53 protein-coding genes, 3 tRNA genes and 1 pseudogene (2 of these 57 cut by a window edge) are annotated in these 57671 nt (G+C 64.8%); 34 read left to right on the forward strand and 23 right to left on the reverse strand.

The window, feature by feature from the left end; translation table 11 throughout:
- The 6 genes from recJ to VF617_RS02290 all read right to left on the reverse strand — a co-directional run.
- Positions 1 to 1320: the 5' portion of a single-stranded-DNA-specific exonuclease RecJ gene (gene recJ / locus VF617_RS02265; RefSeq protein WP_331013236.1), read on the reverse strand. The gene continues 444 nt to the left of window position 1, outside the view; 1320 of the gene's 1764 nt are visible here — the first part of the coding sequence; its start codon is at positions 1318 to 1320; the stop codon falls past the left edge of the window.
- 40 nt (positions 1321 to 1360) lie between these two features.
- The gene (locus VF617_RS02270; RefSeq protein WP_331013237.1) at positions 1361 to 2083 is read right to left on the reverse strand and encodes a 2OG-Fe(II) oxygenase; all 723 of its coding nucleotides are present in this window, start codon (positions 2081 to 2083) and stop codon (positions 1361 to 1363) included.
- A gap of 109 nt (positions 2084 to 2192) precedes the next feature.
- The gene (locus tag VF617_RS02275) at positions 2193 to 3131 is read right to left on the reverse strand and encodes an RcnB family protein (RefSeq protein ID WP_331013238.1); all 939 of its coding nucleotides are present in this window, start codon (positions 3129 to 3131) and stop codon (positions 2193 to 2195) included.
- Between the two features lie 115 nt (positions 3132 to 3246).
- Positions 3247 to 3756 carry a (2Fe-2S)-binding protein gene (locus tag VF617_RS02280; protein ID WP_331013239.1) on the reverse strand — a complete coding sequence of 170 codons (510 nt, stop codon included), beginning with the start codon at positions 3754 to 3756 and terminating at the stop codon, positions 3247 to 3249.
- Positions 3757 to 4126: 370 nt separating this feature from the next.
- A complete protein-coding gene (locus tag VF617_RS02285) occupies positions 4127 to 4885 on the reverse strand; it encodes a class II aldolase/adducin family protein (RefSeq protein ID WP_331013240.1) in 759 nt (252 codons plus the stop codon).
- 187 nt (positions 4886 to 5072) lie between these two features.
- Positions 5073 to 6464: a helix-turn-helix domain-containing protein gene (locus VF617_RS02290; protein WP_331013241.1), complete on the reverse strand. Its 1392-nt coding sequence runs from the start codon at positions 6462 to 6464 to the stop codon at positions 5073 to 5075.
- Positions 6465 to 6735: 271 nt separating this feature from the next.
- On the opposite strand from VF617_RS02290, the gene VF617_RS02295 reads away from it, so the two are divergent.
- From VF617_RS02295 to VF617_RS02345, 11 genes and pseudogenes are all read left to right on the forward strand, one after another.
- Positions 6736 to 8262 carry an acyl-CoA carboxylase subunit beta gene (locus VF617_RS02295; RefSeq protein ID WP_331013242.1) on the forward strand — a complete coding sequence of 509 codons (1527 nt, stop codon included), beginning with the start codon at positions 6736 to 6738 and terminating at the stop codon, positions 8260 to 8262.
- A gap of 24 nt (positions 8263 to 8286) precedes the next feature.
- Complete coding sequence (locus VF617_RS02300; RefSeq protein ID WP_331013321.1) at positions 8287 to 8691, forward strand: DNA-directed RNA polymerase subunit alpha C-terminal domain-containing protein; 405 nt, start codon at positions 8287 to 8289, stop codon at positions 8689 to 8691.
- Positions 8688 to 9107: a methylmalonyl-CoA epimerase gene (mce, locus tag VF617_RS02305; protein ID WP_331013243.1), complete on the forward strand. Its 420-nt coding sequence runs from the start codon at positions 8688 to 8690 to the stop codon at positions 9105 to 9107. The genes VF617_RS02300 and mce overlap by 4 nt, the downstream gene beginning before the upstream one ends.
- A gap of 194 nt (positions 9108 to 9301) precedes the next feature.
- The gene (locus tag VF617_RS02310) at positions 9302 to 10078 is read left to right on the forward strand and encodes an enoyl-CoA hydratase-related protein (RefSeq protein ID WP_331013244.1); all 777 of its coding nucleotides are present in this window, start codon (positions 9302 to 9304) and stop codon (positions 10076 to 10078) included.
- Between the two features lie 81 nt (positions 10079 to 10159).
- Positions 10160 to 12433, forward strand: coding sequence for a methylmalonyl-CoA mutase (scpA, locus tag VF617_RS02315; RefSeq protein WP_331013245.1), 2274 nt, complete (start codon positions 10160 to 10162; stop codon positions 12431 to 12433).
- A gap of 86 nt (positions 12434 to 12519) precedes the next feature.
- Entirely contained in the window at positions 12520 to 13506 is a 987-nt protein-coding gene (bioB, locus tag VF617_RS02320) for a biotin synthase BioB (RefSeq protein WP_331013246.1), read from the forward strand.
- A complete protein-coding gene (locus tag VF617_RS02325) occupies positions 13506 to 13739 on the forward strand; it encodes a DUF4160 domain-containing protein (protein ID WP_331013247.1) in 234 nt (77 codons plus the stop codon). Before bioB ends, VF617_RS02325 begins: the two co-directional genes overlap by 1 nt.
- Positions 13723 to 13983, forward strand: coding sequence for a DUF2442 domain-containing protein (locus VF617_RS02330; protein ID WP_331013248.1), 261 nt, complete (start codon positions 13723 to 13725; stop codon positions 13981 to 13983). The genes VF617_RS02325 and VF617_RS02330 overlap by 17 nt, the downstream gene beginning before the upstream one ends.
- A pseudogene (locus tag VF617_RS02335) lies at positions 13983 to 14126 on the forward strand (biotin synthase); the annotation flags it as partial. The gene VF617_RS02330 and the pseudogene VF617_RS02335, both read left to right, overlap by 1 nt.
- A complete protein-coding gene (locus tag VF617_RS02340; protein ID WP_331013249.1) occupies positions 14123 to 14326 on the forward strand; it encodes a hypothetical protein in 204 nt (67 codons plus the stop codon). The pseudogene VF617_RS02335 and the gene VF617_RS02340, both read left to right, overlap by 4 nt.
- Positions 14327 to 16306: an acetyl/propionyl/methylcrotonyl-CoA carboxylase subunit alpha gene (locus VF617_RS02345; RefSeq protein ID WP_331013250.1), complete on the forward strand. Its 1980-nt coding sequence runs from the start codon at positions 14327 to 14329 to the stop codon at positions 16304 to 16306.
- Between the two features lies 1 nt (position 16307).
- Here the strand turns inward: VF617_RS02345 and VF617_RS02350 are convergent, their stop codons facing one another.
- Complete coding sequence (locus VF617_RS02350; protein WP_331013251.1) at positions 16308 to 16466, reverse strand: hypothetical protein; 159 nt, start codon at positions 16464 to 16466, stop codon at positions 16308 to 16310.
- A gap of 117 nt (positions 16467 to 16583) precedes the next feature.
- Here VF617_RS02350 and VF617_RS02355 point away from each other — a divergent pair.
- Positions 16584 to 16658: transfer RNA gene (locus VF617_RS02355), tRNA-Glu, on the forward strand.
- A gap of 31 nt (positions 16659 to 16689) precedes the next feature.
- Here VF617_RS02355 and VF617_RS02360 read toward each other — a convergent pair.
- Together VF617_RS02360 and VF617_RS02365 are read right to left on the reverse strand one after the other, a co-directional pair.
- A complete protein-coding gene (locus VF617_RS02360; RefSeq protein WP_331013252.1) occupies positions 16690 to 18924 on the reverse strand; it encodes a TonB-dependent receptor in 2235 nt (744 codons plus the stop codon).
- A gap of 30 nt (positions 18925 to 18954) precedes the next feature.
- Positions 18955 to 19359, reverse strand: coding sequence for a hypothetical protein (locus VF617_RS02365; protein WP_331013253.1), 405 nt, complete (start codon positions 19357 to 19359; stop codon positions 18955 to 18957).
- A gap of 140 nt (positions 19360 to 19499) precedes the next feature.
- On the opposite strand from VF617_RS02365, the gene VF617_RS02370 reads away from it, so the two are divergent.
- Complete coding sequence (locus VF617_RS02370) at positions 19500 to 20372, forward strand: ankyrin repeat domain-containing protein (protein ID WP_331013254.1); 873 nt, start codon at positions 19500 to 19502, stop codon at positions 20370 to 20372.
- A gap of 3 nt (positions 20373 to 20375) precedes the next feature.
- On the opposite strand, the gene VF617_RS02375 is transcribed toward VF617_RS02370, so the two are convergent.
- Together VF617_RS02375 and gyrA are read right to left on the reverse strand one after the other, a co-directional pair.
- A complete protein-coding gene (locus VF617_RS02375) occupies positions 20376 to 20720 on the reverse strand; it encodes a DUF952 domain-containing protein (RefSeq protein ID WP_331013255.1) in 345 nt (114 codons plus the stop codon).
- A gap of 41 nt (positions 20721 to 20761) precedes the next feature.
- A complete protein-coding gene (gyrA, locus tag VF617_RS02380) occupies positions 20762 to 23536 on the reverse strand; it encodes a DNA gyrase subunit A (protein ID WP_331013256.1) in 2775 nt (924 codons plus the stop codon).
- Positions 23537 to 23779: 243 nt separating this feature from the next.
- Here gyrA and VF617_RS02385 point away from each other — a divergent pair, with 243 nt between their 5' ends.
- Entirely contained in the window at positions 23780 to 25054 is a 1275-nt protein-coding gene (locus tag VF617_RS02385) for a hypothetical protein (RefSeq protein WP_331013257.1), read from the forward strand.
- A gap of 60 nt (positions 25055 to 25114) precedes the next feature.
- On the opposite strand, the gene VF617_RS02390 is transcribed toward VF617_RS02385, so the two are convergent.
- Positions 25115 to 25576, reverse strand: coding sequence for an Lrp/AsnC family transcriptional regulator (locus VF617_RS02390; RefSeq protein ID WP_331013258.1), 462 nt, complete (start codon positions 25574 to 25576; stop codon positions 25115 to 25117).
- 177 nt (positions 25577 to 25753) lie between these two features.
- On the opposite strand from VF617_RS02390, the gene VF617_RS02395 reads away from it, so the two are divergent.
- The 4 genes from VF617_RS02395 to VF617_RS02410 all read left to right on the forward strand — a co-directional run bounded on the left by VF617_RS02395 (position 25754) and on the right by VF617_RS02410 (position 29351).
- Entirely contained in the window at positions 25754 to 27994 is a 2241-nt protein-coding gene (locus VF617_RS02395; protein ID WP_331013259.1) for a sensor histidine kinase, read from the forward strand.
- 1 nt (position 27995) lies between these two features.
- Positions 27996 to 29057, forward strand: coding sequence for a polysaccharide deacetylase family protein (locus VF617_RS02400; protein WP_331013260.1), 1062 nt, complete (start codon positions 27996 to 27998; stop codon positions 29055 to 29057).
- Positions 29048 to 29124, forward strand: a tRNA-Ile gene (locus tag VF617_RS02405). Before VF617_RS02400 ends, VF617_RS02405 begins: the two co-directional genes overlap by 10 nt.
- A gap of 150 nt (positions 29125 to 29274) precedes the next feature.
- A tRNA-Pro gene (locus VF617_RS02410) sits at positions 29275 to 29351 on the forward strand.
- A 1-nt stretch (position 29352) separates the two neighbouring features.
- On the opposite strand, the gene VF617_RS02415 is transcribed toward VF617_RS02410, so the two are convergent.
- The 3 genes from VF617_RS02415 to VF617_RS02425 all read right to left on the reverse strand — a co-directional run bounded on the left by VF617_RS02415 (position 29353) and on the right by VF617_RS02425 (position 32598).
- A complete protein-coding gene (locus VF617_RS02415; RefSeq protein WP_331013261.1) occupies positions 29353 to 30687 on the reverse strand; it encodes a dicarboxylate/amino acid:cation symporter in 1335 nt (444 codons plus the stop codon).
- A gap of 127 nt (positions 30688 to 30814) precedes the next feature.
- Positions 30815 to 31048, reverse strand: a complete 234-nt coding sequence (locus VF617_RS02420) for a hypothetical protein (protein WP_331013262.1) — start codon at positions 31046 to 31048, stop codon at positions 30815 to 30817.
- A 173-nt stretch (positions 31049 to 31221) separates the two neighbouring features.
- The gene (locus VF617_RS02425; protein ID WP_331013263.1) at positions 31222 to 32598 is read right to left on the reverse strand and encodes a M28 family peptidase; all 1377 of its coding nucleotides are present in this window, start codon (positions 32596 to 32598) and stop codon (positions 31222 to 31224) included.
- A gap of 104 nt (positions 32599 to 32702) precedes the next feature.
- Here VF617_RS02425 and ettA point away from each other — a divergent pair, with 104 nt between their 5' ends.
- The 7 genes from ettA (at position 32703) to VF617_RS02460 (ending at position 39477) form a co-directional block, all read left to right on the forward strand.
- On the forward strand, positions 32703 to 34382 hold the full coding sequence (gene ettA / locus VF617_RS02430; RefSeq protein ID WP_331013264.1) for an energy-dependent translational throttle protein EttA: 1680 nt from the start codon (positions 32703 to 32705) through the stop codon (positions 34380 to 34382).
- Positions 34383 to 34437: 55 nt separating this feature from the next.
- A complete protein-coding gene (locus VF617_RS02435) occupies positions 34438 to 35172 on the forward strand; it encodes an SDR family NAD(P)-dependent oxidoreductase (protein WP_331013322.1) in 735 nt (244 codons plus the stop codon).
- Positions 35127 to 36218 (forward strand): WecB/TagA/CpsF family glycosyltransferase, encoded by a 1092-nt coding sequence (locus VF617_RS02440; RefSeq protein WP_331013265.1) that lies wholly within the window; start codon positions 35127 to 35129, stop codon positions 36216 to 36218. The genes VF617_RS02435 and VF617_RS02440 overlap by 46 nt, the downstream gene beginning before the upstream one ends.
- A complete protein-coding gene (locus VF617_RS02445; RefSeq protein ID WP_331013266.1) occupies positions 36145 to 37143 on the forward strand; it encodes a radical SAM protein in 999 nt (332 codons plus the stop codon). The genes VF617_RS02440 and VF617_RS02445 overlap by 74 nt, the downstream gene beginning before the upstream one ends.
- A 266-nt stretch (positions 37144 to 37409) precedes the next feature.
- On the forward strand, positions 37410 to 37874 hold the full coding sequence (locus VF617_RS02450) for a GNAT family N-acetyltransferase (RefSeq protein ID WP_331013267.1): 465 nt from the start codon (positions 37410 to 37412) through the stop codon (positions 37872 to 37874).
- A gap of 41 nt (positions 37875 to 37915) precedes the next feature.
- Positions 37916 to 38563: a hypothetical protein gene (locus VF617_RS02455; RefSeq protein ID WP_331013268.1), complete on the forward strand. Its 648-nt coding sequence runs from the start codon at positions 37916 to 37918 to the stop codon at positions 38561 to 38563.
- Positions 38542 to 39477 carry a hypothetical protein gene (locus VF617_RS02460; RefSeq protein ID WP_331013269.1) on the forward strand — a complete coding sequence of 312 codons (936 nt, stop codon included), beginning with the start codon at positions 38542 to 38544 and terminating at the stop codon, positions 39475 to 39477. The genes VF617_RS02455 and VF617_RS02460 overlap by 22 nt, the downstream gene beginning before the upstream one ends.
- Position 39478: 1 nt before the next feature.
- Here VF617_RS02460 and VF617_RS02465 read toward each other — a convergent pair whose 3' ends face one another.
- From VF617_RS02465 to VF617_RS02480, 4 genes are all read right to left on the reverse strand, one after another.
- Positions 39479 to 39871 (reverse strand): DoxX family protein, encoded by a 393-nt coding sequence (locus tag VF617_RS02465; RefSeq protein ID WP_331013270.1) that lies wholly within the window; start codon positions 39869 to 39871, stop codon positions 39479 to 39481.
- A gap of 104 nt (positions 39872 to 39975) precedes the next feature.
- Positions 39976 to 40254, reverse strand: coding sequence for an acylphosphatase (locus VF617_RS02470; RefSeq protein ID WP_331013271.1), 279 nt, complete (start codon positions 40252 to 40254; stop codon positions 39976 to 39978).
- 74 nt (positions 40255 to 40328) lie between these two features.
- A complete protein-coding gene (locus tag VF617_RS02475; protein WP_331013272.1) occupies positions 40329 to 40805 on the reverse strand; it encodes a GreA/GreB family elongation factor in 477 nt (158 codons plus the stop codon).
- 5 nt (positions 40806 to 40810) lie between these two features.
- Positions 40811 to 42817 carry a lytic transglycosylase domain-containing protein gene (locus tag VF617_RS02480; RefSeq protein ID WP_331013323.1) on the reverse strand — a complete coding sequence of 669 codons (2007 nt, stop codon included), beginning with the start codon at positions 42815 to 42817 and terminating at the stop codon, positions 40811 to 40813.
- 71 nt (positions 42818 to 42888) lie between these two features.
- On the opposite strand from VF617_RS02480, the gene dapA reads away from it, so the two are divergent.
- The 7 genes from dapA (at position 42889) to VF617_RS02515 (ending at position 51389) form a co-directional block, all read left to right on the forward strand.
- Positions 42889 to 43770: a 4-hydroxy-tetrahydrodipicolinate synthase gene (gene dapA / locus VF617_RS02485; protein WP_331013273.1), complete on the forward strand. Its 882-nt coding sequence runs from the start codon at positions 42889 to 42891 to the stop codon at positions 43768 to 43770.
- A 323-nt stretch (positions 43771 to 44093) separates the two neighbouring features.
- Positions 44094 to 45128, forward strand: coding sequence for a hypothetical protein (locus tag VF617_RS02490; RefSeq protein ID WP_331013274.1), 1035 nt, complete (start codon positions 44094 to 44096; stop codon positions 45126 to 45128).
- Between the two features lie 58 nt (positions 45129 to 45186).
- Positions 45187 to 45669: an SsrA-binding protein SmpB gene (smpB, locus tag VF617_RS02495; RefSeq protein ID WP_331013275.1), complete on the forward strand. Its 483-nt coding sequence runs from the start codon at positions 45187 to 45189 to the stop codon at positions 45667 to 45669.
- On the forward strand, positions 45662 to 46225 hold the full coding sequence (locus VF617_RS02500) for a DUF2062 domain-containing protein (protein WP_331013276.1): 564 nt from the start codon (positions 45662 to 45664) through the stop codon (positions 46223 to 46225). The genes smpB and VF617_RS02500 overlap by 8 nt, the downstream gene beginning before the upstream one ends.
- Before the next feature lie 56 nt (positions 46226 to 46281).
- Complete coding sequence (locus tag VF617_RS02505; protein WP_331013277.1) at positions 46282 to 48363, forward strand: M13 family metallopeptidase; 2082 nt, start codon at positions 46282 to 46284, stop codon at positions 48361 to 48363.
- 152 nt (positions 48364 to 48515) lie between these two features.
- Positions 48516 to 50903, forward strand: a complete 2388-nt coding sequence (locus tag VF617_RS02510; RefSeq protein WP_331013324.1) for a hybrid sensor histidine kinase/response regulator — start codon at positions 48516 to 48518, stop codon at positions 50901 to 50903.
- A gap of 129 nt (positions 50904 to 51032) precedes the next feature.
- A complete protein-coding gene (locus VF617_RS02515) occupies positions 51033 to 51389 on the forward strand; it encodes a response regulator (protein ID WP_331013278.1) in 357 nt (118 codons plus the stop codon).
- Positions 51390 to 51520: 131 nt separating this feature from the next.
- Here the strand turns inward: VF617_RS02515 and VF617_RS02520 are convergent, their stop codons facing one another.
- The gene (locus VF617_RS02520) at positions 51521 to 52231 is read right to left on the reverse strand and encodes an MOSC domain-containing protein (protein ID WP_331013279.1); all 711 of its coding nucleotides are present in this window, start codon (positions 52229 to 52231) and stop codon (positions 51521 to 51523) included.
- Positions 52232 to 52383: 152 nt separating this feature from the next.
- On the opposite strand from VF617_RS02520, the gene recA reads away from it, so the two are divergent.
- Together recA and VF617_RS02530 are read left to right on the forward strand one after the other, a co-directional pair.
- On the forward strand, positions 52384 to 53469 hold the full coding sequence (recA, locus tag VF617_RS02525) for a recombinase RecA (protein ID WP_331013280.1): 1086 nt from the start codon (positions 52384 to 52386) through the stop codon (positions 53467 to 53469).
- A gap of 221 nt (positions 53470 to 53690) precedes the next feature.
- Positions 53691 to 54314, forward strand: coding sequence for a glutathione S-transferase (locus tag VF617_RS02530; RefSeq protein ID WP_331013281.1), 624 nt, complete (start codon positions 53691 to 53693; stop codon positions 54312 to 54314).
- On the opposite strand, the gene VF617_RS02535 is transcribed toward VF617_RS02530, so the two are convergent.
- The 3 genes from VF617_RS02535 to VF617_RS02545 form a co-directional block, all read right to left on the reverse strand.
- Positions 54315 to 55646 carry a dicarboxylate/amino acid:cation symporter gene (locus tag VF617_RS02535; protein WP_331013282.1) on the reverse strand — a complete coding sequence of 444 codons (1332 nt, stop codon included), beginning with the start codon at positions 55644 to 55646 and terminating at the stop codon, positions 54315 to 54317.
- A 66-nt stretch (positions 55647 to 55712) separates the two neighbouring features.
- Positions 55713 to 57335 (reverse strand): hypothetical protein, encoded by a 1623-nt coding sequence (locus VF617_RS02540; protein ID WP_331013283.1) that lies wholly within the window; start codon positions 57333 to 57335, stop codon positions 55713 to 55715.
- Between the two features lie 106 nt (positions 57336 to 57441).
- A protein-coding gene (locus VF617_RS02545) for a sulfite exporter TauE/SafE family protein (protein WP_331013284.1) crosses the window boundary here: on the reverse strand, positions 57442 to 57671 show its final stretch. 535 nt of this gene lie beyond the right edge of the window; only the last 230 of its 765 coding nucleotides appear in the window; its start codon lies off the right edge, out of view — the gene reads right to left on this strand; it ends in the stop codon at positions 57442 to 57444.

A 57671-nucleotide genomic window follows, 5' to 3' on the forward strand; every position in this document is an offset into this window, starting at 1 on the left:
GATCGTCACGCCACAGGCCATTGCGTGACCACCGCCCGCGTGGAGCAGGCCGGTGTCGCGCGCGGCCATCACTGCGCCGCCCAGGTCCACGCCGGAGATCGAGCGGCCCGATCCCTTGCCGATCCCGTTTTCGTCCAGCGCTATCACGATCGCCGGCCGGCCGAGCTTTTCCTTGAGCCGCCCCGCTACGATGCCGATCACTCCGGCATGCCAGCCGCGCGCGGCGATGACCGCGACGGCGCGATTGCCCCTGGTGAGGCACAGTTCCTCCGCCTCGCGCTGCACATCGCCCTCGATCGTGCGACGCTCTTCGTTGAGCAGGTTGAGCTCTTCGGCGATCGCGCGGGCTTCATCGGGATTGCGAGTGGTGAGCAAGCGGACGCCGAGATCGGAGCGGCCGACACGCCCGCCGGCATTGATGCGCGGCCCGAGCGCGAAGCCGAGATCGGTGCAGGTGGGTGCGCGGGTGAGGCGAGAGGCCTCGATCAGGGCGTTCATGCCGATATTCCGGCGCTGCGCCATTACCTTGAGACCTTGCGCCACGAAGGCGCGGTTCAGGCCCTTGAGGGACGCCACGTCGGCGACGGTGCCTAGCGCTACCAGATCGAGCAGGTCGAGCAATTTGGGCTCGGGCCGTTCGCCGAAATAGCCGCGTCCCCGAAGCGTCCGCACGAGTGCCGCGCCCAGCAGCCAGGCCATGCCGACTGCGGCTAGATGGCCATATGCCGCGCCGTGAGTCTCATCCAGGCGATTGGGATTGACCAGCGCGTGCGCGACTGGAAGCTCGGGCGAGCATTTGTGGTGATCCACCACGATCACTTCCGCTTGCGCGGCGCGCGCCATCTCCAGCGCCTCGAATGCCTGTGCGCCGCAATCCACCGTGACGATCAGGTCCGCACCTTCGTTCTTCAACCGAACCAGCGCCTCGCCCGAGGGGCCATAGCCCTCCATCAGGCGATCGGGGATATACGGGCGCGCCTCCAGCCCCAGATCGCGCAGCAGTAGCACAAGGAGCGCGGCGGATGTCGCGCCGTCCACATCGTAATCGCCGAAGATCGCGACCTGCTCGCGCGCCTGCACCGCATCGGCGAGGCGATCGGCGGCGCGGTCCATGTCCCGGAAGATCGAAGGATCGGGCATGAAGGCGCGGATGCTGGGGCTGCGGTGCTGATCGAGTTCCTCCCGTATGACGCCGCGAGTCAGCAGCAGCTGTGTGACCAGGTCATCGGGCGCCAGACCCTCGCGCGCATCCGCCGCCAGCCCCCGCCAGCGCCAGGGCTGGCCGAGGATCGAGTGGTGGACATTGAGGACGGGGGACATGGAACAGGCAATGAACGCGGACAGCGCTCGTGTCGAGGTTTTAGCGCTGGGCGCCGGTGCTGCTGACGTAAGTCGGCACGTGCCCGCGGATCCACGCATTCTCGCGAAACCATTTGGTGATGATGTACTTCTGCCCCTCCACCACGCGGGTGCCCTCATGGAGCGTATCGTAATTAGGGCTGCCGTCGGGGCACATGTTGTTCCAGATCACCATCAGGCCCCTTTTGGGCTTGAAGCGCACGCCGGCGCGGGGGAACCAAGTGGCGCCGCCTTCATCGACATCGTTGAGATAGACCATCGCGGTCCAGGTGCGCTGGCCGCCATATTCGAGCATCTTGGCCCAATATTCCGCGCCTTCGTGGAAATAATCGCAATGCGCGCGGAATTGCTGGCCGGGGGCGTAGCGCTGGCCCTGCATCGTCTCGGCATTGGCGGGCGGGAGGCCGAGCAGGATCGCGATGCGATCGTCGATGGGCCAGACGGCATCGGACCAGCGATCTAGATCGGTGGAGCTGCTGGTGCGGAATTCGGGATCATTGTGGGTAGCGAGCAGCGTGGAGGGTCGCGCCGCGGCGTCAATCAGCTCGATCAGCAAGTCGCATTCGTGCGCGCTGAGGAAATCGGGATAGGTGTACATCGCCGCGGCTTCGGTCTTCGCGCGCGTGATCTTCGGATCGGCTTCCAGCCGCGCGGCGACTTCGCGCCCGATCCGGGCCCGATTGGGCGATGGCGTCCCCGATACGCGTCCGACATTCTTGCTCACGCGTGCCAGATCGTCGCTGAGGGCCGCCGGGTCAAGGGGCCGCTATACGCCAAGAGGCCCGGACGTTTCCGTCCGGGCCCCAGGATTTCCGGCGAGAGTGCGGGCTCTCTTACCAGAAGATGTCGTAGACGGTATCGACCACTTCGCCGGTGTAGATATCGACCAGCAGCGCATCGTTGTAATAACGCACCCAGCGATACGGCCCGTAGACGTCAGGCAGGCGATACGACCAGGGATCGCTGATCCAATACTGGTTGCTGAACAGGATCGAGTTCAGCGTGAAGCCGATCCCGAAGCGCCGGTAGCTGCCCCAGCCCGACGGCGCATAATAGCGCGGAAGCCGGTATTGACTGCGATTGGTGTTGCGATAGCCGCGCCAATCGTAGCGGTTGTTGCTCCGCCAGCTATTGTTCCAGCGACTGGTGTTGCCGCGGTTGTTGTCCCAGCCGCGGCTGTTGTTGCCGCGATCGTTGTTCCACGTACCGCGGCCGTTGTCGCGGTTGAACTGGCTGCGGTCCTGGCGGCGGTCCTGCCGGAAGTCCTGCCGGTCGTCACGGCGGTCCGTGCGGAACTGCTGGCGAGTCACCTGACCGTTCTGAAGCTGGCTGCGGTCCTCGCGACGCTCTTGTCGGAAATCCTGACGGTCGTCGCGGCGCTCCGTGCGGAACTCCTGACGCGGCGTGGATTGAACGGCGCGCCGCTGCTGGACCTGGGCGGGAGCCTGGGCTTGCGCCTGGGCCTGGGCCTGAGCCTGCGGCGTGGCGGACTGACGCCAGCTGCCGCGATTGCCGTCCTGCGTGCGGGCCGGACGATCGCCGCCCCAGCTGCGCTGCGGCTGTGCCTGGGCCTGGACTTGGGCCGGGGCCTGAGCCTGCGACTCCTGGACGCGCTGGCGCCATTCGCCGCGATTCTGGCGGATTTCGTTCTGGCTGCTTTGCACCTGGCCACCATTGTTGCGGTTGCGGCGTCCCTCCCGGTCCTGCGCAAGCGCAGCCGGCGGGACCAGGGCCGTTGCGGCGATGATCGCCGCGAGCAAGGTCTTTCTCATCAAGTTTCTCCGCTCGACCGGCAAGGGCGCCGGGGTCTGAGTGATGCTTAATTACGAGTGGACGACTGTCGGGTTCCTGAATTCGGATGTCAGCCGATTGAAAGGATTCCGCAGCCTATTCGGGCTGGGTTTCAGGAGGTTGCGCGCCTTCGATCGCGTCGAGCGCCTCGTCCCCCCGCGCAATCCGCCCGGCCTGCTCGATCGCGCCGATCAGCCGCGGATAGATGCCGCAGCGGCAGATATTGGGAAGCGCCCCCTTGATGTCGGCTTCCGAAGGACTGCGGTTGGCACGCAGCAACACCGCGGCGGCCATCACCACGCCGGGGATGCAATAGCCGCATTGGGAAACATTGGCGGCAATCAGCGCCTGCTGCACCGGATGGCCGCGATCCTTGGACAGCCCCTCGATCGTCGTGACGAAGGTGCCCTCCAGCGCCCCGATCGTTTCCTGGCACGCCAGCCGCGCGGCGCCATCGACATCGACGGTGCACGCCCCGCAATCGCCGGTGCCGCAGCCATATTTGGTGCCGGTGAGATTGGACGCATCGCGCAAGGCCCAGAGTAGCGGAGTGCGCGGGTCCATGCGGTATTCGACCGGCTGGTTGTTGACAGTGAAGCGAGTCAAATCACCCCTCCCGCTTGCGGGAGGGGACGGGGGAGGGCATGTCGATTACAGTGCATGGCAGCGTACATGCCCTCCCCTAACCCCTCCCGCAAGCGGGAGGGGATAAGAAGAAACGCGGCGTTTCCGGAAGCGGCATTGTTCCGAGTCGAGCAAGCGCCAATGTTGGAGATGCGGCGCTAGATTCGCAGATTCCCGTGAATCGTGATGTTTCGTTGCGCACGCGAGTAGTAAAGTTTCGCATTGCGCGACGGAGTTCTTGACAGTTCAAAGAGCGGGTCGGCGGAACAATAGCGGAACACTGCCTTGTAGCACAGCGACATGCGGCGGGCGGTCCGCCCGATCCGATGTGGCGGCCCATTTGGAGATGGATTTACTCCCGCCAGCTCGTATCCTTCTTGTCCACCAGCCGCACCATCGCCGCGAAGTCCGCGGCACCCGGGCCGCCAGGCACCTGCGCCATGTAGAGGTCGCGCTGGTGGATCGCGACGACTTCGTCAGGCACCACCAAAGGCTCGCCCATCGCCAGCGTCGCCATCTGGATTTCGCAGGCGCGCTGGAGGGACCAGTGCTTGATGAACGCCTCGGGGACGGTCTTGCCCATCACGAGGATGCCGTGGTTGCGGAGCAGCATCATGGTCTTGTCGCCGAGGTTCGCGAGCAGTCGCTGGCCTTCCTCGTCGCGGACCGTCACGCCTTCGAAGTCGTGATAGGAGAGCTGGCCGATGAAATTGCACGCGTAGAAATTGACCGGCTGGAGCCCGCCCTTGAGGCTGCTCACCGCCATGCCGGCAGTGGTGTGGGAATGCGCAATGCAGTGCGCGTTGGGGAGGTGTCGGTGGAACAGCGCGTGCTGGACGAAGCCGGCGCGGTTGACCGGATAGGGGCTGTCGTCGAGCTTGTTGCCGTCGATATCGATCTTGACGAGGTTCGACGCCTTCACTTCGCTGAAATGCAGCCCGAACGGATTGATGAGGAACGCGCCTTCCTCGCCGGGCACTTTCAGCGTGATGTGGTTATAGATCATCTCCGACCAGCCCATGTGATCGAAGACGCGGTAGCAGGCGGCGAGCTGCTGGCGGGCTTCCCATTCGGCTTCGGTCATCTGCGCGGTTGCGATCGCGGTGGCCATGGCGGTCTCTCCTATGTCTTTGGTTGAGATATGCCATGGATTGGGGAAAGGTCGCAACGCGATTCCCCTCCCTGAAAAGGGTTAGGGGTGGGTGGCGTGCTCGCGTTACGGTGCCGCTTGGCGCAGCCCATCCGTACGCCCGGACGCCACCCACCCCCAGCCCCTCCCTTTTAGGGAGGGGAGCGAATTAGGTAAATGCGTACGGCACTACGCTGCGGCGATCGGGATCGATTGCGATCACGCTACCCGCCGGGGGAAACGCGCGCTGGTCGCAATCCGCGCGGGGGCAGATGCGGCAGCTTGCGCCAATGGGCATCGCCAGACCTCCGGGGCGCAGGTCGTCGGCATAGACGAAGTCGGCCGCATAAGCCTCTTCGCAGCCCAACGCGACTGCATAGCGGCGGGGTGGGCGGGCATAGCTGCCCGAGGGCTTCACCAGCCCCTTCGCCATTGACACATAGCGCGTGCCGTCCGGCATTTCCGCGAGCTGAACGAGGATGCGATCGGGAATCGCGACAGCCTCATGCACTACCCAGAGCGGGCATGCGCCCCCCAAGGCCGCGAATTGCAGGCGGGTGGCGGAGTGCCGCTTGGTGATGTTACCGGCCATGTCGACGCGGCAGAAGAAGAAAGGGAGGCCGGCCTCGCCGGGGCGCTGGAGCGTGGAGAGGCGGTGGCAGGCCTGCTCGAAGCTGACCGCGAAGCGCTGGCGGAGGCGATCTATATCGTGGCGGAATTCGCGCGCGGCCTGGCGGAACGCGCGATAGGGCATCAGCAGCGCCCCCGCGGCGTAATTCGCCAGCCCGACGCTCAGCAATTCGCGCGCGGCGGGGGAGGCGAGGCCGGCCTGTTCGACCACCAGCCGCATCTCGTTGGCGAATTCGTAGCGGACGAGGCGGTGAGCTAGCAGGAAGGCGCGGCTCTCTGGGGGTAGAGCGCTGTTGATCGCGAGCACGCGCGCGCCCTCATCGAAGCGGCTGAGCTCGCTGCCGTCACCGTCCTGGTTGACCACGCGGACCTGGTGCCAGCCGCGCAGACGATCCTCCAGGCCCCGCGCGCCCGGCTCCAGCGCGTCGGCCAGCGTTTCCGCCGAGCGGTCGATCGCGTCGATATAATTGCCCTCGGCCTGGAACCAGTCGCGCACTTCTTCCCAGGGTAAGGGCGCCGCGTCGCCGGAGCCGCTGTCGAAGCGATCGTCGAGAACGCGAAGCTGCTCCTGGCTGCGGCGCCAGGCATCGTGGAGTGCGACCATGCGGCGGGCGAGGAGCGGCTGCTGGTCGAGCGCGCGGCGGACATCGGCTTCGACCAGGCGATCGGCAGGGACGCTGGAGTCGGTCGCGGCGTCGATCGTGCGGAGCAGGGCGGTGGTCTCGCCGCCTTCGCCAAACGCTTCCAATGGGAATTCGCGCGCGAGGGCGAGCAGGACGATGTCGGTGATCGGGCGGTCGTTATTCTCGATCTGGGAGAGATAGCTGACGGATATGCCGAGCCGGGTGGCCATTGCGGCCTGGCTAATGGACGCGCGGCGGCGGATATCGCGCAGGCGGAAGCCTTCGAAGAGGCGGCGGCGGGCTACCATTTTCGAGTGCGTGCAGGAGAAAGAAGAACGGGTTCACGCGGAGGCGCGGAGGTGTATTGTTCTTGCGCGAAGCGCTCGCTTCCGTCGCTAGCGAATCCAGACGAGCCGCTTGCGCGGAGGGCTACAGCCTCCGCGCCCTCCGCGCCTCCGCGTGAACCAACCTTCTTCATTACCTACCTATATATGCAAAGTCCGACCACGCAACTTCGCAACATTGCATTTGCTTGGGCGCGCGCGCTCTGTGCAGAAGGCGCAGCGCCAGGAGACCTGCATGTCGTCGACGATTGCCGAACTCGAGCGCCGCCGCGCCGGAGCCCGCCTGGGCGGCGGCCAGAAGCGCATCGATGCGCAGCACGCCAAGGGCAAGCTGACTGCGCGCGAGCGGATCGAAGTGCTGCTCGATCCCGGCAGCTTCGAAGAGCTTGATATGTATGTCGAGCATAATTGCGTCGATTTCGGCATGCCCGAACAGACCGTGCCGGGCGACGGCGTGGTCACCGGCAGCGGCACGATCAACGGGCGGCTGGTATTCGTGTTCAGCCAGGACTTCACCGTGTTCGGCGGCTCGCTTTCGGAGCGGCACGCCGAGAAGATCTGCAAGGTCATGGACAATGCCATGAAGGTGGGCGCGCCGGTGATCGGCATGAACGACAGCGGCGGCGCGCGGATTCAGGAGGGCGTGGCGTCGCTCGCCGGCTATGCCGAGGTGTTCCAGCGCAACGTGCTTGCCAGCGGCGTGGTGCCGCAGATTTCGCTGATCATGGGGCCGTGCGCGGGCGGCGCGGTCTATTCGCCGGCAATGACCGACTTCATCTTCATGGTGAAGGATAGCTCATACATGTTCGTCACCGGCCCGGATGTAGTGAAGACCGTTACCAACGAGATCGTCACGCAGGAGGAGCTGGGTGGAGCGGTGACGCATACCACGAAGTCGGGGGTCGCCGATATGGCCTTCGATAACGATATCGAGGCGCTGCTCGCGGCCCGCGACTTCGTGGACTTCCTTCCCGCATCGAACCGCGAGGACGTGCCCGAGCGGCCGTGCAGCGATCCATGGGATCGCATCGAGGACAGCCTCGACACCTTGATCCCGCCCAACGCCAGCCAGCCCTATGACATGCACGAGCTGATTCGGAAGACGCTCGACGAGGGCGAGTTCTTCGAGCTGCAGCCGAGCCATGCGGGCAACATCCTGATCGGCTTCGGGCGGATCGAGGGGCGCAGCGTGGGCGTGGTGGCGAACCAGCCGATGGTGCTGGCCGGGTGCCTCGACATCAATTCGTCGAAGAAAGCGGCGCGGTTCGTGCGCTTTTGCGATGCGTTCGAGATTCCGATCATCACCTTTGTCGATGTGCCGGGCTTCCTGCCGGGCGTGGGACAGGAGCATTCGGGGATCATCAAGCATGGGGCGAAATTGCTGTTCGCTTATGCCGAGGCGACGGTGCCCAAGATCACCGTGATCACGCGCAAAGCCTATGGCGGCGCGTATGACGTGATGGCCTCGAAGCATCTGCGCGGCGATCTGAACTATGCGTGGCCGACCGCCGAGATTGCGGTGATGGGCGCGAAGGGCGCGGTCGAGATCATCTTCCGCGGCAAGACGGCGGACGAGATTGCCGAGCGGACTGCCGAATATGAAGCGCGCTTCGCCAATCCATTCGTGGCAGCGAGCAAGGGGTTCATCGACGAAGTGATCATGCCGCATTCGACGCGGCGGCGGATTGCGCTCGGCTTGCGGAAGCTACGAAACAAGAGCCTCGAGAACCCTTGGAAGAAACATGACAATATTCCGCTATGATGCAGTGAGTCAGTGACGAAGCCAGTGCATACCGCGCATTTTTCCTCACTTTCCAATAGGACGTGCGGCGCCCTTAGGCGCAGTGGCGTGGAGACGATTGCCGATCTGTGCAAACTGACCCGGCGGGAGCTGCATCAGTTGTCTGGCGTTGGTATCGCCGGCAGGCAGGAAATCTTACAACTCCTTGAGGATAACGACCTCATCCTCCGCTGGGTTTGTCCTGAGCCGATGATCGAGTCTTTCCACCATCAGTTGAAAGAGAGAGTGGATGCCGGGCAATCTTTTGCAGATCTTGGTGAAGTGTTCGGCATTGGCACCCAGGCTGCGTATGAGCTCTTCTCGATTTCTGAACGGGCGACGGCAAGTTACCACGCTAACCTCGCCGCTCACGTTCAGTGGAAAGCGCAGATGGAGCGGATGACGAAATGAAACTCGGCCGCCTCAACCATGTCGGCATCGCGACGCCGTCGATCCAAGCCTCGATCGCGCTGTATCGCGATACGCTGGGCGCTGAGGTGATCCGGGAGCCGTTGGACTTGCCCGCGCAGGGGGTGAAGGTGTGCTTCGTCGATACGCCGAACAGCCAGATCGAGTTGATCGAGCCGTTGGGCGCGGACTCGCCGATCCACGGCTTCCTCGCCAAGAACCCGGCGGGCGGGCAGCATCATCTCTGCTACGAAGTGCCCGACATTCACGAGGCCAAGGCGTGGTTCGAGGCGAAGGGGGCGAAGGTGCTCGGCGAGCCGCGGATCGGCGCACATGGCACGCCGATTTTCTTCGTGCATCCCAAGGATATGGGCGGCGTGCTTACCGAGATCATGGAGACGCCCAGAGATGCGCATTGACCGCTTCGCCTCCCCCCTTGCGGGGGAGGCCGCGAGACTTGGTGAGCGCAGCGAGCTTAGTCGCAGCGGGAGAGGGGAAGCGAGGCGCAGCCTCGCGCGGCGCATTCGCGCCGCTCACCCTCTCCAAGCTTCGCTAACGAGCAAGCTCGCAAGCTACGCTATCCTCCCCCGTCAAGGGGGAGGAAGGGGGAAACATGGCTGACAATTCTATCCTCTACACGCTCGACGGCCAGGTCGCGCTTATCCGGCTCAACCGGCCCAACGAACTCAATGCGCTCACCATGGCGATGCTCGATCTGCTTGCCGCGACTTTCCAACGCGCGGTGGACGATGGGGCGCGCGCGGTGTTGCTGACCGGCGAGGGTAGGGCGTTCTGCTCCGGCGCGTCGCTCAAGGCGATGGAGCCGGGCGGGGGCGATCCGGGCGACCGGCTGCGCAACCATTATAACCCCGTTCAGCAGACGATGGCCGACCTGCCTATCCCAATCGTCACGGCGATCAACGGCCCCGCGGCGGGCGCCGGCGCCGCGATCGCATTGGGGGGCGATATCGTGCTCGCCGCGACCCACTCCTACCTGCTGCTCGCCTTCGCCAATATTGGCTTGGTCCCGGATGCAGGCGCTACCTGGCTGGTCGCCAAGGCGGCAGGGCGCGCCAAGGTGCTGGAGATGGCGTTGCTTGGCGAGAAATTGCCTGCGCATGACGCCAAGGAAGCGGGGCTGGTGACGCATGTCGTGGACGAGAGCGCGTTGTTCGAGACTGCAATGGGTTATGCCAGGCGGCTCGCTGCCAAGCCCACGGTGGCGCTCGGATTGATCCGCAAGCAGGTCAAAGCGGCTTTGTCGGGTACGCTGGAGGAAACGCTGGCGCTCGAGGCGGAGCACCAGAGCGTCGCGGCGCGTTCGCAGGACTTCCAGGAGGGCGTCGCGGCGTTCCTCCAGAAGCGCAAGCCGGAGTTCAAGGGCAAGTGATCAGTCTGTCCCCGCTCACCCTGAGCTTGTCGAAGGGTACATGCTTCGACAGGCTCAGCATGAGCGGTTGTTGGCGGTGAGATGACTGACAAGCCCACCCTCGACAAATGGTCTGCCGCCGCCGGCAAGGAGGTAAAGGGCCGCGACCTTATTTGGCACACGCCCGAAGGTATCGAGGTTAAGCCTTTATATACCAAGGAAGACATCGCCGATATCGACCCTGGCCTGCCCGGCTTCGCACCCTTCACCCGCGGCGTCCGGGCCACAATGTATGCCGGGCGGCCTTGGACGGTGCGGCAATATGCCGGCTTTTCGACCGCCGAAGAATCCAACGCCTTCTATCGCCGCAATCTCGCCGCGGGGCAGAAGGGGCTCAGTGTAGCTTTCGACCTCCCCACGCATCGCGGCTATGACAGCGATCACCCCCGCGTCACCGGCGATGTCGGCAAGGCTGGGGTGGCGATCGACAGCGTCGAGGACATGAAAATCCTGTTCGACGGGATTCCGCTCGATCAGATGTCCGTCAGCATGACGATGAACGGCGCGGTGATCCCGATCCTGGCCTTCTTCATCGTGGCGGGGGAGGAGCAGGGGGTCGACAAGAGCCAACTCGACGGGACCATCCAGAACGACATCCTCAAGGAGTTCATGGTCCGCAACACCTATATCTATCCGCCCGAACCGAGCATGCGGATCATCTCGGATATATTCGCATATACATCGGCCAACATGCCGAAATTCAACAGTATTTCTATCTCCGGCTATCACATGCAGGAGGCCGGGGCGACGCAGGTGCAGGAGCTGGCGTTCACCATCGCCGACGGCATGGAATATGTGAAATACGGCGTCGCATCAGGCCTGGACATCGACAAGTTCGCAGGGCGGCTGAGCTTCTTCTTCGCGATCGGCATGAACTTCTTCATGGAGATCGCCAAGCTGCGCGCCGCCCGGGTGCTGTGGCATCGGGTGATGACCCAGCTCGGCGCCAAGGACGAGCGCTCCAAGATGCTGCGGACGCATTGCCAGACCAGCGGCGTCTCGCTCACCGAGCAGGACCCGTACAACAACGTCATGCGCACTACGATCGAGGCGATGGCGGCGATGCTGGGGGGAACCCAGAGCCTGCATACCAACGCGCTGGACGAAGCCATTGCTTTGCCTACGGATTTCTCCGCCCGCATCGCGCGCAATACCCAGATCATCATCCAGGAAGAGACCGGGATGACCAAGGTCGTCGATCCGCTGGGCGGATCATACTATGTCGAGGCACTGACCCAGGAGCTGGTCGACAAGGCCTGGGCGATCATCGAGAAGGTCGAGGCCGATGGCGGCATGGCCAAGGCGGTCGCGCATGGCTGGCCCAAGGCGATGATCGAGGAGGCGGCCGCCGCGACCGCCGCGCGGATCGATCGCGGCGAGCAGGTGATCGTCGGGGTCAACAAATACCGTAAGGCCGACGAAGACCCGATCGAGACGCTCGACATCGACAACCACGCCGTCCGCGATGCCCAGATTGCGCGCATCAAGCGGGTCAAGGCGGCGCGCGACGAAGCCGCGTGCCAGGCGGCGCTCGACGCGCTGCGTGTTGGGGCTGCCGATCTCAATCCTCCCCCGGAGGGGGAGGGGGACCGGCCGCAGGCTGGTGGAGGGGGAGTTGCCGCGGGGGACACCGCTCGTGGAGATCCCCTCTCCACCGCTTCGCGGTCCCCCTCTCCCTCCGGGAGAGGATTTGAGAACAACCTGCTCGCCCTTGCCATCGATTGTGCCCGCGCCCGCGCCACGCTCGGCGAGATCAGCTCGGCGGTGGAGGCGGGCTTTGGCCGCTACGCGACCCAGCCCGAGCCGGTAAAAGGCATCTACGGCGGCGCCTACGAATTCGACGTGCGCTGGGAGCGCTTGAAGGAGGGGGTTGCCGCGACCGAGCGCCGTCTTGGCCGCCGCCCGCGGATGCTCGTCGCCAAAATGGGGCAGGACGGGCATGACCGGGGGGCGAACCTTGTCTCCTCGGCGTTCGGCGATCTCGGGTTCGAAGTGGTGCCTGGGCCGCTGTTCCAGACGCCTTCCGAGAGCGCGGCGCTGGCGATCGAGAAGGATGTGGATGTGGTCGGCGCCTCAAGCCTCGCAGCCGGCCACAAGACCCTGATCCCCGAGCTGATCCGTGAACTGGCGGATGCGGGGCGGGCGGATATCAAGGTGATCGCGGGCGGTGTGATCCCGGCTCGCGATTATGAGTTTTTGCGTGAGGCCGGGGTACAGGCGATCTTCGGGCCGGGGACCAATCTGGTGAAGGCCGCGGAGGAAGTGCTCCGGCTGCTCGGGCACAATATGCCGCCGGTCGAGGAGGCTGCGGAATGACCCATCAAACCACCGCTCACCCTGAGCTTGCCGAAGGGTGCGTTGCCACAAACGGTGCTTCGACAGGCTCAGCGCGAGCGGGTGGGGTGCGTACCGATTGGTCGCGCCCCGAAATCGCCGCGCTCTTCGATCTACCCTTCACCGCGCTCGTATTCCGCGCCGCCGAAATCCACCGCGCGCATCACGATCCGAACGCAGTCCAGCGCTCCACGCTGCTCTCGATCAAGACCGGCGGCTGCCCCGAGGATTGCGGATATTGCAACCAGTCGGTCAGCGCCGACACCGGCCTGAAGGCCACCAAGCTGATGGACGTCCGCGCGGTGCTTCAGGCGGCGGCTGAGGCCAAGGACAATGGCTCGTCGCGGTTCTGCATGGGCGCGGCGTGGCGCAATCCGAAGGACCGCGACATTCCTGCGCTTAGCGCAATGATCCAGGGCGTGCGCCAGATTGGGATGGAGACCTGCATGACGCTAGGCATGCTGACGCCCGCACAGGCGCAGGCGCTCAGCGATGCGGGGCTCGATTATTACAACCACAATATCGATACCTCGCCGGAGAATTACGCGAACGTTATCTCGACGCGCAGCTTCGAGGAGCGGATCGAGACGCTGGAGAATGTCCGCGAGGCCGGGATCAACGTCTGCTGCGGCGGGATCGTCGGGATGGGCGAGATGCGCTCGGACCGCGTGGGTTTTATCCACGCGCTGGCGACCTTGCCGCATCATCCGGAGAGCGTGCCGGTCAATGCGCTGGTGCCGGTGAAGGGCACGGTGCTGGGCAATATGCTCGCCGATACGCCGCTGGCGAAGATCGACGACATTGAGTTCGTCCGCACCATCGCGGTGGCGCGGATCACGATGCCGGAAAGCATGGTGCGGCTGAGCGCGGGGCGCGAGAGCATGAGCGATGCGACGCAGGCGCTTTGTTTCCTGGCGGGAGCGAACTCGATCTTCACGGGGGATAAGCTGCTGACGGCGGGGAATGCGGGCGACGATGCGGATGCGGCGCTGTTTGCGCGGTTGGGGTTAAGGTCGCTCGGGGCGGAACAGCGGGTGGCGGAGGCGGCGGAGTAATGCCGACAGTCATGCGAATCGGTGCGTTTCGGTTCTATTTCTACAGCCATGAACCGAATGAGCCGCCGCATGTCCATGTGGATCGCGGGGAAGCGACGATCAAGGTCTGGCTTGATCGCGTCGAAGTCGCGAAGAGCCGCGGCTTTCGCGCGCATGAGATCAATGGCATCTTGTCGATGGTCGAGGAGTATCGCTCCCGGCTCCTGGAGGCGTGGCATGAATATTTCGGCTAAAGTGACGGACGAGCGCGTGCTGGACGTGCGGTTCGACGAAGCGAGCCTGATTGTCGATCTGATGGACGGGCGTACGATTTCCACACCGCTTGCCTGGTATCCCCGCCTCATGCGCGCCACGGCGGAGCAGCGGGCGCGGTGGGAGAAAGCGGGCGCGGGCTATGGCGTCCACTGGCCGGAGATCGACGAGGATCTCAGCACCGAGGGCCTGTTGCGCGGGGCTCCCGCTCCTAAAGCGGCCTGATGGCGGGGGCGAACTCGATCTTCGCGGGGGACAAGCTGCTGACCACGGGCAATGCCGGGGATGACGCGGACGCGGCGGTGTTTGCGCGGCTGGGGCTGCGGTCGCTTAAGGCGGAGCAGCGGGTGGTGGAGGCGGCGGAGTGAAGACCTGGCTCATATTGCTGCTGCTTGCGCTCGGAGGCGCGCTGATCTGGTTTGGGATCAATGTCGCACTGATCGGCGATTGCTTCGATGCGAAGTGTTGGGCGGGGAAAGACCGCGTAGGAAACATCGCCTCGATCATTCTGGTTTTGTCATACGCCTTGGCGGCATTCTTTGTGCTTAGGCGAAAGAAGGTGCGCTAAGTGTTCAAGAAAATCCTGGTCGCCAATCGCGGCGAGATTGCGTGCCGGGTGATGCGCACCGCCAGGAATATGGGGATCGCCACCGTCGCAGTCTATTCGGACGCCGATGCGCGCGCGCCGCATGTGCTGATGGCCGATGAAGCGGTGCGGCTGGGGCCTGCGCCTGCGGCGGAAAGCTACCTCAAGGCTGAGTTGATCCTGCTCGCCGCCAAGGAAACCGGGGCGGACTGCATCCATCCGGGATACGGCTTCCTCTCCGAGCGCGAGAGTTTTGCGCGCGCCTGCGCCGAGGCAGGGATCGCCTTTGTCGGGCCTCCACCGAATGCGATCGCGGCGATGGGCGACAAGATCGAATCGAAAAAGCTGGCCAAGGCCGCGGGCGTCAATGTCGTCCCCGGCTATCTGGGCGATATCGCCGATACCGACGAGGCAGTGAAGATCGCCGGCGAGATCGGCTATCCGGTGATGATGAAGGCGTCGGCCGGCGGCGGCGGCAAGGGGATGCGCCTGGCATATTCCGAGCAGGACGTCCGCGAGGGCTTCGAGGCGACCAAGCGCGAGGGCCTGGCGTCGTTCGGCGACGATCGGGTCTTCATCGAGAAGTTCATCCTCAGCCCGCGCCATATCGAGATCCAGCTGATCGGCGACCAGCACGGCAATGTGCTGTATCTCAACGAGCGCGAATGCTCGATCCAGCGGCGCCACCAGAAGGTCGTCGAGGAAGCGCCGTCGCCGTTCGTGACTCCCAAGATGCGCAAGGCGATGGGCGAGCAGGCCGTAGCGCTGGCGCAGGCGGTGGGATATTATTCGGCGGGCACGGTCGAGTTGATCGTCTCGGGCGCGGATACGACGGGCGAGAGCTTCTACTTCCTCGAAATGAACACCCGGCTCCAGGTCGAGCACCCCGTCACCGAGGAGATCACCGGCCTCGATCTGGTAGAGCTGATGATCCGCGTCGCGGCAGGCGAGAAATTGCCGCTCAGCCAGGACGACGTGAAGATCGATGGCTGGTCAGTCGAGAACCGCGTCTATGCCGAGGATCCGTATCGCGGCTTCCTGCCGAGCACGGGGCGGCTGGTCCGCTATTCGCCGCCTTATGAGGAAGGCGTGCGCGTAGATGACGGCGTGGTCGAGGGCAGCGAGATCAGCATGTTCTACGATCCGATGATCGCCAAGCTCATCACCCATGGCGCGACGCGTGAAGAAGCGATCGACAAGCAGATCGGCGCGCTCGACGCGTTCCGCATCGAGGGAATCGGGCACAATATCGACTTCCTGTCGGCGCTGATGCAGCACCCCCGCTTCCGTTCGGGTGCAATCACGACGGGGTTCATCGCCGAGGAATATACCGAGGGATTTCATGGCGCGCCGGCTTCACCCGAGTTGAAGCGCAAGCTGGCGGCGGTGGCGGCTCTGGTCGATCTGGAGCGTTCGGAGCGTGCCGCGTGCATCTCGGGCCAGCTTGCCGACAATATCGAGGTCGCCAGCGAGCGCGTGGTGCTGATCGACGGCGAGCAGATCCACGTCAACGACGAGGAGGGTGAGCTGATCGTCGATGGCGAGGCGATGGAACTGGACAGCGACTGGCAGCTCGGCGACCCGCTGTTCGTGGCGGAAATCGACGGTGCGCCGTTGAGCGTCGGCGTCGAGCGCAAGAACGGGGCATGGAAGCTCACGGCGCACGGCGCATCGCACCGCGTCGAGGTCCTGCCGCCGCACGTCGCGCAATATCGCCATCACATGATCGAGAAGATCCCGCCCGACATGAGCCGCTTCCTGCTGGCGCCGATGCCGGGGCTGCTCACACGGCTGCATGTTTCGCCGGGGGACAAGGTCGAGGCCGGCCAGCCGCTCGCCGTGGTCGAGGCGATGAAGATGGAGAATATCCTGCGCGCCGAGAAAGCGGGCACGGTGAAGGCCGCCAATTACGCGGCGGGCGACAGCCTTGCGGTCGACGCGACGATTCTCGAATTCGAATGAGCTAGTTGCGGATCAGCTGCGCGGCGAAGCCGCTCAGTGCGCCATGGCGATGGCCGCGAAGCCTGTCCGCCTGGGCCGCCAAAGCCTGCGCCTCGGCCAGCGTCCGCGCTTGTCCCGCACGCGCCTCAAGTGCCTGAGCCTGGATGATCTTCTGCTCCATGGGCACTGGTTATCCACAGACTTGTGAACAGGTCCATAACCTATGCGAAGTCTGCGGACGCCTCCGCGCGCTTGACGATTCAGGCGAGCCTCCCTAATGCCCGCCCTTCGCCGCGCTGGCCCCTTCGTCTAGCGGTTAGGACGTCGCCCTCTCACGGCGAAAACACGAGTTCGATTCTCGTAGGGGTCACCAAGCTAGCCGCCGGCGGGACTCGTCGCCTACCCTACAACCTGAGCGTCACCTCCGCCGTGAGCGAACGCTGCGGAAACGGGTGGAACAGGAAATAGCGGTCGTTAGTCAGATTATCGACGCCGATCGCGAAATCCATGCGCTTGTTCATGCGAAACAGCGCGCGCGCATCGACCACCAGATATTTGTAAAAGCCCTGCCAGGTGTTTCCGATAACGTCGGAATTATCCAGGCTGCCGTAATTGCGGCTGGCATAGCGCGCGGCGGTGGTCAGCGACACGCCCTCCATGGGCCGCCAGGTTATGGCCGCGGTCGCCTTCCAGCGCGGCACGCTGGGCAGCATCTTGCCTACAGCCCCGGGAAAAGCAGTGTTCTTGCGGGTCTCCGCATCAGTGTAGGTCGCGCTCGCCAGCAGGTCCACGCCGGGAAGCAGATCGCGCCGGTCTAGCGCCACCTCCACGCCGCGCGCCCGGGTGCGATCGACATTCTGCACATAATTGAAGAGCGTCGTCGAGCCGGGCAGGAGAGGCGCGGATTGCGAGATCAGTGCATCCTCCACGCTTTCATTGAACAGCGAGATGCGCGTGCCCCGATGTTCGAGCGCGAGTTCCTGCGACCATGCACGCTCGGGGCGGAGGTTGGGATCGGGAACCGTGATCGTCGCGCCGGTGGTCACCGCCTGATAGAGTTCGCCTACGGTGGGAAAGCGATACGCCTTGCCCGCCGATAGCCGCAGCGACCAATCGGGCGCGGGCTGCCACGCAATCGAGGCTTTGGGGGAGAGGCCCTGCGCCCGGCGCTCCGGCTGGGCCACCGCAAGTGCCGGCGCGGCGGAGAAATTATAGCCGCCGAACGCGCGCCACCATTCTAAGCGACCGCCAAGCGTCACGCTGATCCCGGACGCAAGCGAAGCCCTCCCCTCCGTCCAGGCCGCGAAGGTCTCGGTCTTGCCGCGGGACGCCTGGTTACGCGCGCCTTGGCCGCCGCGCCGCCATTCGCTCGTGGAATAGCGATTGGAATTGACTGCGAAGCGATCCCAATGCGCGCCCGCGCTGACGCCGCGCCCAGTGGCCCTGGCGTCGAGCGTGCGCCAGCCAGTGCCTTCGAGCCGCACGATCTGGCCACCGCCGCCCGTGCCGGTGGAAGGCGTGCGCTGCACGTCGCGATCGAAATCGAAGGCCGTGCCGATGACTTGCCAGTCGACCGCCCCCGATCCGCTCGCAGACAGCGAATGGGACCAATGGCGGGATTGCCTGGTGTAAATCCCGCTTGAAAAGGCGTTGGCCGGCACATTGTAGATCGCGCCGCCGATGTTGAGCACGCCCGAATAAAGCTCGGCTCCACTTGGGGCGCGGAGATAGGTTTCCGCGCTCGCCTCCGTATCGTCGAGGAACAGCCCTCCGGTATAGGTCAGCCGCGCCGCGCCCAGGTCGAGCGCGGCCTTGAGCTTGAACATGCCCTGCTTCTGATCCTCGATCCCGCCCGCGCCCAGCACGCGCACTGCGCCACCGGTTCGGTTGAGCGCATCAATGCCTCCCGTGGCGGGCGTGCCGCCGGCCGTCGCGGTGGAGCGCGCGGCGGTGATGTAGCTTAGCGGGTGGCTCTTGCTCGCGGTTTGCGCCGCGCTCGCGAAGATCGACAATGGCCCGAGACGACCGCCGATCGTCGCGCCGAACTGATAAGTCGGGAGCAGCCGATCGGTGCCGTATTGGCGGAAGTCCTGGAGATTCACCAAGGCCGAAGCCGTGCCTTCGAGTTTCTCGGGCATCCGCGTCGTGATGTTGACTACCGCGCCCATGGAATTGCCGGGATAGGCTGCGGAAAAGGGGCCGTAGAGCACCTGGATGCGCTCTATCTCCTGGGGGCTCACCAGGCCCCAGCGGGGCGAAGCGACCGTATTGTTGTTGCCGATCAGCGCAGAAAGCAGCGCACCGTCTGCATAGATCAGGCTGCGCGCGCTTGATCCCAGGCCGGATGTGCGCGTGGCGAGCGGAGACTGGGTGTCGCCGATGTGCCGTTTGCGGACCACCAGGCTGGGCAGATATTTGAGTCCGTCCTCCACATTGGCCGCGTTGACCGTTGCGTCGATCCGCTCGGCGTCGATGCTTGCATCGGTGGCTGGGGAGTTCGGCTTGGCATGCCCGGTGACCACGATCCGGGCGCGCTTGTCCTGCTCGTCCTCATCCTCGGCACGGGCGGTCGAACAGCCGGCCATAACGAGGGCGGCAAGCGAAACGCGCGACAAGGCGCGCAGGGATATAAAAGACATGGATGCTCCAACTGAAACGAGGAATTCGGTTCAGCTGAGCAACGGGGGCCCCGTGGCGGAGGGCGGCGGAGCGGCGAGACCGCGACCGGGCAGGGTGGCGGGAAGTGGGGGTGGCGCCAGCGGATGCCGCGACGGAATGGCGATCTCCGCTACCTGATCGGCGCTCGTGATCGGCTGCGCGGCGGCGGCGAAAGGGCAGGGCTCATCGGCAATCGGCTTCTGCTTGGGCTGCGGCCGCTCGGCCAGCGCCTTTTCGAGCAGCGCCTTGCCCTCGGCTTCGGCCGCGGCGCTGACGGCATTGCACCAGCCAAAGGCCACTCCGCGCGCGCTCGATTCAGGCATGAAGCCCACCGGCAGCTTGAACAGAAGCGCGCACGCCAACAGCATGAGCGCAACGCGCCGCCATTTGCTCCGGTGCTGATCCGCCCTGTTCATCGCGCGCCCTTTCGCGCAGTTGAACGCCGGCCGCAAGCAGCGGTTTCACTGCGTTTGCAAAGACATCAAGATTGACTGGCAAGACATTGTCATAATGAAATTATTTTAATATCGTCACCCTGTCCAGGAGGGGCCAGAGAGTGAAAAAGCGTATCATTGCAGGGCTTGTGGCGACGATGCTTTGCGGAGCGGCAGGCGGGGCCGCGCTCCAGGCCGATCCTTTCGACACCGCCCGCTATGATATCGGCATCAAGAAAAATGCCGAGGCGCTGGCGATCGTCGACAGCCGCCAGTTCGACATAAATTTCCAGAGCGAAGAGGGCTATTCGCTGCTCCATTATGCCGCCGATGCCGGCAATCTCGAGATGGTCAAGGCGCTGCTGGCGCGCGGAGCGAATCCCGCTCTGAAATCCACGCGCGGCTCAACCCCCTATGACATGGCGACCACGACGCTGGTGAAAGCGGAACTGACCAAGGCGATGCGAAGCGGCTCGGCTTCCCCAACGCCGGCGGCCGCAGCTCCCAAGCCTGCCGCAAGTACGGGGGGCAACGGCATATGCGCGGCGGTTCGCGCGGAGAAGATCAACGACGGCCGGCAGCCAAGTGTTCGGCCATTGCTGCGCGCACGCGACGATCTCTGGTATAACCATCCCGACGAGCTGGCGCTGCTGCTGGAGGATTGCGTCGGCGTCAACGACAAGGATCCTTCCGGCTCCACGCTGCTCCATATCGCCGCGGACCGCGATCGCCTGGAGGCCGCGAAGGTGCTGCTCGCGCATGGAGCGAGCAAAGGCATGCGGGACAGCAGCGGCAAGCTGCCCGCCGATTATGCGACCTCGCCCGAAATGAAGGCGCTGCTCGGCCCCGCCGGGAAAGCCCCGGCCGTGACGGGCCGCAAGATCGAATGCCAACAGAAATATCGCGCCGATGCGGCGCTGTGCTCGGACGCGACCTGCAAGATGAGCGCGAATCGCCGCTGGCAGCAATGCCTGAGCACCGGGCGCTATTGGTGAGCCTCAACCGGTGACTGGCAGTCTCAGGCTTCCATCTGCCTCATAGTGCAGCTCGCTATAGGCAGTCACGACGTTGAGCGGCAGGGCGCCATAAAGGTGCGGGAAAAGCTGGCCGCCGCGCGATGCTTCCCACCTCACGGCGTCGCCCAGCGCTTCGAGATCGACCGCCGCGAGCCACAGCCCTTCCTGACCGGGGAAATGCCTGTCGATCGTCTCGCCGATCTGATCGGCGGTGGAGAGGTGGATAAAGCCGTCCTGCAGATCGACCGGCGCCCCCTTGAAGGCGCCGGTTTCGAGCGCGTTCTTCTGGTCGGTGGTGAGGACTTTATAGGCGGTGGTATCGGGCATTCACTTCTCCGTCGGCTTTCGCCGGGATGACGAGCCGGGTCTTATTCTCCATCTACTGGGCCGGCAGCCAGATCCTCGCCGGTATCGCCATCTGGCGTCGGCGCGCCGGCGATCGGACCGTCGCCCAGCTCTGCCTCCGCCTCTTCCTCGGTTTCCTCGATCTTGGCCGCGGAGACGACATGCTCATCATCAGCTACGCGAAATAAGGTTACACCCTGTGTGGCACGACCGGCTAGCTTTGCGTCGGCCATGCTCATGCGGATGAGTTTCGCCTGATCAGTGACTAGCATTAGCTGCTCACCGGTGCGTCCCGGGAAGCAAGCGGCAAGGGGGCCGGTCCGCTCTTGAATTTCGGGGCGCTTATCAACGATCCAAACGCCGTTGCCTCCCCGATTGTTGGTCGGTAGCTCATGACTGCTGAACCGCTTTCCGAAGCCATTGCGTGACACCGTCAAGATAAAGCGCTCAGCCGCTTCGAATTCAGCGAACCGCTCGTCCGACATTTCACGCGGGGGCAGAGGGAATCGCGGGTTGATCTCTTTCCAGCGCGCATGACGCAAATATTCTTCGCGTTCCTCGGGCGTGGCTTCAAAATGCGGAATGACAGAGGCCGAAATCACCTCATCGCCCGGGCCTCCGAGTGTCGTTCCGCGAACCCCTGCGGCCGTGCGGCTCTGGAATTCGCGAACGTCGGTCGCTGCAAAACGTGTGGCGCGGCCCGTTCGTTTGGTGAGTACGACGTCGTCCTCTTCCGTCAGGAGGCGCACGTCTATGAGACGATCTTCGCTGTCCTCGTCGAAACGCATCGCGATCTTGCCGCCGCGCTGGATGTTGGTGAAGGCATCCATGCTGTTACGGCGTACGATACCCTTGGCAGTGACAAACATCACGTGCAGGTCACCCCATGCGGCTTCGTCCTCGGGCAGCGGCAGCACGGTGGAGATCGTCTCGCCATTCTCCAGCGGGAGAAGGTTGATCATCGGCCGGCCCTTGGTGGCCGGGCCACCCTCCGGCAAGCGCCACACCTTCATCCGATAGACCTTGCCAGCGCTGGAGAAGAACAGAACCGGCGTGTGCGTCGATGTGACGAACAGGTTGGTGATGATGTCCTCGTCCTTGGTCGCCATGCCGGCGCGGCCCTTGCCACCGCGCTTCTGCGCGCGGAATGTCTCGAGCGGCGTGCGCTTGATATAGCCTTCGAGCGTCACGGTGACGACCATGTCCTCGCGCTCGATCAGGTCCTCGTCTTCGATTCCGTCCGCCGCCGCGGCGATCTCGGTGCGGCGGGGGGTGGCATAGAGGTCGCGGACCTGGGTCAGCTCGGCGACCATCACTTCGTAGAGGCGCGCGCGGTTGCCCAGAATTTCGAGCAGTTCCGCAATCACTTCGGCCAGCTTGGCCAACTCTCCGCCGATCTCGTCGCGACCGAGCCCGGTGAGCCGATGCAGGCGCAGATCGAGGATCGCGCGGACCTGGATGTCCGACAAGCGATAGACATCGCCGGTGACTTCGGTTTCCACCGCTTCGACCAGGCGGATATAGCTGGCGATCTCCGCGATGGGCCATTCGCGAACCAGAAGGCGCTCGCGGGCGACCGCCGGGCTCGGGGAGCCGCGGATGACCTTCACCACTTCGTCCAGATTGGTGACGGCGATGACGAGCCCGAGCAACACGTGTGCACGGTCGCGCGCCTTGGCGAGCTCGAACTTCGAGCGGCGCGTGATGACCTCTTCGCGGAACTTGACGAAGGCTTCGATGATGTCGCGCAGATTGAGCAGTTCGGGACGGCCCCCGCGGATCGCGAGCATGTTGGCCGGGAAGGACGATTGCGCCGGCGTGTTGCGCCAGAGCTGATTGAGCACGACTTCGGGGGTGGCGTCACGTTTGAGGTCGATGACGATGCGAACGCCTTCGCGGTTCGATTCGTCGCGGATGTCGCTGATGCCTTCGATCCGCTTTTCCTTGGCGGCCTCGGCGATCTTCTCGACCAGCGCGTTCTTGCCCTGCTGGAAGGGGATTTCGGTGAGCACGATCGAGCGCCGCTCGCCGCGCTGCTCGGTGATGTAGCGGCTGCGGACCATGATCGAGCCGCGTCCGGTCTGATAGGCCGCGCGGCAGCCCGAGCGGCCCAGGATCACGCCGCCTGTGGGGAAATCCGGGCCGGGGACGATTTCCATCAGCTCTTCCGCGCTGATCCCGCCGTTTTCGATATAGGCCAGGCAGGCGTCGATCACTTCGCCCAGGTTGTGCGGAGGAATGTTCGTCGCCATGCCGACCGCGATGCCGCCGGCGCCATTGACCAGCAGATTGGGAAAGCGGGCGGGGAGCACCGTGGGCTCGCTCTCGGAGCCGTCATAATTGTCCTGGAAATCGACCGTATCCTTGTCGATGTCCTCGATCAGATAGGTCGCGACCTTGGCGAGGCGCGCCTCGGTATAGCGCATCGCCGCGGGCATATCCGGATCCATCGATCCGAAATTGCCCTGGCCGTCGATCAGCGGCACGCGCATCGACCAATCCTGCGCCATGCGCGCCATCGCCATGTAGATCGAGCTGTCGCCGTGCGGATGGTATTTACCCATCACGTCGCCGACCAGGCGGGCGGACTTGCGATAGGGCCGGTTGGCCAGATATCCGCCCTCCTGCGCCGCGTGCAGGATGCGGCGGTGGACAGGCTTCAGGCCATCGCGCACATCGGGCAGCGCGCGCGCCACGATCACGCTCATCGCGTAATCGAGATAGCTGGTCTTCATCTCGTCGACGATCGAGATGGGGGTAATGTCCGAAGGGTCGGCGAGGATCGTCTCGTCGGTCAAATCTCAGGTTTCCGATTGGCTAGGTAATGATCTCGACTGCCCTAGACGCCCCATGGCGCGCTGCCAAGCCTCGCGCGCACGCGTACGTGCGTACGCGAGGACGGCAACGCGGCGAATTGAACCGGGTCATTCAATCGGCGTTCAGCCCCTGTGCGGCACCCGGGAGCGCGACGCGCTTGAACGGGGCGGTGCGGGCAACTAGAGGGCTGTCCAAACGGTTTTCGTTCCCATGAGGAGAGTTTGATGACCTTCGTTTCCAGGCTGGCGATGGCCGCCGTGCTTACGCTGGGCGCCACTACGCTGGCCGCTGCACCCGCCGCCGCGCAAAAGAACGACAAGAAGGCGCAGCCCGCCGCGCCGCAGCTCAAGGTCAGCGAGGAATTCCGCAAGGCGGCTGCCGCTGCCGAGGTTTCCGTCAAGGCCAAGGACTGGGCAAATGTGGAGCCGAATCTCGCCGCCGCCGAGGCAGTGGCCAAGAACGACGACGAGAAATATTTCGCCGCGTTCCTGCGCCTCCAGACCGAGCTGGGCCGCAACAATGAGGAGGGCCAGCTCAAGGCGCTGAGCGCTCTCATCGCCAATCCGAAGACTCCGCCCGAGGCTTTGAAGATCTACAATCCGGCGTTCAACTACATGCTCGGCGTTCGCGCTTCGAAGACCAACAAGAATGCCGAAGTCATCCAATATATGCTGAAGGCGCGCGAATATGGCTCGAAGGAGCCGGATGTCGCGGTGCTGCTGGCCAATGCCTATTCCGCTACGGGAAGGCCTGCCGATGCGATTGCCGAAGTCGAGCGGGCGATCGAAATGAGCCAGACCGCCGGCCGCAAGCCGCCGGAGAGCTGGTATCAGTTCGTGATCCCCAAGGTTAACGCCACCGGCGACCGCGCCGCGATGGCTAGCTGGCTGTCGCGCTTCATCGTCGAATATCCGACGATCAAGAACTGGCATTGGGCGATCCAGGTGTTCCGCAGCACCGCGCCCGCCGGTGCGAACGTCAAGTCCGAGCGGATCGACTTGTATCGCCTGATGCGCGCGACCAACGCCCTTCCCAATCGCAGCGATTACGCGGACTATGCCTATGCGACCCAGCAGGGCGGGCTTGGGCGCGAGGCGATCTCGGTGATCGACGAGGGCCGCAAGGTGGGCAAGATCCCAGCCGCGGACGCCGATATCGCGAGGATATACGCGGCGGCACAGACCCAGGTGAAGAACGAGGGTTCGCTGGATGGACTCGCCAAGCAGGCCGCGGCCGCAAAGGACGGCAAGACCGCGGCGCAGACCGGCGACGCTTTTCTTGCTTCGGGCAACAACGCCCGCGCCGTCGAGCTCTATGACCTTGCACTCACCAAGGGCGGGGTGAATGCGGACGAAGTGAATCTCCATCGCGGCATCGCGTTCCAGCGCCAGGGGCAGAAGGATCTGGCTCGCGCGGCATTCGGCGCGGTCAAGCCGGGGCCGTTGGCCAACCTCTCCACGCTGTATCAGACTTCGCTGGACTTGCCGCCGCTCAGCTAAACCGCGCGGCCGGCATATCGAAAAGGGAAAGGGCGGTCTGATGGGGCCGCCCTTTTTTCGTCAGGTCACGGGCACGCCGGGCAGCGACTTGGAAGTGCGGATCGTCAGCGAGGTTTTCACATGCTCGACATTGGGCGCAGTGGTGAGCTTGGTGGTCAGGATGCGTTGGAAGCTCTGGAGGTCGGGCGCGACGATCTTGAGGATGAAGTCGATCTCGCCATTGAGCATGTGGCACTCGCGCACTTCGGGAATTTCGGCGACGAGTTCCTGGAATGCCAGAAGGTCGCTTTCGGCCTGGCTCTTAAGGCTCACCATCGCGAACACTGTCAAATTATAGCCGAGCGCCACTGCATCGAGCGCGGCATGATAGCCGCTGATCGCCCCCGATTGCTCGAGCGCCCGGACTCGGCGAAGGCAGGGTGGGGCGGTGAGCCCGACCCGCTCGGCCAGATCGACATTCGTCATCCGGCCGTTATCCTGGAGCAACGCGAGAATCCGCAGGTCGATATCGTCGAAGCGCATTACGATCCCTTTGGGTATGGATTCGTTTCCGATTGATGCGCTTAGGCATAATATTATTACGCCGCAACGCAATCGTCCCACATTGCTACGTATCAAAATCGACTGTTCCCGGTGCGCGTCCCAGCGGTTAAGGAATCGTTACGGCGCGCGTTCCAGCGCCAGTAAAGGGCGGCTGTGTTGCGCTTCGACGATACTCTGGAGACCGTGCTGGCCGCCGACCTGGGCTCGCCCCAGGCAGCCCAATCGGCATGGCGCCAGCTCGTGGATCTGATCGGCCGCCGGCGCGCTCCCGCCGATGCGCGCGCAATGAGCGTGTTGCGGTCGATCCGCGCGCATGTGCCCGTGGCGGTGCGTGTGTCGAGCGCGCGCGCGCTCGAGTTCGCGGACCCGCCCGCGCCTCTGGTGCGCCTGTTCGCGATGGACGAACTCAGCATCGCATTGCCCGTGCTGCGCCACGCCCGGATGAATTCGGCGGAGTGGATACAGCTCCTTCCCGAACTCGCGCCCGCCGGCCGCGCCGTGCTGCGCAATCGCCGTGACCTGGGCCCGATCGTCAAGCGCGCGCTCGAAGCATTCGGGCCGATCGATTTCGTGCTTCCCGACGAAACAGCGAAGGAAGCGGCGGAAGCCTTGCCCGAGCCCGTCGCCGAATCGCCGCCGACTGAAGCGGTGGAATCAACGGGCATGGAGGCTCCCGCCGAAGCCTTGCCCGAGCCGGAGCCCGAAATCGCCGAAGCATCATTGGCGGGGCACGAGCCGAGCACCGAAGCCCAGCCGGAAGCGTCCCTCGAAACCGTGGACGCGCCCGAATTGCCCACCGCGGCCGAGATCGAACCGCTCAAAGATGCGGACGCCGAGTTGCCGCGGATCGAACCAGAACCCCAAATCACATATTGGGCCTCAACTCCCGGCATCGTGCGAAGCGTGGTGCCTGACCTGCCGGAAGAAGAGGAAGCAGAGGAAGCACCCGTGGCCGTCGCTCCCGAAGCAATTCAGGCGATCGAGCCCCCCGTCGCGAATATCGAAGTCGAAGATTTCTCGTTCGTGGCGTTGGCCGGAATGGCCGCGTCGCTGCCGGTTTCGGAGGCGCGCGCGGCTGGCCAGAGCGAAGTTGCTTCCGCGCCGGTCCAAAGCGGGACAGTCGAGTCAATCGCTTCCGCCGAAGTGATTGCGCCGACTGACCGGGAGCTTCAGGGTCCGCATATGGACCAGGGGCATCTGTCTGTCGTCGAGCCTTCAGGCGATGCGCTTGGCGTCCTTGCGCAGGGCGGCGGAGGCATCCCCGCGGCCGACGGCGGCACGTTTGAGATCGCCGAAGTCGTCGCGCGGATCGACGCCTTCTGGCGCCATCGGGAAGAAGCGGGTCCGCCCGATTTCACCCTGCCGCCCGCCGACCATTTCCGCTTCGAAACCGATTCGAAGGGAGTGTTCCGCTGGGTGGACGGGGTCAGCCGCGCGGCCCTGGTCGGCCTGTCGCTGGATGCGCAATCCGGGGCGAGCGCGCCGGAGGCGTCGCGCATCGATGGCGTGGCCGCGGGAGCGTTCCGCCGTCGGGCCGGTTTCTCCAATGCGCGCCTTGCGGTCGAAGGTGAATCGGATGCCGCCGGGGATTGGCTGATCTCCGCTATCCCCGTATTCGATCCGGCGAATGGCCGCTTCACCGGCTATCGCGGCACTGCGCGGCGGCCGCGCGCCGACGAGCGCGCCGAGCCGGCACGCCTGCCCATGCCTCCAATTCCCGCGGATTCGCTCCGCCAGCTCGTCCACGAGTTGCGCACACCGACCAATGCCATCGCGGGCTTTGCCGAAATGATCGAGAGCCAGATATTGGGTCCCGTAAGCGACCCCTATCGCGAGCGGGCAGGCACGATCCGCGCCCAGGCCCGCGAACTGCTCGGCGCGATCGACGATCTCGACCTCGCCGCCCGGATCGACAGCGCCGCCTTGGCGCTGGTGCCAGGCCGGGTCGCGCTTCGCCCGATACTCTCGGGCATCGCCGATGATCTCGCGCCGCTTGCCGAGCTGCGCGGCGCGGTCCTCGCGCTGCCGGTGGACGACCTTGCCGTCACCGGCGATCGCCGCGCCGTCGAGCGGCTGCTCGCGCGGCTGCTCGCCACGCTGGTTTCCGCCAGCGGGCCCGGCGAGCGCATCGGAGTCAACATGTCGCAAGCCGCCGACAACATGGTGGCCGTCGCGATCGACCGGCCCAGGGCGCTTGCCGATTATCCCGGAGACTCGGTGCTCGGCATCGATGACGAGCATGAGGACCCGACCTTGCTGGGCACGGGATTTGCCCTCCGCCTGGCGCGCAACCTCGCCCGCGAACTGGGCGGGGCGCTGGTGATCGAGCCGGAAAGCTTGACTTTGTGCCTCCCGGCCTCCGAAAACGCATCCGTGGGTCAGGCGCATTTGAACTGAAGTGACGGGAGATGCTCCCAATCAGACGGGGTGCTATCGCCCCGCCGCGCCCGCTGCGGAGGCGCGCGTCCAATGGCCCGCCGATTTCGGGACTCGCTTCACGATCTTCGTGGATACCGAAGAGGAATTCGACTGGGCCAAGCCATTCGATCGCGCGTCGCGGGGCACGAGTCATATGGCCGCGATGCCCGATGCCCATGCGCGATTCGCTGCGCATGGCGTGCCGCTCACGTATCTGATCGATCACCCTATCGTGACTTCCCCCGAGGCAGTCGGCATACTTCGCCACCTGCTGGAGGACGGTCGCTCGGCGATCGGCACGCAGCTGCATCCATGGGTGAACCCGCCCTTCGATGAGGAAGTGAGCAGCTTCAACAGCTTCACTGGTAATCTCCCGCTCGAATTGCAGGAGGCGAAGCTGGTGTCCTTGACCGAAGCGATCGCGGAGGCTTTTGGCGCCAAGCCATTGGTCTACCGCGCCGGCCGCTATGGCATCGGCCTGGCCACGATCGATCTGCTCGCCCGCCACGGCTATCGCGCCGACAGTTCGATGCGCTCGGCTTATGATTATTCACGCGAATCCGGTCCGGACTTTTCGGCCATTCCCAATCACGCTTTCCGGATCGGGGGAATGCTCGAATTGCCCCTGACCACGATATTCACCGGCTGGGGCCGGCGGGGCGGGGCGGCCCTACATCGCTCGCTTGCTCGCGTGCCCAAGGGGCTGGGCGCCGCTTCGCGCCTGGGCATCCTCTCGCGCGTGGCGCTCACGCCCGAAGACATGCCGATCGCAGAGGCAAAGGAGGCAGTGCGCATCGCAATGGGGGAGGGGCTGAGGTTGCTCAATTTCAGCTTTCATTCGCCCTCGGTCGAGCCCGGGCACACCCCCTATGTGCGCGATGCCGCCGATCTGGCCGCATTCTATCGCTGGTGGGGCGATATTCTGGCGCTGCTGCAGCAACTCGGCGCGCGGCCCGCATCGCTCGCCCAGATCATCGCGGCTGCGGACGCTTGCGGGCCTGCCCCGGCATCCGCTAGGGCGTCGGTCGCTGGGGGCCTGTAGCTCAACTGGTTAGAGCTGCCCGCTCATAACGGGTAGGTTGCGGGTTCAAGTCCTGCCGGGCCCACCAGCGCCGCGCCGCCCTATGCGACAGTGAAGCTGTCGCGCGGGTTCAGGCGCGGCCGGCCGGCGGCGCTAAAGCGCCGACCGACGAAGCCGCGGCTTTGCCGCGGCCGCCCCTTGTGCAACCTGAAGTTACAGCCTAACCGCCACCTCGCGTCGGGGAGTGGCGCAGTCCGGTAGCGCGCCTGCTTTGGGAGCAGGATGTCGCAGGTTCGAATCCTGTCTCCCCGACCATTCAATCCGTATCCGCCTCCGCGGCGATTCGCGCCGGCCGCTCGTCGGGCGCCCCGTCCAGAGCCCGCTTCAGCATGTCGCGATCGACTGCCCCTTCCCAGCGGGCGATCACCACGGTGGCTACGGCGTTGCCGAGAAAATTGGTCAGGCTGCGGCATTCGCTCATGAAGCGATCGACTCCCAGGATCAGCGCCATCCCGGCCACCGGAACGCTCGGCACGATCGCCAAAGTCGCCGCAAGCGTGATGAAGCCGGCCCCGGTAACGCCCGCCGCACCCTTCGAACTGAGCATCGCCACGCCCAGCAACGCGATCTGGTCACCGATCGAGAGCTCGACGCCGGTCGCCTGGGCGATGAAGAGCGCCGCCAGCGTCATGTAGATATTGGTGCCGTCCAGGTTGAACGAATATCCCGTGGGTACGACCAGGCCGACCACTTGCTTGTCGCACCCGGCGCGCTCCATCTTGTCGATCAGCGCGGGAAGGGCCGCTTCCGAAGACGAGGTGCCCAGAACGAGCAGCAATTCGGCCTTGAGGTAGCGCACCAGCTTGAAGATCGAGAACCCCGCCGCCCAGGCGACGCCGCCCAGGATCACGAAGACGAACAGCAGCGAAGTCAGGTAGAAACTGGCGACCAGCGCTCCCAGGCTGCGCAACGCCTCCACGCCATAGGCCCCGATCGTGAAGGCCATCGCCCCGAATGCGCCGATCGGCGCGGCGCGCATCACGATTGCGACGAGGCGGAACACCACGGTGCCGACGCGCTCCAGCAGATCGGTCACGGGCCGCGCGGGCTCGCCTGCCAGCGCGAGCGAAACGCCGAACAGCACCGAGACGAGCAGGACCTGTAGGATCGAGCCTTCGGTAAAGGCGGAGAACAGCGTGGTGGGGATGATCGACAGCAGGAATTGCACGATCCCCGCATCGTGCGCTTTCTCCTCATATCCATGGATTTTCGAGGCATCGAGCGTGGCGGGATCGATATGCATGCCCGCCCCGGGCTGCACGACATGCGCGACGATCAGCCCCAGGATGAGCGCAAGCGTCGAGAAGAACAGGAAATAGGCGAATGCCTTGGCAGCGACGCGCCCCGTTGATCCCAGCCCGCCCGAGCCCGCAATGCCAGTGACCACGGTGAGGAAGATCACCGGGGCGATGATCATCTTGACCAGCGCGATAAAGGCGTCGCTGAGCGGTTTGAGCGCCGCACCCGTGGCGGGCCACAGGGCCCCCACCGCGATGCCCGCCGCGATCGCGATCAGCACCTGGACGTAAAGCTGGCCTATCCAGCGCTTGGGCGGGCCTGCGCCCGCAAATTCGGTGGAGATAGCCCCCATCTGTCACGCTCCCTTTGCGGGCGAGCATAAAGCAGGGCGGGGCGGCCCCCAATCAGAAAAGGGCGCCCCCTTGCGGGAGCGCCCTGATATGTTCTTCAGCTCCGGACCCTAGGGCCCGGAGAAGGGATCAATGCGCGTTGGCCGAAGCGGCGTCCGCCTTGTTCTCTTCCATGTCGGCCTTGTTCTCGAGAACGGCTTCGGCAGCACCATTCGAGGTGTTGTCGGCAGCAGCTTCATAGGCAGTTGCGTTCGCTTCGTGCGACTCGGCAACGTTCTCGGCAGTGGTGTTGGTGGTGGCGGGGTTGCAGGCAGCCAGCGAGGCCAGGCCAGCGGCGGCAGCAACGATAAGGATCTTCTTCATGCGGGTCGCTCCAATGGAACTTAAACATAACGCGCCTGGCCCGATTGCCCGGCGCGAAATGCTGCAATAGCGCACATTCCGCCGGCGTCAATCTCATTTTCGACTAAATGAGGGCAGTTCGTCGCATTTATGCCGTAATCGTGCCATAATCAGGCACGCATCTGCGTTATTCACTAAGGCGCGGGCGTAACGATCGGCCCGATCTCCTCTGCCGCATTTGCCACAATTGCCAGCATGGTGGCCCATGCCGCGACGTTCTGGCGGAGCTGCGCGGGGTCGATCTTGTCCAGCGTGTCGTCGGGCGTGTGGTGCAAGTCGAAATAGCGCGTGCCGTTCTGCTGCAGGTCGATCCCGGCCGATCCCGCCGCGATCACCGCCGCAACGTCGGCCCCGCCACCTGCCGGCTCGCGTCCCCGTGAAATTCCGAGAGGGGCCAGAGCCGCGACCAGGCGATCCTCCATGGGCTTCGCGCTGGCGGGCAATTTGTAATCCACCCGCCAGACGCGATCCGCGCCGAAATCGGATTCGGCGGCCAAGGCGTGGCGCTCGTTCTTATGCGCCGCGAAATAGGCTGCGCCACCGAACACGCCGGGCTCCTCCGCGCCTGCCCATAGAATGCGGATCGTGCGGCGCGGCTGGCCGACATCCATCACGCGCTTGGCCGCGGCGGCGACGATCCCGCATCCGGCTCCATCGTCGATCGCGCCGGTGCCCAGGTCCCAGCTATCCAGATGGCACGCGATCAGCACGATGCCGGCCGCGGGATCGCTGCCGGGCACTTCGGCGATGACGTTGCCCGATTCGCCCTGGCCCTTGAATTCAGGCGTGATGCGCAGCCTCATCGTCACAGGCCCGCGCTTGAGCAGCCGTTCGAGCTGCTCGGCATCAGGCAGCGAGAGCGCGGCGGCCGGGATCGGCTTCTGGTCCTTGGCCCAATTGGTGCCGCCCGTATGCGGGTTGCGGTGATAATCGGTGCCGATCGAGCGGATCAGGATCGCGGCGGCGCCCTTTGTGGCCGCGATGCTCGGCCCCTGGCGCCGCGCCGCGCCCGACGGGCCATATTGCGAGCCGTCCTGCGTCGGCGTCATAGAATGGCTGACAAAGGCGATCTGGCCCTTCAGGCTCCCCTCCGGCGCGGCCTGCAGGTCCGCGAAGGTCGGGAAATAGACGATTTCGCCTTCCACTCCCTTTGCCCCGGTCGAACCCGAATTGCCCAGCGCCGCGATCGTCAGCTTCTGGGCGGAGCCGCCCAGCACTTCGGCCTTCTCCTCGCCGCGCACCCAGACGGGCATGTTGAACGGCTCGACGCGGACATTGCTGAATCCAAGGGCCGTCAGTTTCTTCACGCTCCAGTCTCGCGCGCGTGCTTCCGCTTCCGTAGCCGCAAGACGCTGGCCGATCTCGGTGGTAAGGCCCTCGGTGATTTCCCAGGCGAGATCGTCCTTGAGCGCCGCGTCGCGCAGCGCAGCCACATCGGGGGCCGTCTGGGCGAATGCGGGGAGGGGAAGGGCGAGCGCGGCGGCAGCCGCGAGGAGGATACGCTTGTGCATGGCATAGCTGCTAGACGTGGGCGGGGCGTTTGCCAATCCGAACCCTCATCGCTACATGCCCGCCAAAGCTTCCAACCCCCGATATTTCCCGAACGGAGTCCCCCGTGTCCGCCCAATATGCCTATGTCATGAAGGACATGACCAAGACCTTCCCCGGCGCGCCCAAGCCGGTGCTGAGCAACATAAACCTGCAATTCTATCAGGGCGCCAAGATCGGCATCGTCGGGCCCAATGGCGCCGGCAAATCGACGCTGATGAAGATCATGGCGGGCGTGGACAAGGATTTCACCGGCGAGGCATGGCCCGGCGAATATATCACGGTCGGCTATCTGGAGCAGGAGCCCCAGCTCGATCCCACCAAGAACGTGCTGGAAAACGTCAAGCAGGGCGCGCGCGAGACCGCCGACCTGGTCGATCGCTTCAATGCGATCTCGGCCGAAATGGGCGATCCCAAGGACGACACCGATTTCGACGCGCTGATGGAGGAAATGGGCGATCTCCAGGCCAAGATCGACGCCGTCGATGGCTGGACGCTCGACAACCAGCTCGAAGTCGCGATGGAGGCGCTGCGCTGTCCGCCGGGGGACTGGCAAGTCGAGAACCTGTCGGGCGGCGAAAAGCGCCGCATCGCGCTAACCCGGCTGCTGATCCAGAAGCCGTCGATCCTGCTGCTCGACGAGCCCACCAACCATCTCGACGCCGAGAGCGTCGAGTGGCTCGAAAATCACCTCAAGGAATATGCCGGCGCGGTGCTGATGATCACCCATGACCGCTATTTCCTCGATAATGTCGTCGGCTGGATCCTCGAAATCGATCGCGGCAAATATTTCCCGTACGAGGGCAATTACTCGACCTATCTCGAGAAGAAATCCAAGCGCCTAGAGCAGGAGGAGCGCGAGGAATCGGGACGCCAGACCGCGATCAAGAACGAGCTCGAATGGATCCGCCAGGGCGCCAAAGCGCGCCAGACCAAGTCAAAGGCGCGTATCGCCAAGTTCGACCAGCTTGTCGAAACGCAAAAGAACCGCAAGCCGAGCGGCGGGCAGATTGTTATCCAGGTGCCTGAGCGCCTTGGTGGCAAGGTGATCGAAGTCGAGAACATCTCCAAGGCCTATGGCGACAAGCTGTTGTTCGAGAATCTCAGCTTCACGCTGCCTGCCGGCGGCATCGTGGGCGTGATCGGCCCTAACGGCGCGGGTAAGTCGACGCTGTTCAAGATGATCACCGGCCAGGAAACGCCAGATACCGGCACGATCGAAATGGGATCGACCGTGCGCCTGGGCTATGTCGATCAGAGCCGCGACCATCTCGACCCCAAGAAGAACGTCTGGGAGGAAATTTCCGACGGGCTCGATTACATGAAGGTCAACGGCCACGACGCCTCGACCCGCGCCTATGTCGGCGCGTTCAACTTCAAGGGCTCGGACCAGCAGAAGAATGTCGGCAAGCTATCGGGCGGCGAGCGCAACCGCGTGAACATCGCCAAGATGCTGAAAAAGGGCGGCAACGTCCTGCTGCTCGACGAACCGACCAACGATCTGGACGTCGAGACGCTTGGCGCGCTTGAGGAAGCCATCGAGAATTTCGCGGGCTGCGCCGTGGTCATCAGCCACGACCGCTTCTTCCTCGATCGGCTGGCGACGCACATCCTCGCGTTCGAAGGCAACAGCCATGTCGAGTGGTTCGAGGGCAATTTCGAAAGCTACGAAGAGGACAAGCGCCGCCGGCTTGGCGACGCCGCGGATCGGCCTACGGCGCTTTCTTACAAAAAGCTGACTCGGTAGCCGTTGGAGCCGCAGCCTCCTTGCGCAAGGAGGCGATTTGCCGCAGCCTGCGGACGTGGTCGAGCGAGCATTGGTTCTGGGGGCGACAGGCGAACTTGGTGAAGCCGTGTGCCGATCACTGTCCGCAGCCGGAACCAGAGTGGTGGCAGCGGGCCGGCGCGCCGATCGGCTCCAGTCGCTGGAAGCGGCGGGGCTTGTCGCCGAGCATTTCATGGCCGATCTGGCCCAGCCTCAAGCGATCCTCGATGCTCTGGAGTCGCAGCATTTCGACCTTCTCGTGCTCTGCACGGGCGCGACCGAGTTCGGCCCTTTCTGCGAACGTCCCTGGGATTCGATCGAGCGCGAGATGAGCGCCGATCCGGTGGGGGCCGCGCACGTGCTGCATGCCGCCGCCCGTGCGATGGTTCGCCGGGGTTCGGGCAGGATCATCGTCATCGGATCCACGGCCCAATATCGTCCAGCCCCGAGGCTTGCGGTGTACGCGGCGGGCAAGGCTTTTTTGACGTCCATGGCACAGAGCCTTGCGCTCGAACTGCGGGGCACTGGAGTTTCGATTACCTGTTGTATTGCAGGCCCTTTCGGCTCAACCTTTGCAAATGGGGCAAGGATTCCGCGCAAGGCCGGGGCAGGAACAGCTAAGCGTGTCGCGGCTGCGGCACTGGCTGGAAGCGCCAACGGGAGGGCCGTGGTATATGCGGGGTTGGGAGCGAGAATGCGGGCGATGGCCTATTCCGGAACACCGAATTGGTTGCTGTCCCGCATGATTCCTCCTGGAAAACGTCCTTCGTGACCAGGAGGGCGGAGCTCTTCGACGTCAGCTTCGCCATCGGCTCCGGGGCCGAAATCCTCGGCATGATGTCTCACCGTTTCGCGGACGATGCGCCCGCGCCCCGCGTCGTGATCCACTGCCATGTCCACGCGCTGAGACTATCGCGCATCCACTCCGAGGTGGCGGATGCCTTCCGTTCGCCGGACGCGGTCGTGCTTTTTGAGGGAATCGCCCTGAAATTGTCGGCGATGCTGTTGGGTTTTGGAATCTGGCCTGATTTGAACGGCACCGATCTGGTCCCCCGGCTATTGCGGATGGACCACGGCCGCCCGTTGCGGATCGCTTTGATCGGCGGCCGCGCGGGCGTCGCCGAACGGGCGTCCCGGCAACTCCCCGGAAACTGGTCCGCCTGTGCGATCGTGGACGGGTTCGATGGACTGGCCGATGAAGATGCCCTGCTGGAGCGGTTGTTACTACTTGCGCCGGACCTGATCCTGCTCGGGCTGGGGACGCCGCGGCAGGAAACGACGGCAGTGCGCTGGGCCGCCAGGCTTCCCGATTCTGTGATTTGGTGCGTCGGCGGACTGTTCGACATCATCTCCGGCGACATGCCGCGTGCGCCTGCATGGCTCCGGCGCCTCCGCCTCGAATGGCTTTGGCGATTCCTCGTAAACCCGAAGGAGCATTGGCCGCGGCTCGCGCTTGGCGCTCCCTGGCTCGCCCGGGAATTGCTGCGCGCCCGATACAGGCTTGCATTTCGTTCATCCAAGAAAGGACGCCTCGATGAAGACGCCATCAATCCTGGAGCCATCGGCGCTGGAATCGGTGATCGCCCCCGACGTAGCGGATCGGACGCGGGCGCCTCATTTCCTGGGCCCGGAAGAGCAGCGGCTGTCGCTTCGGACTTCGATCTATGCCGGTGCGACCGAACTTGCGGCCAAGCTGCTCCGCACTCCGCAATATTTGATCCTGTTCGTCAGCGACCAGTGCTGGATGAAATGTGCGCATTGCTGGTTCAACGAGGATTGGAAGGAGGAAAAGCTAACCCGACCCGCGTTGACCTTTGACGAATATGAAAAGCTTGCCAAGTCCATGCCTGCGATCGCCTTCCTTTCGATTACTGGCGGCGAGGCGTTCCAGCGGCCGGATATCGCCGAATTGTGCACGATGTTCCGAAAGACCACGCGCCTCGGTCGATACCAGATTCCCACTTCCGGATTCCGGACGGCGAAGATCGTGCGAGACGCCGAGGCGATGCTGGTCGCCAATCCGCAAACGCCGTTTCGGGTAGATGTGTCGCTCGATGGCGTCGGCGAGGTTCATGACGGGGTGCGTCGCATCAAGGGCGGGTTCGAGCGAGCGGTCGAGACGATCAAGGCGCTGAATCGCCTCAAGGAGCGCTATGGTCATTTCGATGTTGGCGTTATCACCACCATTTCGCGCACGAACCAGCATGCCATACGGGAGACCGCGGACCTGGTGGAGAGCATCCACCCAGGCGAATGGATGATTAATATTGCGCGCGGAGACGGCCGCGACGAGCACGCAGTGGAAGTTGACGCCGAGGCTTATCGCCTGGCGCATCACCTGATCGACGAGCGGAGGAAGCGCGGCGGATTTCGAGTCCATAGCGGGCACTGGTCTGCAAAGTGGCTATCGGCGAAGAACGCCGCCCGCCGCGACATCATCTATGAGATTATCCGCGGTGAGCGGAACGGCGGCGGCTGCACGGCCGGGTCGCTGGCCGGTGTCATCTATTCCGATGGCGGCGTGAATGCGTGCGAAATGCTCGACCGGCCGTTCGGCAATCTGCGGGATTTCGACTTCGACCTCGTCAAGCTCTGGCAATCCGAGCAGGCAAAGGCGACCCGACGCTTCATCCAGGCATCCCGCTGCCAGTGCACGCAGGAGTGTTTCCTGTCGATGAGCATGCTGATGTCTCCCGATGCCTGGACCAAGATGGCGGGTCACCGGCTGAAGCTCAACGGTTGATGCGGCTGTACGCTACTCAGCTTTGGACCAGCATATCGCCATAGTGGGTTAGTGCGCTGAAGCGGAACGGCGTCTCCATCGTGGTGGAACCTTGACGGGTTGATTCACTGGCTCAGACCTTTCGTCTAGCGAACCCGACGGGCCTATCATAGGCGTCTGCTAGCGAAAGCATGCGGGGCGGGACTGGTCTGGTCCGACCCCGCCTGACGCCCCCGGGGAAAGCACCCTCACTTCCGCTCCCCGCCTGCTCGTGTACAAAAGCGGACATGCCCCAGATCGAATATCAGCGGTGGGCCGGGCCGGTCGCCGACGCGGCAGATCCATTGCTCGCGCTCTGCCAGGCTGCGTTCGGCACGTTCGACTCGGCCTATCTGCTCGATCGGCTGCCGCGTATCACGAGTCCCGACCTCTGGCTGGCGGTAGAGGGCGGCGAGTGGGCCGGCTTCAAGCTCGGCTATCGCCGCGGCGACGCGCTGTTCTACTCGTGGCTGGGCGGTGTCCATCCGCGAGTGCAGGGGCAGGGCGTGGCCTCGGCCCTCATGCAGCGCCAGCACGCGCACGCGGCCTCGGCCGGTTACCGCTTCATCGAAACCCGCACTCGCGCCGCCAATAACCCGATGATCCTGCTCAACCTGCGCCACGGCTTCCACGTTGCGGGGTTCGAAGTCGATGGGCGGGGGATTGCGATCGTCACGCAGCGCAAGACGCTGCAAAGTGCATTAGACCAGTAAAACACGCTGGACGGCGGCGTCGGCGCGGCTAGACTGGTGCAATGCTACTTCTCGCACTGGCGGCACAGGCCGCACTACCCGCCATCGACGGCGCCCGGCTCCAGCCCGGCATCGTCTGCTATGCAATCGCCCGCGGCGAAACCGTGATGGGCGCGACGCTCCAGACCGTGAAGGCGACGACCGTCGATGGCGCGCCGGCTTGGGACATTGTCATCCACCAGCGGGTCGGAGACAAGTTCGACCTGCGCGATCATTTCGTGCTGCGGCAAAGGGATCTCGCCCCGATTGCGTTCGACAGCCGCAAGTCGGGTGCCGAACATGTCCGCGTCGCTTATGGCCCCGGCAAGCTTATCACCACTCGCCCCGGCGCGGTGCCGGTGGAGACTGCGCTCGCGGGTCCCGTCTGGGAAGGCAATCTCTGGGGCCTCACCTTCGCCGCGCTCCCGCTGGCCGAGGGCGCGCATTTCGAACTGCCATTCTATCAATATGACAAGGGGCTCGGCACCTTCACTCTGGACGTGGTCGGCAGCGAAAAGGTGGCCGATCAGGACACTTGGGTCGTCGAGACGGGGGAGGGAGCGCGCAAGGTGCGCTATTTCATCGGCAAGACCAGTCGCGCGGAACTCGGCTATTCCGGCAGTGGCTTTTCGCAGCGCTTGGGCGGGGATTGCAGCGGCATCGCGCAGTGATCCGCGCGCTCGCTGCCGCCGCCGCGTTCGCCATAGCCACACCCGCAGCGGCGCAAATTCGCGATCCCCGCTTCATCTCGCTCACCGGCCTGTTCGATGCCGTGGCGCAATCGAGCGAGGGCATGCCCGACGCCGAGCGCGTCGCGCGCTTCGATGCCGTAATGGGCCGCGCGCTGCCCGATTTCTACAGGCAGCCCGCCGACCAGGCCGATGCCTTCGCCAGGCAAATCCTCGGCAACCTCAGGGCCTATCCGGAGCGCCGCGCGGCCATCCTCGCGGCGTCGGCCCGGATGGAGCAGGCTTATCGCAGTGCGGGTAGGCGCTTCCGCACCTTCTTCCCAGGTTATCGCGCCGATACTCCGGTCTATGTCCTGCATTCGCTGGGACGCATGGACGGCGGCACGCGCACGATCGGCGGCCGCACCGCGCTCATCTTCGGCGCCGATGTCATTGCGCGAATCCATGATGAGAAGTCGATCGGCCCATTCCTCGATCACGAGCTGTTCCACACCTATCACGATGATTACTTCGCCGAATGCGACACCGTCTGGTGCGGCCTGTGGACCGAGGGTCTGGCGACCTATGTCGCGCTTCGCCTCAATCCCGGGGCCGACGACCGCGCGCTGCTGCTGACCAGCCCGGCACCGATCCGCGCGCCTCTGGATGCGCGCTTCGCCGAAGCAGCGTGTTTTGCGCTTTCCAAAATGGATTCGGAGAAGCCCCAGGATATAGCGGGCTTCTTCCAGAGTAATTCGCCCTTTCCCGGCTGGCCCGCGCGCATGGGCTATTATCTTGGAATGCGCGTCGCCGAGCAGGTGGGCAAGGGCATGCCCCTGGACAAGCTCGCCAAGATGCCCGCCGCGCAGGTCCGCCCGCGAATCGAAGCGGCGCTGCGCGGTTTCGGAAAATGCTAGATCAGGGCTCGCCGCGCTGCGCGTCGATGCTCCACACGCCGCCGCCGGCCGCCGCAAGGTAGAGGAAGACGAAGCAATATAGCATCGCTGCTTCGCCGCCGTTCAGCGCCGGGTAAAGCCCCTTGGACGCATGCGCCATGAAATAGGCGACCGCCATCATGCCCGAGAGCACGAAAGCCACAGGCCGCGTGAACAGCCCGATCACGAGCAGCGCGCCTCCGACCAGCTCAAGCGTTCCCGCCGCCATCATCATGGGGTTCAGCGGGCCGCTCATCTGGGGCGGGGGCGGGGGGAAGTGGAAGAACTTCATCGTGCCATGGTGCAGGAAGCCGAGGCCAGCGACGATTCGCAGCACGCTCAGCAATCTGGACGACCAGCTTGCGGGAATTGGCATATCGGTTCCTCCATGCCGGCGCTCGATCGCGCCGTTTCGCACACGGAATATTTCATGCCGCGGGCGCGGTCAATCGGCGTGCGCGAAACGCCTGGTTGCCGATGTCAGGCAGTGAACCGCTTGGTGAACCCCTTGCCGGGCTTCTCGCCATCGGCGGGCACGACCTCGACATTGTCGACCCGCGCGAACTCGGGTCCCTCATGACAGGCGGCGGCGAAGCGCGCGACTGCGTCCTCCTCGCCGGAGGCGATCATTTCGACACGGCCGTCACTCAGATTGCGCACCCAGCCGATAATCCCTTCGGTGCGGGCGGTCCGCACCACCCAGTCGCGAAAGCCGACTGCCTGGACCCGGCCCGAGACATAGATACGCTTGATCGTCATTCGCTTCACACCTTTACTCGCGACTAGCCGTTAGCGCGTGCGGGGCAAGAGGGAATTCGCCCGCTCGCCGCGTCTCAGGGGTAGGTGAGCGCAATCACTTCATATTCGCGTTCGCCCGCCGGCAGCGCGACCCGGCGCAGGTCGCCGATCGCGGCGCCGCGCAGCGCCCGGGCGAAGGGCGAGCTCCATCCCACGCTGCCGGCGGCGGCATCGGCTTCGTCGTCGCCCACCAGCACCAGCGTGCGCTGATTGTCGTTCTCGTCCGCGATCGTCACCGTCACGCCGAAAAACACGCGCGCGCGATCCTCCTGCTGCGCGGGATCGACAACCTTGGCGGCCTTCATCCGACGCGAGAGCCAGCCGAGCCGCCTGTCGATCTCGCGAAGCCTCTTGCGGCCATAGATATAGTCGCCATTCTCGCTGCGATCCCCATTGCCGGCGGCCCAGGAAATGACTTCGACCAGCTTGGGCCGCTCGCCGCCCAGCAATGCGTCATACTCGGCCCTGAGCGCGGCATAGCCCGTGGGGGTGATGTAGTTCGGGCGGTCCATGGCGATCAGCCCGGCCGGTTCTTCCCAAGATACCAGCTCAAATTGGCCGGCCCCCGCGATCGCGCACGCTCCGGGTTGAGCAAGTCGTACACGACGGCGTTTTCCAGCACCCGCTGGACGTAATTCTTGGTCTCGAAGATCGGAATGCGCTCCACCCAGGTGATCACGTCCACGCTTCCCGAGCGCGGGTCGCCATTGGCCGCGAGCCATTTGTTCACATTGCCCGGCCCGGCATTGTACGCCGCCACCGCCAGCGGATAGCTGCCATACAGATTGAGCATCCGCTGGAAATAGGTCGAGCCGAGCTGGATATTGTAATCGGTATCGGTGGTGAGGGACTCGCGATTGTAGCTGAGGCCAAGCTTGCCCGCCGTTTCGCGCGCAGTGCCGGGCATCAGCTGCATCATGCCGCGCGCGCCGGCATGGCTCACCGCCGCGCGGTCGAATTGGCTTTCCTGGCGCACGATCGCATGGATGATCGTCCAGTAATCGCGCTGCGCCTCGGGCACGCGAACCGAGGGATAGCCCGCGGCGGTATAGTCCGAGAGGCCATTCTGCAGCGCGCTCCGCCCCACCATCACGCCAAGGTCCGGCCGGCCGATCGTGCGGCCGAGCTCGGCGGCGAGGATATGATCGGTGTCGGTGGTCGCATCATTCGCGATCTGACGCACGAACAGGCTCTGATCCTGGCGATTGCCCATCGTGCCCAGCAATTGTGCGGCGCGCACCGTCTCCTTGCGGAAGAAGGCCTCACGCACGGCGGGATCGGCCACGCGGCCGTTGAAATCGGGGGGGCGGCGCAGCGATTTGCCAGTGCGCTCGGCGGCAAGCTGGCCGTAATAGAGATCGGGGAACCCGGCAGCGCGCTGGTAATAGGTTTGGGCCGCCGGCTGGTCGCCCGCGGCTTCTGCCGCACGGCCGGCCCAATACAGGCCTTTTGACTGCGTCTGCGGCGTCTTCGATCCGCGCGAATAGCGCTCGAACATGCCCACCGCGTCGCGCGCACGGCCCAGCCGCTCCAGCGCCGTGGTGCCCGCCAGCCAGGTCAGGCTGGTATATTCGTCGCGCTCCCCATAGGGGCGGTCGCTGATGTCGGTGCCCGTGGGGTATGCGTCATCCACCTGGCTCGCGATCTGGAAGGCCAGGCTGTGCTGTCCGTCCGCCGCCGCGCCACGCGCCGCCAGCAGCAGCACTTCATACCAGGCCTCGACATCGCCGGGAAACGAGGCCAGCCGCCGCGGCTGCGCAAGATACGAGCGCATCGCGCCGCTTTGCCCGGTATCGCGCAGCCAGCGCGCGCGATCGGCGATATAGCCGGGGTCGGCGCGCCCCTGTTCCATCACCGCGGCGCCGCGCTCGGCGGCGGTGGGAGATTTGGTCCGATAGGCGATCCGCGCTTCGAACAATGCCCGCCTCGAAGGCGAGACATAGGAAAGCTGCCGCGTCGCTGCGGTAGTCGATCCGCGCCAGATCAGCATGTCCGCGCGCGCATCGTGATCGGAGGGAGCCAGCGCATAGAGGAAGCCGCTGCTCAGCTTCGTCTCATCGGTGGGGCGCAGCACGCCCGATCGCCATGCGCGCCGCGCCTGTTCCTCCGCCTCGCTGCGCTTGCCCGAAGCGGCAAGCGCCTCGGCATAGCGGAGCCGCCCCGCCGCGGTCAGCGGAGCGAACCGTTCGAAATAGCGTGTGACCAGCCCTGGCGCCCAGCTCCCGCTGTCCAGCACCGTCTCGGCCGCTGCCCTCCGGCTCGTCTCGCCGGGCCAGCCTGGATGCGCGAGCAGGAAATTGGCGTAATCCGAGAAGGGGTAATTATCGGATTGCTGAAGGCGCTTCCATTCGACCAGCACCTGGCCGATTTCGTTGGACTGCACATAGGCCGGGGCCAGCCGCGGCACGCCGCTCTCCAGCGCCTGGGCATACCATAGGGCCTGGGATCGGGTAAGCTGCGACGCGGCGGCCACGCCCGAAACCCCCGCAAGCAACAACGCACTCTTGAACACCGACGCCAGCATGCTGGACATGATACGCATGTCGCTCCTATCTGCCACCCCTGATTTCCCCGATTAAGGAAGATTCTGGGACCATGTTCTCCGGCTCGATTCCGGCGCTGGTTACGCCGTTCCGCAATGGCCGGTTCGCGGAGGAGGATTACCGCGCGCTGGTTGAATGGCAGATTGCTGAGGGCTCCTCAGCGCTCGTTCCGGTAGGCACCACCGGCGAGGCGGCGACGCTCAGCAAGGACGAGCATTTCGAAGTCGTCCGCGTCTGTTGCGATCAGGCGAAGGGCCGCGTGAAGATCCTTGCCGGCACCGGCTCCAACGACACCCAGGTCGCGATCGCCAACGTGAACGCCGCGGCGGATTCGGGCGCCGACGCAGTGCTGATGGTCCCGCCTTATTACAATCGCCCGAGCCAGGAAGGCATCTTCCGGCACTTCGAGGCGGTTGCGAACGCGACCACGCTGCCGATCGTGCTCTATAACGTCCCCGGCCGCACGGTGACCGACATCCACCCGGCGACCGTGGCGCGCATCGTGCGCGAGTTGCCGGGGCGTGTGGTCGGCATCAAGGACGCCACCGGCCAGCTACAGCGCGTCACCGAGCACCGCCTGGGCTGCGGCGCCGGCTTCGCCCAGCTCTCGGGCAATGACGAGACTGCGCTCGCATTCAATGCGATGGGCGGTGTCGGGTGCATCTCGGTCACTGCCAATGTTGCGCCCCGCCTTTGTGCCGATTTCCAGGCAGCCTGGGCGGCGGGCGACAATGCGAAGGCGCTCGAACTGCATGACCGGCTCTTCCCGCTCCACATCGCGATGTTCACCGATGCTTCGCCGGGCCCGGTGAAATACGCCCTGGGCAAGGTCCGCCCCGGCTTCCCGAACGAACTCCGCCTGCCGATGACCGAACCGGACGAGGCCAGCCAGGCCGCGGTCGATGCGGCACTGGTGAGCGCGCGTTTGATCTGATCATTATTGTGGAGGGTACGCGCAGCCCCTCTCGGCCTCGGCAGCGTTTTCAGCAATCACATCCAGATCACGGACGCACCGAAAAAGTACGAACTCCTCCCGCTGCCGCACGCCGCGATGCAACGGAACGATACCGTCTCGGATTTTTCCTGGGCGCTGTGCAGGGGTCCGCCGCGATTCCGGGCAAGTCGCTCGCCACCTCCCGAGGCCACTCAGGCGATCAAGAACGCCCTGACGCCGCTGCCGATCGGAAGCTGGAACTTCGCATCGTTGCGATAGTGCGCAGCTTTCGATAGCCTAGCTCGCGAAACGGGGGACAGGAAATGCGTAAACTGCTGGCGGGTGTTTTTGCCTTGGGCGCGATCGTGGCCTCGGCTCCGGCGGACGCGCAACGGTTCATTCCCGTGGCCTACGATATCGGCACCCAATCGGATTCGATATCGCTCGTCGATCTCGATCGTGTCGAGCGCAGCGGCGAGCTCGCCTCTGCGCTTTCCTTCATCGAATATGTCGAACTCTTCCGCATCCCCAGCGGCGTGAGGGTCAACAGGCAGTATGTCAGGATCCAGTTCGATTGCCGGACCAATCAGCTCCGCCGATTGCTCGTCCAGACCATGACCCAGACGGTCGCGGCCGCGGATTGGGCCGCCGCCAAGCCGGACGCGTTCCCGGCCGATTCCGTGCTGGCGATGGGTATGTGCCGCCGTCCTGGCGAACTCAAGGCGCCTTGGGCTTTGCTTAATTCGGAGTTCACGGCGGCGCCGGAGAAGCGGAGGGTTTTGTTCACTGGTGCGCAGAAATTTCCGTGGAATGGCATGACCGACGCAAAGCAGTCGTTCATGCGAATCCGCGCCCAGGAGATGTTCTATCGCGCAAATGAAGGGGCGAACTTGTGGCCCAGCAGCAAGCCCGTTCCCGGTTTCCCCACTCAGGGCTTCGCCTTCACGGCATTAACCTGGGCCTATGAAGATACTGGCACTGGCCCGGCGACATTCTCGGGCGGCTTTGTCGAGTTGCCCACGGTCGCCCAGACGGGCCCCAACCAGTATTTCTATTCGCTGACGACCATGGCGAGGCCCCGTTTCGTGATAGAGGGAATCGAGCCGGTGCATCACGACCTGGGAGTAGAGGTTCGCTGCGGGCCGAAGCCCGTACAGCGCATAAGCGGCATGGAGTTCTTCCACCCGTCCGGCTCGTTCGAATCGGTAGCCGTGCCGCTGGCATCGCTCAAATGGCAGGAGCAATTATTCTCTTTCTCCGCCGATCTCTGCACACGCCGCTTTAATAAGACCGCGAAACGCGTCGGGACGACGAAGGAGGCCGTAGCTGAACTACTGGCCGCATACAGGAAGAGCTGACCACGCCATAGATCGCCGCTGGCGCTTCCCCCGCTTCCTCCCTACATCGCCGCTTCCCATGGCCCGCCCGCGTCCCACGCCCTTCGAGAAAACCAAGATCGTCGCCGAGAACCGGCGCGCGCGGTATGAGTATTTCATCGAGACGGTCTATGAGGCCGGGCTCGCGCTCACCGGCACCGAAGTGAAATCCTTGCGTGGCGGGCAGGGCACGATCGCAGAGGCATATGCCGACATTCGCGACGAGCAGGTCTGGCTGATCAACGCCAACATCCCGGAATTCAGCCACGGCAACCGCTTCAATCACGAGCCGAAGCGCGCGCGTAAATTGCTCCTTCATGAGCGTGAAATAAACAAGCTCCATGGCGCGGTGGCGCGCGAAGGCATGACCCTCGTCCCCCTTTCCATCTATTTTAATGGAAAGGGCCGTGCGAAGGTCGAACTCGCGCTGGCCAAGGGCAAGAAGACGCACGACAAGCGCGACTCGATCAAGGAACGGGACTGGAAGCGTGAGCAGGGAAGGCTCCTCAGGGACCGTGGCTGAGCGTGGACTCGGGCCACGTTTCCGCGCCTGGGTTCGCCGCAATTGGCCGACGCGCGAGAGCTTCGAATCGAATCGCTGGCTCAAGCCCATCGCGCACCGGGTCCTCCATTCCTCCCTGTGGAGAATGACGCGGCGCTCGATCCCGCGTGGCGTGGCCCTGGGCATGTTCACCGGAATCATCATTCCGATGGGGCAGATCCCGGCCTGCGCGGTGCTGGCGCTGCCTCTGCGCGCAAACGTGCCCGCCGCGGCGCTCACGACCTTCTTCACCAATCCCTTTACCACGCCGTTCCTGCTCATCCTTTATTACAAGGTCGGCGCCTGGACGTTGCAGTTCACCAGCAAGGCCGCGCCTGAAGTGAAGACCGCCATGGTGGATAACGGTTGGCTGCATTGGCTCGCGGCCGATATCGGGCTGCCCACCGCGATCGGCATGGCCGAGTGTGCGGTGATCGGGGGCGTGCTTGGCTATTTCGTCGCTGCTTTGGGCTGGCGCCTGTGGATCGCCGGCAAGTGGCGGAGACGGAGCAAGGAAAGGGCGGGGCGGCTCGATTGACCGGCCCGGTCAACGGAGTAGGACGGCGCATCCAAATTCCTTGAGGAATCACTCCGATGCGTCTCTCACTCCTCGCCACTACCTTCCTCGCCGCGCCCGCATTGCTCGCCGGCTGCACGCAGACCCAATCCGCTCCGCCCGTTGCCGAATCGCAGCCGGTCGCAGAGGTAGCGCCGGCACCGGAGCCGGCGCGTCCCAAGCCCACCTATGGCGATTTCGGCTTCGACGAGACCGGCATGGATCGCAGCGTCACACCCGGTGACGATTTCTATGCCTATGCCAACGGCACCTGGGCGAAGAACACGCTGATCCCGGCCGACAAATCGAACTACGGGTCGTTCAATCTGCTCGCCGATCTGTCGCAGGAGCGCACACGCGGGATCATCGAAGACGCGAAGAACGATCCGAACTCGAAGATCGGCATCACCTATGCCGCCTATCTCGACACCGCGACGATCGAGGCCAAGGGTCTAGCGCCGATCCAGCCCTGGCTGAGCCAGATCAAGGGCCTCAAGTCCAGGGCGGGTTACGCCGCGCTCGCCGCCGCCGCCGACCGCAACGGCATCGGCGTGCCGATCGCGACGTTCGTGGGCCAGGACGACAAGGATCCCGAAGTCTATGCGATGAACATCTTCCAGGCGGGCCTGGGCATGCCCGATCGCGATTATTACCTCTCTGCCGATCCCAAGCTCGCGGAGACCAAGGCGGCTTATGAAAGGCACATCGCGAATGTCCTGACGCTCGCCGGCGAACCCAATGCCGCGGCGCGCGCCAGAGCGGTCGTCGCGTTCGAGACCGGCATCGCCAAGGTTCACTGGACCCAGACGGAGAGCCGGGACGCCAACAAGACCTATAACAAGATGACGATGGCACAGCTTGCCAAGAGCGCGCCCGGCTTCGATTTCCCCGCATATTTCCAGGGCGTCGGCGCCAGATCGATCGAATATGTACTGGTCGCGCAGCCCAGTGCGGTCAGCGGCATCGCCAGGGCGATCCAGGCCGCGCCGCTCGGCGTGCTCAAGGATCAGTTGCTGGTCAACAGCATCGACAGTTTCGCCGATGTGCTGCCCGCCGCCTTCGACAAGGAGCAGTTCGCTTTCTATGGCACTGCGCTATCCGGCACGCCCGAGCAGCAGCTTCGCTGGAAGCGCTCGGTGGATTTCACCACCGGCGTGCTGGCCGATGACATCGCCAGGATCTACGTCCAGCGCTATTTCCCGCCCGAAGCCAAAAAGGCGGCGGACGAGATGGTGGCGAACATCATCGCCGCGATGGGCCGCCGCATCGACGGGCTCGACTGGATGACGCCCGAGACCAAGATCAAGGCGCGCGAGAAGCTCGCGGCCTTCACCCCGCGGATCGGCTATCCCAGCCAGTGGCACGATTATTCGTCGATGCGGATGGTCGCGGGCGACGCGCTCGGCAACAACATCCGCGCCAATAACTGGAAGCATGACGACAATATCAGCAAGCTCGGCACGCCGATCCGCCGCTGGGAATGGGGCATGACGCCGATGACGGTGAATGCCCAGGCCAATCCCGGCCTCGTCGCGATCACCTTCCCCGCAGCGATCCTCCAGCCGCCCTTCTTCGATCCGAATGCCGATCCTGCGATCAACTATGGCGGCATGGGCGCGGTCATCGGCCACGAAATCAGCCACCATTTCGACGATCAGGGCGCCAATTACGACATGCACGGCCGCCTCACCGACTGGTGGACCCCTGCCGACGTCGCCGCCTTCAAGGTGCGCACCGATGCGCTCTCCGCGCAATATGACGCTTACGAGCCGCTCCCGGGCATGCACGTTAAGGGCGGGCTCACGCTGGGTGAGAACACCGCCGATCTGGCCGGGCTGACCGCCGCCTATGACGCATACCGCCAGATGCTGGGCGATCGGGCGGCGCCGACGATCAACGGCACCACGGGGGATCAGCGCTTCTATCTCGGCTGGGCGCAGGTCTGGCGGCGCAATTACCGCGAGGCAAATCTGCGCCAGCGGCTGCTCACCGATCCGCACAGCCCGAGCATCCAGCGCGCCTGGGTCGTCCGGAATCTGGACCCCTGGTACTCGGCCTATGCGCCCGCCCCGGGCTCGAAGCTGTACCTGCCTCCCGACAAGCGCGTGCGAATCTGGTAACTTCTTCTCCCTCTCTCCGCTTGCGGGGAGAGGGTCGGGGAGAGGGGCCTATCGAGGACTTATCGCACTTGCCCCTCTCCCCAACCCTCTCCCCTGAAGGGGAGAGGGAGAAGTGCTTGACCCACGCCCCGCTACCGAACATCGGTAATGGCATGGCCTCGCTGCCCATCCCCGCGCCGAAAAACCCCCGCGCGCTGCTTCCCCTCGCGGCGGCAATCGGCGCGGGCTTCGCGGCGGCCGCGATAATCCTCCTCACGCTCAACGACCGCGCAGTCGCGGTCGGCTTCGTTGCCGCGGGCCTGCTCGCGGCGGGAGGCCTGTTCGCAGCGCGCCGCCTTCTCGCGAGCGACACCGCGGCGGAGGAGCGCACCGATTGGGCCGTCGCCCATGCGCTCGCCGCGGCTTCTGATGACGCGCTCGCGGTCACCGACCGCGCCGGCCGCCTGGTCTGCGCCAACAGCCGCTATGAGGCGCTGTTCGCCGGCTGGCCGACGCCCCCCAGCCTGCCCGTCAGCGATGCGTCGATCGCCGCGCTGGGCGCCGCCGCGCGAACCGCATGGCGGGATGGCGAGGGCAGGGCGGACGGCATCCAGGTCTTCGGCGCGCCCGTTTCGGCCCGCGTCGCGCGCATCGGCGAGGAATCGCTCGTCTGGCGCTTTATCGGCGTGCAGGCGCTCGATCTTGCCGCGCGCGTTGAATCGCTGATCGATGGCGGCACTGGCGATCGGCTCGGCGCGGCCGGCATCATGACCGTGATGCTCTCGCCCGAGGGGCGCGTCCGCTCGGCGAACCGCGTCTTCCGGCTGCGCGCCCTCGGCAGCGCGGACACCCCCGCCGAGGGCCGCGATTTCGCGCGCTTCCTGATCACCGACAGCTCGGGGCTGGTCCGTTTCGAGCGAGAAGGGCTGGGGGGCACGCCCCTGCGCGTCCTCCAGATCCCGTTCCTCGATGGAGAGGACGCGCCGATGCTCGTCACCCTGCTGGACGAGGAGGGGGCGGCGCTGGCTCCGGCGATCGGCGGCAGCGCGTCGGCGCATGTCCGCTCGCTGATCGCCTTGCTCCCCTCCGGCCTCGCTCTGGTCGATCGCGACGGGCGCTTCGTCAACATGAACGACGCCTTCGTCCGCGCCACCCGCGTCAACGCCGCCGCGCCGCCCCTCTACCCTGGCGATCTGGTGGTGCGCGAAGACAAGGCCGCGCTGGCCGACGCGGTCCGCCGCTTCGCCGGAGGGGCCGCGCAATCCGCCGAGATGACGATCCGCCTACAGGATGCGCCCGAAGAGCCGGTCGCGATCACTATCGCCGGCGCCCGCGGGCTGGGCGATGCGGCGGTGCTCATCAGCCTCAAGGATTCGGGCGAAGAGGGCAAGCTCAAGCGCCAGGTCGCGCAGGCCACCAAGATGCAGGCCGTCGGCCAGCTCGCCGGCGGCGTCGCGCACGATTTCAACAATATCCTCACCGCGATCATCGGCCATTGCGACTTGATGCTGATGCGCCATTCGCCGGGCGACGGCGATTATGACGACATCCAGCAGATCCGCGCCAATTCGAACCGCGCCGCCAGCTTGACGCGCCAATTGCTTGCTTTCTCTCGCCAGCAGACGCTCCGCCCGCAAGTCCTCCAGCTTCCGGACGTGATCTCGGAGGTGTCCAACCTGCTCAAGCGCCTGCTGGGCGAAACCGTGGTGCTGGACGTCAAGCATGGCCGCAATCTTGGCCCCGTGCGCGCCGATCCCGGCCAGCTTGAACAGGTCGTCGTGAATCTGGCGGTCAATGCCCGCGACGCGATGCTCGCCGCCAATCCCAACCAGGGCGGCACGCTGACGATCGAGACGCTGGCGATATCCGCCGCCCAGGTCCGCCAGATGGACGACGACGTGCTGCCCGTCGGCGATTACACTGCGCTGCGCATCTCCGACACCGGCACCGGCATTCCGCGCGATATCCTGCCGAAGATCTGGGAGCCGTTCTTCACCACCAAGGAAGTGGGGAAGGGCACCGGACTCGGCCTTTCCACCGTCTATGGCATCATCAAGCAATCGGGGGGCTTCATCTTCGCCGACAATAAGCCCCAGGGCGGAGCGGAGTTCACTATCTACTTGCCGGTCCACGCCGCCGCCGAGGCCACCGCCGCGCCCAAGGCTCCCGCCAGAGTCAAGCCCGCCGATACTTGGGGCACCGGCACGATCCTGGTCGTCGAGGACGAGGACATGGTCCGTGCCGTGGCCGAGCGCGCGCTGGCCAAGCAGGGCTATACCGTGCTCACCGCCGAAAATGGCGAAGTCGCACTCGAATTGCTCGATACGATCGACAAGCCCGATCTCCTCGTTTCCGACGTCGTCATGCCGCTGATGGACGGCCCCACCATGGCGCGCCGCATCCGCGAGAAATGGCCCGATCTGCCGATCCTGTTCATGTCTGGCTATGCCGAGGAACAGCTTCGCAGGTCGATCGATCTGGACAATGTCGCCTTTCTGCCAAAACCCTTTTCGGTACAGCAACTTGCCGAGGCCGCACGGGACATTCTCACCGTCACATGAGGCTTGGCAAACGCCATTCCGCGTGCGTAAGGAAGAATCGGCCGGGCGGCGGGCGCCTCGACCAATGTGAACCTATTCCGATCGGCAAGTTAACATGCGTTCAATCTGCCTCAGGTTAAGGCGCTTCGCATGACCAATCCGAAAAACATCCTGATTGTCGAAGACGAGCCGCTGATCGCGATGATGCTCGAGGATTTTCTCGATGCGCTCGATCATCAGGTCGCCGGAACCGCCGACAATGTCTCCGCCGCGCTCGAATTGATCGGGCGGGGGGGCGTCGAGGCCGCGATTCTGGATGTAAACCTGCGGGGAGGCGAGCAGAGCTGGCCGATCGCGGACCGGCTCTCCGAAGCCGGCATCCCCTTCGTGATCGCCACGGGCGGCAGCGGAGACAGCATCGCCGATGCGCACCGCGCGCGGCCGATGCTCTCCAAGCCCTTCACGATGGACACGGTCGAAAGGGCCCTGGCCGGGTTGTCAGGCTAACTCCCTCTCCCCTTTGGGAGAGGGAAGGGGCCCGCTCGCGTAGCGAGTGGGAAGGGTGAGGGCGGGGGCAAATCGCTGCCCTCACCCTTCCGCCGCTGCGCGGCTCCCTCCCTCTCCCGATGGGAGAGGGATCAACCCACCACCCGCACTACATCCCCAACCCGCACAGGCCCCTTGCGCGCCGGTGCTCCATAAACCCCATAAACATTGCCGAACTTCCGCGCGATCGTGCGCAGCACGCTCGAGTCGCGCTCGGCGGTGCCGGGATCGATCGTCACCATGGCGCAGCGCGGGATGCCGTCGGTCACCAGCAGCTCCGCGCCATCCTCGCCAAAGGCGATGCGCTTGCCCGCCCATTCGACCTGGACGGCGCCGCTCTCGATCACGATGTTGGTCCGGAAGCGGCGAAGGTCGAGCGGACTGCCATGCGCGGCTTCCACCAATCGGTGTCCGGCGCTGGTCACTACCGAGACGGGCATGGCGTCATATGCGCCGATCGCCAGCTGCATCAGGCTCACCGGCTCGCGCACAGCGGCCGAAAGGCGATCGAGCAGTTCGGCATCGTCCACATGCCCGCGCCATCCATCGGGCGCAGCGATCTCCACGCGCGCGGTCTTGGGAGACCCTGGATCGGCGAAACGCGCCGAGTGGAGCACAAGCTCGGAAATGTCGCGGCCGGTCAGCCAGGGGAAGCGTGAGCGGCTCTCGCGGAAGTAGAAGCCATATTGCCGGTCCCCCTCCACCCCCTGCCAGTCGATCTCGGCCGCTTGCAGCGGCTCGCCCGCCATTGATTTCACGGGAAAGCGGTTCAGCGCCGCGACATGGCCGATAATTTCCCCCATATGGGGTGGCTAACGCGGCGGGCCCGGGCGGGCAACCGCCGCGCCAGCAAAATAATTCATGTTCCACTCTTGTTCTATCAGAACAAACACGATACGAAGCCGTCAACAGCAACGATTACGGTAGACATCTTCAAGTGGCGAGGGCAACGAAAATGGCGGCATCCCTGAAGGTCATCGACAACAATATGGCTCCCAGCAGCGAAAAGCAGAAGGCGCTCGAAGCTGCCCTCGCACAGATCGACCGTGCGTTCGGCAAGGGCAGCGCGATGCGGCTCGGCTCGAAGGAGACGATGCAGGTCGAGACGATCTCGACCGGTTCGCTCGGGCTCGATATCGCGCTTGGCGTCGGCGGATTGCCGCGCGGCCGCGTGATCGAAGTCTATGGCCCTGAGAGCTCGGGCAAGACCACGCTGGCGTTGCACGTGATCGCGGAAGCCCAGCGCGGCGGCGGCACTGCGGCGTTCGTCGATGCCGAGCATGCGCTCGATCCGGTCTATGCCAAGAAGCTCGGCGTCAATATCGATGAGTTGATCGTCTCGCAGCCCGATACCGGCGAGCAGGCGCTCGAGATCGTCGACACGCTCGTCCGTTCGAATGCGATCGACGTGCTGGTGATCGATTCGGTCGCGGCGCTGGTTCCCCGCGCCGAGATCGAGGGCGAGATGGGCGACAGCCATGTCGGCCTCCAGGCCCGCTTGATGTCGCAGTCGCTGCGCAAGCTCACCGGCTCGATCAGCCGCTCGCGCTGCATGGTGATCTTCATCAATCAGCTGCGCATGAAGATCGGCGTGATGTACGGCAATCCCGAGACCACGACCGGCGGCAATGCGCTGAAATTCTACGCCTCGGTCCGCCTCGACATCCGCCGCACCGGCCAGATCAAGGACCGCGACGACATTATCGGCAACACCACCCGCGTGAAGGTGGTGAAGAACAAGGTCGCCCCGCCGTTTAAGCAGGTCGAGTTCGACATCATGTATGGCGAAGGCATCTCCAAGATCGGCGAGATCCTCGATCTCGGGGTGAAGGCCGGGCTAGTCGAGAAATCGGGTGCGTGGTTCAGCTATGACAGCGTCCGGATCGGCCAGGGCCGCGAAAATTCCAAGACTTTCCTCAAGGAAAATCCGGATCTTTGCGCCCGGCTCGAATCGGCGATCCGCACGCGCACCGAAAAGGTCGCGGAGGAGATGATGGCCGGCCCCGAGCCGGATGCCGAGGGCAGCGAGGACGATCTCTGAAGAACGTTTATTGGCCTAAACTTTGCCTAAACTTTCAGGCCGCGCCGGCGCCATGCGCAGGAGCAGCGGTCACGGGAATGATCGACCCCAGCGGATCGACTGCCCCATCGGAGACCCGGCGCATTGCCCTGCGCCGGGTCTTTCCGCATGTGTCGCGACCGCGCAATTTAATGATATGATTCCCGGGAAAAGTGCGAAGCTAAGGGATTAGGAGAGCGGTCATGATCATCGTCCACCATCTCGAGAACAGCCGCTCGCAGCGCGTCCTCTGGCTCCTCGAAGAGCTGGGCCTTCGCTATGAGGTCAAGCGCTACCAGCGCAACAAGACCACCATGCTCGCCCCGCCTGAGCTCAAGCGCATCCATCCCCTCGGCAAGTCGCCGGTGATCGAGCATGATGCCCGGGTGGTCGCGGAAACCGGCGCGATTGTCGAATATCTGGTCGAGCATGCGGACGGCCGCCTGGGCGCGCCCGCGCACCGCGACGATGCCCTGCGCTATCGCCATTTCCTCCATTATGCCGAGGGCTCGCTGATGCCGCCGCTGCTGCTCAAGCTGGTGCTCAGCCGCGTGCCCTTGTTCGGCAAGGCCGCGCAGAAGAAGATCAAGCCGATGATCGACGTCCATCTCGATTATGTCGAAGCCGAGCTTGGCGCGCGCTCCTGGTTCGCGGGCAGCGAGATGACCGCCGCCGACATCATGATGAGCTTCCCCCTGGAAGCCGCCGTCGCCCGCGCCGGCGCTACCGAAGGCCGCCCGCATATCGCCGCCTGGCTCCAGAAGATCCACGCCCGCCCCGCCTATCAGGCGGCGCTCGCCGCCGGCGGGCCTTATGCCTATGCCTGATCAGTTCTTCGGCACGGCGTAATCCTCGAAGCTGTCGGCGTCCGGCGTGGGTGCCCCGGCGATCGGCTTGACCCCCGGCTCGGCCTCTTCCGGCGGATCGAGCTGCCCTTCCCAGCGGGCGACGACGACGCTGGCGACGGCGTTGCCCACCACATTGGTCGCGGTGCGGCCCATGTCGAGGAAGTGATCCACCGCTAGGATCATCAATATCCCCGCCTCCGGGATATTGAACTGCGCCAGCGTGCCCGTGATCACCACCAGGCTGGCGCGCGGCACGCCGGCTATGCCCTTGCTGGTGATCATCAGTGTCAGCAGCATCAGGATCATGGTGCTCCAGTCGAGCTGGATGCCGTAAGCCTGGGCGATGAAGATCGACGCGAACGTCATGTACATCATCGATCCGTCGAGATTGAACGAATAGCCGAGCGGCAGCACGAAGCTGGCGATCTTGGGCGGCACGCCGAAGCGGTCGAGCGCATCGAGCGTGCGGGGATAGGCAGCCTCGGACGACGCAGTCGAGAAGCCCAGCAGGATCGGGTCGCGCAGATAGCGGAACAGCGTGCCCGTACGCTTGCCCACGATCAGGAAGCACGCACCGAGCAACACCGCCCAGAGCACCGCGAGGCCAATGTAAAAGCTGCCCATGAAGAAGGCCAGATCGCCGATCACGCTCAGCCCCTTGGTGGCGAGCGTCCGGGCCACGGCGCAGAAAACCGCAATCGGAGCGAACAGCATCACATAGCCGGTGACCGTCAGCATCACCGCGACCAGCGCCTCGAGCCCGCGCACCAGCGGCGCGCCCTTTTCGCCGACCGCGGCCAGCCCGACACCGAAGAACAGCGAGAAGATGACGAGCTGGAGAATGTCATTGGTCGCCATCGCCTCGATGCCGCTGGTCGGCACGATATGGATGAAGAACTTGGCGATATCGAAGGCCGAGCGGTCTACGCCGCTCGATGCGTTGGCGGCGGGCAGCGCCAGGTCGAGGCCGACTCCCGGCTGAAGCACGTTGACCAGGATCAGGCCAAGCGACAGCGAAACCAGGCTGGCGCTGACGAACCAAAGGAATGCCTTCAGCCCCACGCGCCCGATCGCGCTGCCCGTGCCCATATGCGCGATGCCGACGACAAGCGTGGAAACCACCAGCGGCGCGATGATCATCTTGATCAGATGGAGGAACATCTGCGTCGGGATGTCGAGATAGGAAGCGATCTTGGCGAGCTGCGCAGCGCCCGCTTCACCCTCCGGCGCAAGGCTCGCATTCAGTCCCCAGCCAAGCAGGCCGCCGAGCACCAGCCCGGCAATGATCCACCATGTCAGTCGCTTGCCCACGCATCACCCTCTAAATTTTTGGCCCTGAATCTGGTAGCCGCAAGGAAGGGGATTGCGCGCCTCGGGTCAAGCGCCGTTTGGCGGCCGCTTGCCGCGCCAGCCGCTTCTCGCCGCCGCAAGGTCTCGCGCGCCGGCAACCCGGGCACCCAGCTTCGCCTTGGCTTGTCCCCGGATCGCAAGCGCTACCGGATCCAGCGGGCGGCGCTTCAGCGAAGCATCCGCGGCAGCCAGCGCCCCGGCCGCATCGCCTTTGGCCAGCAATGCAGCCGCCACGTCGCGCCGCACGGGATACCACCAGAGGGGCGGGTCGGCGAAATCGGAGAAGGGCTTCGCTTCCTCGGCTGCGGCGGCCGCGGCGAAATATTCCACTGCCTTGGCCGGCCTGCCCCTGAGCATGGCGATGCGGCCTGCGAGCACGTTGCGGCTGATCAGCGACAGCGACGCAGTACGGCCCGACTTGTCGTCGGCGACCTTCCTGGGCGCCAGCCGCCCCTCTCGCTCGGCGGCGGGCAGATTGCCGGCCCGCGCATATGCCTCGCCGCGCGCATAGCGCCACAATATCCGCGCACCCGGATGCGCCTTGCCCGGATCGGCGATGGCCAGCGTCTCGGCAAGCGAGCCGAAGTTCGCCACTGCCATATAGGCCTCGCCCAATACGATCTGCCGGAACGGCGCGAGCGTGGCCGCGCGCGCGGCCATGGCAATCATCGGCCGGGCGAGCTTGAGCCCGACTTCCGCATCGCCGGACATCAGCGCGCCGCCCAGCCCGAAATGGACGTTATGCCCATGATAGAGCAGCTTCCACTCGGCATCCGGCCCGGGCACCCCATCCTGCCGCGCATCCGCGATGCCGATCTCCACCGCGCGCAGGTTCGAAGTCGCGGCGTCGCCATAGCGGCCGATCCAGTAATAGGTGTGGGAGGGCATGTGGACGAGATGACTCGCGGCGGGCGCGACCACGCCCAGCCGATCGGCGAACTTCTCCGCCCGCGCCGGGAAGCCCGATCCCTCGGTGGCATGGATGTAGAAATGGATTGCCGGCGCATAGTCCGGATTGCGCCCCAGCACGCTTTCGAGCAGCGCCACCGGCCGCTTCAGCGTATCGGCGTTCCACTCCGCCGCCGCGATCATACCGGCATCCGCCGCGAGCGTCGCCAGCGCATCGTCATTGGGAACGATGGCCGCCATCTTGGCCATCGCATCGGCGAAGTCGCGATCGCCGGTGGCGCCGACATAGCGCAGCTTGAGCGCCCCGATCAGGTTGCGCTCGCGAACCGGACCGTTGGCGGCCAGCTTCTCGGCGGCTTCTGCCATCGCCGCCAGCGTCTTGGCCTCTTCCGGCTTGATCCCGTAATTGATCGTGGGGCCGGACGACCATGCCTCGCCCCAGGTGCACATCGCGCAATCGGGATCGAGCCGGCGCGCCTCCTGAAACGCCTTGATCGCCGCCTTGTGCGCGAAGGCTTGCGCGAGTTGCAGGCCATTGTCGAAAAAGGCCTGCGCTTCGGCGCTCTTTGTTGTGATCTTGAAGCCCCCGGGGCCATAGCCCTTCAGGACCACGGTCTTGGCGTCCGGCTCGGGCAGGTCGCCGCCGCACCAGCTGGCCGCCCTCGGCGCGGACGAATAGGGCAGGGGCGCTCCATTGCTGCCCAGCAGCAGGATCATCGGCGCCAGCATCAGATGTCGCATCGTATCGCCCCTATCGTTGCGCCGCAGGGAAGGGGATTGCCGCGCGCGGGTCAAGCGCTGTTGGAAGACCGGGCCCCCAGGGACCGAGTTGCGGGCGTCGCTCTGGTCAATAAACGCCAATTAGCTTCGCACCCGCGACCAGAAGCACGACACTAAGCGCCTTCAATATCGCCGGAGTGGCCAGCCTGATACCGAGGGTTGTCCCCACCAGCCCACCTAGAAGCACCGCACACGCATAAAGCGGGAGAGCGGGCGGCAGCGCCTCGATCTGCGAAAAATTGCCGAGCAATCCAGAAACCGAATTGCAAAGGATGAACACCGCCGCGATGCCCGACG

The organism is Sphingomonas sp., from assembly GCF_036388215.1.
Lineage (GTDB): Bacteria > Pseudomonadota > Alphaproteobacteria > Sphingomonadales > Sphingomonadaceae > Sphingomonas.

Coding starts and splice junctions, on each gene's coding strand:
- VF617_RS02275 (WP_331013238.1), bottom strand. CDS start 3,131: ATGAGAAAGACCTTGCTCGCGGCGATCATCGCCGCAACGGCCCTGGTC.
- VF617_RS02285 (WP_331013240.1), bottom strand. CDS start 4,885: ATGGCCACCGCGATCGCAACCGCGCAGATGACCGAAGCCGAATGGGAA.
- VF617_RS02290 (WP_331013241.1), bottom strand. CDS start 6,464: ATGGTAGCCCGCCGCCGCCTCTTCGAAGGCTTCCGCCTGCGCGATATC.
- VF617_RS02295 (WP_331013242.1), top strand. CDS start 6,736: ATGTCGTCGACGATTGCCGAACTCGAGCGCCGCCGCGCCGGAGCCCGC.
- mce (WP_331013243.1), top strand. CDS start 8,688: ATGAAACTCGGCCGCCTCAACCATGTCGGCATCGCGACGCCGTCGATC.
- VF617_RS02310 (WP_331013244.1), top strand. CDS start 9,302: ATGGCTGACAATTCTATCCTCTACACGCTCGACGGCCAGGTCGCGCTT.
- scpA (WP_331013245.1), top strand. CDS start 10,160: ATGACTGACAAGCCCACCCTCGACAAATGGTCTGCCGCCGCCGGCAAG.
- VF617_RS02325 (WP_331013247.1), top strand. CDS start 13,506: ATGCCGACAGTCATGCGAATCGGTGCGTTTCGGTTCTATTTCTACAGC.
- VF617_RS02330 (WP_331013248.1), top strand. CDS start 13,723: ATGAATATTTCGGCTAAAGTGACGGACGAGCGCGTGCTGGACGTGCGG.
- VF617_RS02350 (WP_331013251.1), bottom strand. CDS start 16,466: ATGGAGCAGAAGATCATCCAGGCTCAGGCACTTGAGGCGCGTGCGGGA.
- VF617_RS02360 (WP_331013252.1), bottom strand. CDS start 18,924: ATGTCTTTTATATCCCTGCGCGCCTTGTCGCGCGTTTCGCTTGCCGCC.
- VF617_RS02365 (WP_331013253.1), bottom strand. CDS start 19,359: ATGAACAGGGCGGATCAGCACCGGAGCAAATGGCGGCGCGTTGCGCTC.
- VF617_RS02375 (WP_331013255.1), bottom strand. CDS start 20,720: ATGCCCGATACCACCGCCTATAAAGTCCTCACCACCGACCAGAAGAAC.
- VF617_RS02385 (WP_331013257.1), top strand. CDS start 23,780: ATGACCTTCGTTTCCAGGCTGGCGATGGCCGCCGTGCTTACGCTGGGC.
- VF617_RS02390 (WP_331013258.1), bottom strand. CDS start 25,576: ATGCGCTTCGACGATATCGACCTGCGGATTCTCGCGTTGCTCCAGGAT.
- VF617_RS02415 (WP_331013261.1), bottom strand. CDS start 30,687: ATGGGGGCTATCTCCACCGAATTTGCGGGCGCAGGCCCGCCCAAGCGC.
- VF617_RS02420 (WP_331013262.1), bottom strand. CDS start 31,048: ATGAAGAAGATCCTTATCGTTGCTGCCGCCGCTGGCCTGGCCTCGCTG.
- VF617_RS02425 (WP_331013263.1), bottom strand. CDS start 32,598: ATGCACAAGCGTATCCTCCTCGCGGCTGCCGCCGCGCTCGCCCTTCCC.
- VF617_RS02445 (WP_331013266.1), top strand. CDS start 36,145: ATGAAATGTGCGCATTGCTGGTTCAACGAGGATTGGAAGGAGGAAAAG.
- VF617_RS02450 (WP_331013267.1), top strand. CDS start 37,410: ATGCCCCAGATCGAATATCAGCGGTGGGCCGGGCCGGTCGCCGACGCG.
- VF617_RS02455 (WP_331013268.1), top strand. CDS start 37,916: ATGCTACTTCTCGCACTGGCGGCACAGGCCGCACTACCCGCCATCGAC.
- VF617_RS02465 (WP_331013270.1), bottom strand. CDS start 39,871: ATGCCAATTCCCGCAAGCTGGTCGTCCAGATTGCTGAGCGTGCTGCGA.
- VF617_RS02470 (WP_331013271.1), bottom strand. CDS start 40,254: ATGACGATCAAGCGTATCTATGTCTCGGGCCGGGTCCAGGCAGTCGGC.
- VF617_RS02475 (WP_331013272.1), bottom strand. CDS start 40,805: ATGGACCGCCCGAACTACATCACCCCCACGGGCTATGCCGCGCTCAGG.
- VF617_RS02480 (WP_331013323.1), bottom strand. CDS start 42,817: ATGCTGGCGTCGGTGTTCAAGAGTGCGTTGTTGCTTGCGGGGGTTTCG.
- dapA (WP_331013273.1), top strand. CDS start 42,889: ATGTTCTCCGGCTCGATTCCGGCGCTGGTTACGCCGTTCCGCAATGGC.
- VF617_RS02490 (WP_331013274.1), top strand. CDS start 44,094: ATGCGTAAACTGCTGGCGGGTGTTTTTGCCTTGGGCGCGATCGTGGCC.
- smpB (WP_331013275.1), top strand. CDS start 45,187: ATGGCCCGCCCGCGTCCCACGCCCTTCGAGAAAACCAAGATCGTCGCC.
- VF617_RS02505 (WP_331013277.1), top strand. CDS start 46,282: ATGCGTCTCTCACTCCTCGCCACTACCTTCCTCGCCGCGCCCGCATTG.
- VF617_RS02510 (WP_331013324.1), top strand. CDS start 48,516: ATGGCCTCGCTGCCCATCCCCGCGCCGAAAAACCCCCGCGCGCTGCTT.
- VF617_RS02515 (WP_331013278.1), top strand. CDS start 51,033: ATGACCAATCCGAAAAACATCCTGATTGTCGAAGACGAGCCGCTGATC.
- VF617_RS02520 (WP_331013279.1), bottom strand. CDS start 52,231: ATGGGGGAAATTATCGGCCATGTCGCGGCGCTGAACCGCTTTCCCGTG.
- recA (WP_331013280.1), top strand. CDS start 52,384: ATGGCGGCATCCCTGAAGGTCATCGACAACAATATGGCTCCCAGCAGC.
- VF617_RS02530 (WP_331013281.1), top strand. CDS start 53,691: ATGATCATCGTCCACCATCTCGAGAACAGCCGCTCGCAGCGCGTCCTC.
- VF617_RS02540 (WP_331013283.1), bottom strand. CDS start 57,335: ATGCGACATCTGATGCTGGCGCCGATGATCCTGCTGCTGGGCAGCAAT.